54 protein-coding genes, 2 pseudogenes and 1 riboswitch (2 of these 57 running past the window's edge) are annotated in these 57,671 nt (G+C 44.8%); of the genes and pseudogenes, 36 read left to right on the top strand and 20 right to left on the bottom strand.

The genetic code is table 11. The features are described 5' to 3' along the window. Positions 1–248: the 3' portion of a zinc-binding alcohol dehydrogenase family protein gene (locus LMH68_RS22500; RefSeq protein WP_229647351.1), read on the top strand. Its footprint begins 778 nt before the window's first position; 248 of the gene's 1,026 nt are visible here — the last part of the coding sequence; the start codon falls outside the window, past its left edge; it ends in the stop codon at positions 246–248. A 141-nt stretch (positions 249–389) separates the two neighbouring features. Here LMH68_RS22500 and LMH68_RS22495 read toward each other — a convergent pair whose 3' ends face one another. From LMH68_RS22495 to LMH68_RS22465, 7 genes are all read right to left on the bottom strand, one after another. Next, complete coding sequence (locus tag LMH68_RS22495) at positions 390–1,013, bottom strand: CIA30 family protein (protein WP_229647350.1); 624 nt, start codon at positions 1,011–1,013, stop codon at positions 390–392. Positions 1,014–1,071: 58 nt separating this feature from the next. After that, a complete protein-coding gene (locus LMH68_RS22490; protein WP_229647349.1) occupies positions 1,072–1,338 on the bottom strand; it encodes a DUF3081 domain-containing protein in 267 nt (88 codons plus the stop codon). A 291-nt stretch (positions 1,339–1,629) separates the two neighbouring features. Continuing rightward, a complete protein-coding gene (locus tag LMH68_RS22485; protein WP_229647348.1) occupies positions 1,630–2,832 on the bottom strand; it encodes a type III PLP-dependent enzyme in 1,203 nt (400 codons plus the stop codon). Next, positions 2,825–4,690, bottom strand: coding sequence for an IucA/IucC family protein (locus tag LMH68_RS22480; RefSeq protein WP_229647347.1), 1,866 nt, complete (start codon positions 4,688–4,690; stop codon positions 2,825–2,827). Before LMH68_RS22480 ends, LMH68_RS22485 begins: the two co-directional genes overlap by 8 nt. Further along, positions 4,662–5,879 (bottom strand): MFS transporter, encoded by a 1,218-nt coding sequence (locus tag LMH68_RS22475; RefSeq protein ID WP_229647346.1) that lies wholly within the window; start codon positions 5,877–5,879, stop codon positions 4,662–4,664. The genes LMH68_RS22480 and LMH68_RS22475 overlap by 29 nt, the downstream gene beginning before the upstream one ends. A 6-nt stretch (positions 5,880–5,885) precedes the next feature. After that, positions 5,886–7,697, bottom strand: coding sequence for an IucA/IucC family protein (locus tag LMH68_RS22470; RefSeq protein ID WP_229647345.1), 1,812 nt, complete (start codon positions 7,695–7,697; stop codon positions 5,886–5,888). Further along, the gene (locus LMH68_RS22465) at positions 7,694–8,905 is read right to left on the bottom strand and encodes an ATP-grasp domain-containing protein (protein ID WP_229647344.1); all 1,212 of its coding nucleotides are present in this window, start codon (positions 8,903–8,905) and stop codon (positions 7,694–7,696) included. The genes LMH68_RS22470 and LMH68_RS22465 overlap by 4 nt, the downstream gene beginning before the upstream one ends. A gap of 241 nt (positions 8,906–9,146) precedes the next feature. On the opposite strand from LMH68_RS22465, the gene LMH68_RS22460 reads away from it, so the two are divergent. The 7 genes from LMH68_RS22460 (at position 9,147) to LMH68_RS22430 (ending at position 17,979) form a co-directional block, all read left to right on the top strand. After that, entirely contained in the window at positions 9,147–11,183 is a 2,037-nt protein-coding gene (locus tag LMH68_RS22460; RefSeq protein WP_017081965.1) for a TonB-dependent receptor, read from the top strand. A 184-nt stretch (positions 11,184–11,367) separates the two neighbouring features. Further along, on the top strand, positions 11,368–13,497 hold the full coding sequence (locus LMH68_RS22455; protein WP_102444282.1) for a TonB-dependent receptor family protein: 2,130 nt from the start codon (positions 11,368–11,370) through the stop codon (positions 13,495–13,497). Between the two features lie 87 nt (positions 13,498–13,584). Continuing rightward, on the top strand, positions 13,585–14,562 hold the full coding sequence (locus LMH68_RS22450; protein ID WP_017064387.1) for a Fe(3+) dicitrate ABC transporter substrate-binding protein: 978 nt from the start codon (positions 13,585–13,587) through the stop codon (positions 14,560–14,562). Further along, complete coding sequence (locus tag LMH68_RS22445) at positions 14,559–15,593, top strand: FecCD family ABC transporter permease (protein WP_029235209.1); 1,035 nt, start codon at positions 14,559–14,561, stop codon at positions 15,591–15,593. The genes LMH68_RS22450 and LMH68_RS22445 overlap by 4 nt, the downstream gene beginning before the upstream one ends. Further along, positions 15,593–16,564 carry a FecCD family ABC transporter permease gene (locus tag LMH68_RS22440; protein WP_017064389.1) on the top strand — a complete coding sequence of 324 codons (972 nt, stop codon included), beginning with the start codon at positions 15,593–15,595 and terminating at the stop codon, positions 16,562–16,564. Before LMH68_RS22445 ends, LMH68_RS22440 begins: the two co-directional genes overlap by 1 nt. A gap of 2 nt (positions 16,565–16,566) precedes the next feature. Next, positions 16,567–17,331 (top strand): Fe(3+) dicitrate ABC transporter ATP-binding protein FecE, encoded by a 765-nt coding sequence (gene fecE / locus LMH68_RS22435; protein WP_029235210.1) that lies wholly within the window; start codon positions 16,567–16,569, stop codon positions 17,329–17,331. A gap of 228 nt (positions 17,332–17,559) precedes the next feature. Beyond that, positions 17,560–17,979 carry a VOC family protein gene (locus LMH68_RS22430; protein WP_108194567.1) on the top strand — a complete coding sequence of 140 codons (420 nt, stop codon included), beginning with the start codon at positions 17,560–17,562 and terminating at the stop codon, positions 17,977–17,979. Positions 17,980–18,135: 156 nt separating this feature from the next. Here the strand turns inward: LMH68_RS22430 and LMH68_RS22425 are convergent, their stop codons facing one another. After that, positions 18,136–19,035 (bottom strand): DMT family transporter, encoded by a 900-nt coding sequence (locus LMH68_RS22425; protein ID WP_081089960.1) that lies wholly within the window; start codon positions 19,033–19,035, stop codon positions 18,136–18,138. Between the two features lie 268 nt (positions 19,036–19,303). Here LMH68_RS22425 and LMH68_RS22420 point away from each other — a divergent pair, with 268 nt between their 5' ends. Beyond that, entirely contained in the window at positions 19,304–20,704 is a 1,401-nt protein-coding gene (locus LMH68_RS22420; protein ID WP_229647343.1) for an alpha-amylase family protein, read from the top strand. A gap of 118 nt (positions 20,705–20,822) precedes the next feature. On the opposite strand, the gene LMH68_RS22415 is transcribed toward LMH68_RS22420, so the two are convergent. Continuing rightward, positions 20,823–21,944, bottom strand: coding sequence for an FAD-dependent oxidoreductase (locus tag LMH68_RS22415; RefSeq protein WP_229647342.1), 1,122 nt, complete (start codon positions 21,942–21,944; stop codon positions 20,823–20,825). Between the two features lie 133 nt (positions 21,945–22,077). After that, positions 22,078–23,067: a LysR family transcriptional regulator gene (locus LMH68_RS22410; RefSeq protein WP_229647341.1), complete on the bottom strand. Its 990-nt coding sequence runs from the start codon at positions 23,065–23,067 to the stop codon at positions 22,078–22,080. Between the two features lie 100 nt (positions 23,068–23,167). Between LMH68_RS22410 and LMH68_RS22405 the strand changes: the two genes are divergently transcribed. Continuing rightward, positions 23,168–24,520: an MATE family efflux transporter gene (locus LMH68_RS22405; protein ID WP_229647340.1), complete on the top strand. Its 1,353-nt coding sequence runs from the start codon at positions 23,168–23,170 to the stop codon at positions 24,518–24,520. Between the two features lie 171 nt (positions 24,521–24,691). Here the strand turns inward: LMH68_RS22405 and LMH68_RS22400 are convergent, their stop codons facing one another. Continuing rightward, positions 24,692–25,129, bottom strand: a complete 438-nt coding sequence (locus LMH68_RS22400; protein ID WP_017087288.1) for a Spy/CpxP family protein refolding chaperone — start codon at positions 25,127–25,129, stop codon at positions 24,692–24,694. A 226-nt stretch (positions 25,130–25,355) separates the two neighbouring features. Between LMH68_RS22400 and LMH68_RS22395 the strand changes: the two genes are divergently transcribed. After that, positions 25,356–25,601, top strand: coding sequence for a hypothetical protein (locus tag LMH68_RS22395; RefSeq protein ID WP_004731665.1), 246 nt, complete (start codon positions 25,356–25,358; stop codon positions 25,599–25,601). A 21-nt stretch (positions 25,602–25,622) separates the two neighbouring features. On the opposite strand, the gene LMH68_RS22390 is transcribed toward LMH68_RS22395, so the two are convergent. Further along, the gene (locus LMH68_RS22390) at positions 25,623–25,826 is read right to left on the bottom strand and encodes a hypothetical protein (protein WP_324295266.1); all 204 of its coding nucleotides are present in this window, start codon (positions 25,824–25,826) and stop codon (positions 25,623–25,625) included. A gap of 102 nt (positions 25,827–25,928) precedes the next feature. On the opposite strand from LMH68_RS22390, the gene LMH68_RS22385 reads away from it, so the two are divergent. From LMH68_RS22385 to LMH68_RS22375, 3 genes are all read left to right on the top strand, one after another. Continuing rightward, positions 25,929–26,933, top strand: coding sequence for a response regulator (locus LMH68_RS22385; protein WP_004731662.1), 1,005 nt, complete (start codon positions 25,929–25,931; stop codon positions 26,931–26,933). Position 26,934: 1 nt separating this feature from the next. Beyond that, positions 26,935–27,375: a PAS domain-containing protein gene (locus LMH68_RS22380; protein ID WP_017062430.1), complete on the top strand. Its 441-nt coding sequence runs from the start codon at positions 26,935–26,937 to the stop codon at positions 27,373–27,375. A 778-nt stretch (positions 27,376–28,153) separates the two neighbouring features. After that, entirely contained in the window at positions 28,154–29,197 is a 1,044-nt protein-coding gene (locus tag LMH68_RS22375; RefSeq protein ID WP_017062429.1) for a GMP reductase, read from the top strand. An 850-nt stretch (positions 29,198–30,047) separates the two neighbouring features. Here the strand turns inward: LMH68_RS22375 and LMH68_RS22370 are convergent. Further along, a complete protein-coding gene (locus LMH68_RS22370) occupies positions 30,048–30,728 on the bottom strand; it encodes a glutathione S-transferase family protein (protein WP_017061920.1) in 681 nt (226 codons plus the stop codon). Positions 30,729–31,224: 496 nt separating this feature from the next. Between LMH68_RS22370 and LMH68_RS22365 the strand changes: the two genes are divergently transcribed. The 10 genes and pseudogenes from LMH68_RS22365 to thiM all read left to right on the top strand — a co-directional run bounded on the left by LMH68_RS22365 (position 31,225) and on the right by thiM (position 40,021). Then, positions 31,225–32,322 (top strand): YdcF family protein, encoded by a 1,098-nt coding sequence (locus tag LMH68_RS22365; RefSeq protein WP_229647338.1) that lies wholly within the window; start codon positions 31,225–31,227, stop codon positions 32,320–32,322. A 130-nt stretch (positions 32,323–32,452) separates the two neighbouring features. Next, positions 32,453–32,704, top strand: a complete 252-nt coding sequence (locus LMH68_RS22360; RefSeq protein WP_004731647.1) for a DUF2999 family protein — start codon at positions 32,453–32,455, stop codon at positions 32,702–32,704. 245 nt (positions 32,705–32,949) lie between these two features. Beyond that, a complete protein-coding gene (locus LMH68_RS22355; RefSeq protein WP_017061918.1) occupies positions 32,950–33,690 on the top strand; it encodes a helix-turn-helix domain-containing protein in 741 nt (246 codons plus the stop codon). Positions 33,691–33,767: 77 nt separating this feature from the next. Beyond that, positions 33,768–34,685, top strand: coding sequence for a DMT family transporter (locus LMH68_RS22350; RefSeq protein ID WP_229647337.1), 918 nt, complete (start codon positions 33,768–33,770; stop codon positions 34,683–34,685). A 98-nt stretch (positions 34,686–34,783) separates the two neighbouring features. Next, positions 34,784–34,895: riboswitch (TPP riboswitch) on the top strand. A 95-nt stretch (positions 34,896–34,990) separates the two neighbouring features. Next, positions 34,991–35,884: a bifunctional hydroxymethylpyrimidine kinase/phosphomethylpyrimidine kinase gene (gene thiD / locus LMH68_RS22345; RefSeq protein ID WP_229647336.1), complete on the top strand. Its 894-nt coding sequence runs from the start codon at positions 34,991–34,993 to the stop codon at positions 35,882–35,884. Beyond that, positions 35,874–36,632: an ABC transporter ATP-binding protein gene (locus tag LMH68_RS22340; RefSeq protein ID WP_229647335.1), complete on the top strand. Its 759-nt coding sequence runs from the start codon at positions 35,874–35,876 to the stop codon at positions 36,630–36,632. Before thiD ends, LMH68_RS22340 begins: the two co-directional genes overlap by 11 nt. Positions 36,633–36,705: 73 nt before the next feature. Continuing rightward, a pseudogene (locus LMH68_RS22335) lies at positions 36,706–37,440 on the top strand (ABC transporter permease); the annotation flags it as partial. Positions 37,441–37,560: 120 nt separating this feature from the next. After that, positions 37,561–38,517: an ABC transporter substrate-binding protein gene (locus LMH68_RS22330; RefSeq protein ID WP_229647333.1), complete on the top strand. Its 957-nt coding sequence runs from the start codon at positions 37,561–37,563 to the stop codon at positions 38,515–38,517. Between the two features lie 8 nt (positions 38,518–38,525). Continuing rightward, complete coding sequence (gene tenA, locus LMH68_RS22325; protein ID WP_017061912.1) at positions 38,526–39,206, top strand: thiaminase II; 681 nt, start codon at positions 38,526–38,528, stop codon at positions 39,204–39,206. A gap of 29 nt (positions 39,207–39,235) precedes the next feature. Further along, positions 39,236–40,021 (top strand): hydroxyethylthiazole kinase, encoded by a 786-nt coding sequence (thiM, locus tag LMH68_RS22320; RefSeq protein ID WP_229647332.1) that lies wholly within the window; start codon positions 39,236–39,238, stop codon positions 40,019–40,021. Between the two features lie 123 nt (positions 40,022–40,144). On the opposite strand, the gene LMH68_RS22315 is transcribed toward thiM, so the two are convergent. Then, on the bottom strand, positions 40,145–42,088 hold the full coding sequence (locus tag LMH68_RS22315; protein ID WP_229647331.1) for a methyl-accepting chemotaxis protein: 1,944 nt from the start codon (positions 42,086–42,088) through the stop codon (positions 40,145–40,147). A gap of 261 nt (positions 42,089–42,349) precedes the next feature. Between LMH68_RS22315 and thiE the strand changes: the two genes are divergently transcribed. Continuing rightward, complete coding sequence (gene thiE, locus LMH68_RS22310) at positions 42,350–42,967, top strand: thiamine phosphate synthase (RefSeq protein ID WP_229647330.1); 618 nt, start codon at positions 42,350–42,352, stop codon at positions 42,965–42,967. A gap of 100 nt (positions 42,968–43,067) precedes the next feature. Here thiE and LMH68_RS22305 read toward each other — a convergent pair whose 3' ends face one another. After that, positions 43,068–43,412, bottom strand: coding sequence for a hypothetical protein (locus tag LMH68_RS22305; protein ID WP_017064409.1), 345 nt, complete (start codon positions 43,410–43,412; stop codon positions 43,068–43,070). A gap of 424 nt (positions 43,413–43,836) precedes the next feature. Then, the gene (locus tag LMH68_RS22300) at positions 43,837–44,739 is read right to left on the bottom strand and encodes a LysR family transcriptional regulator (protein ID WP_229647329.1); all 903 of its coding nucleotides are present in this window, start codon (positions 44,737–44,739) and stop codon (positions 43,837–43,839) included. A gap of 138 nt (positions 44,740–44,877) precedes the next feature. Between LMH68_RS22300 and LMH68_RS22295 the strand changes: the two genes are divergently transcribed. Beyond that, a complete protein-coding gene (locus LMH68_RS22295) occupies positions 44,878–45,306 on the top strand; it encodes a PACE efflux transporter (protein ID WP_017066716.1) in 429 nt (142 codons plus the stop codon). 274 nt (positions 45,307–45,580) lie between these two features. Further along, on the top strand, positions 45,581–46,642 hold the full coding sequence (locus tag LMH68_RS22290; RefSeq protein WP_229647328.1) for a sensor domain-containing diguanylate cyclase: 1,062 nt from the start codon (positions 45,581–45,583) through the stop codon (positions 46,640–46,642). Positions 46,643–46,678: 36 nt separating this feature from the next. Here LMH68_RS22290 and LMH68_RS22285 read toward each other — a convergent pair whose 3' ends face one another. Then, on the bottom strand, positions 46,679–47,674 hold the full coding sequence (locus LMH68_RS22285; protein ID WP_229647327.1) for a helix-turn-helix domain-containing protein: 996 nt from the start codon (positions 47,672–47,674) through the stop codon (positions 46,679–46,681). Between the two features lie 159 nt (positions 47,675–47,833). Between LMH68_RS22285 and LMH68_RS22280 the strand changes: the two are divergent. The 4 genes and pseudogenes from LMH68_RS22280 to LMH68_RS22265 all read left to right on the top strand — a co-directional run. Continuing rightward, positions 47,834–48,631, top strand: a pseudogene (locus LMH68_RS22280) (HlyD family secretion protein); the annotation flags it as partial. Then, entirely contained in the window at positions 48,630–49,580 is a 951-nt protein-coding gene (locus tag LMH68_RS22275) for a DUF2955 domain-containing protein (RefSeq protein WP_229647326.1), read from the top strand. The pseudogene LMH68_RS22280 and the gene LMH68_RS22275, both read left to right, overlap by 2 nt. 22 nt (positions 49,581–49,602) lie before the next feature. Next, the gene (locus LMH68_RS22270) at positions 49,603–50,703 is read left to right on the top strand and encodes an AI-2E family transporter (RefSeq protein WP_136974477.1); all 1,101 of its coding nucleotides are present in this window, start codon (positions 49,603–49,605) and stop codon (positions 50,701–50,703) included. Beyond that, a complete protein-coding gene (locus LMH68_RS22265) occupies positions 50,704–51,363 on the top strand; it encodes a potassium channel family protein (RefSeq protein WP_017061900.1) in 660 nt (219 codons plus the stop codon). A 112-nt stretch (positions 51,364–51,475) separates the two neighbouring features. On the opposite strand, the gene LMH68_RS22260 is transcribed toward LMH68_RS22265, so the two are convergent. Further along, positions 51,476–52,015, bottom strand: a complete 540-nt coding sequence (locus tag LMH68_RS22260) for a DUF3332 domain-containing protein (RefSeq protein ID WP_017061899.1) — start codon at positions 52,013–52,015, stop codon at positions 51,476–51,478. Positions 52,016–52,240: 225 nt separating this feature from the next. Further along, positions 52,241–52,402 (bottom strand): hypothetical protein, encoded by a 162-nt coding sequence (locus LMH68_RS22255; RefSeq protein ID WP_019820087.1) that lies wholly within the window; start codon positions 52,400–52,402, stop codon positions 52,241–52,243. A 265-nt stretch (positions 52,403–52,667) separates the two neighbouring features. Here LMH68_RS22255 and LMH68_RS22250 point away from each other — a divergent pair, with 265 nt between their 5' ends. Further along, positions 52,668–53,261, top strand: coding sequence for a hypothetical protein (locus tag LMH68_RS22250; RefSeq protein WP_050648160.1), 594 nt, complete (start codon positions 52,668–52,670; stop codon positions 53,259–53,261). A gap of 229 nt (positions 53,262–53,490) precedes the next feature. Here LMH68_RS22250 and LMH68_RS22245 read toward each other — a convergent pair whose 3' ends face one another. Continuing rightward, positions 53,491–53,700, bottom strand: a complete 210-nt coding sequence (locus LMH68_RS22245) for a hypothetical protein (RefSeq protein ID WP_004731601.1) — start codon at positions 53,698–53,700, stop codon at positions 53,491–53,493. 927 nt (positions 53,701–54,627) lie between these two features. On the opposite strand from LMH68_RS22245, the gene LMH68_RS22240 reads away from it, so the two are divergent. The 4 genes from LMH68_RS22240 to LMH68_RS22225 form a co-directional block, all read left to right on the top strand. Then, positions 54,628–55,560: a siderophore ABC transporter substrate-binding protein gene (locus LMH68_RS22240; RefSeq protein ID WP_229647325.1), complete on the top strand. Its 933-nt coding sequence runs from the start codon at positions 54,628–54,630 to the stop codon at positions 55,558–55,560. Between the two features lie 100 nt (positions 55,561–55,660). Next, entirely contained in the window at positions 55,661–56,614 is a 954-nt protein-coding gene (locus tag LMH68_RS22235; protein ID WP_017061896.1) for an ABC transporter permease, read from the top strand. Continuing rightward, positions 56,607–57,557, top strand: a complete 951-nt coding sequence (locus LMH68_RS22230; protein ID WP_229647324.1) for an iron chelate uptake ABC transporter family permease subunit — start codon at positions 56,607–56,609, stop codon at positions 57,555–57,557. The genes LMH68_RS22235 and LMH68_RS22230 overlap by 8 nt, the downstream gene beginning before the upstream one ends. Positions 57,558–57,569: 12 nt before the next feature. Further along, positions 57,570–57,671, top strand: partial view of an ABC transporter ATP-binding protein gene (locus tag LMH68_RS22225; protein ID WP_065585089.1) — the start only. Its footprint extends 663 nt past the window's final position; the window shows 102 of its 765 coding nt (coding positions 1–102); the start codon lies at positions 57,570–57,572; its stop codon lies beyond the right edge, outside the window.

Genomic DNA, 57,671 nt, shown 5'->3' with positions numbered 1-57,671 from the left:
TATCGGCGCTGCAAGGTAAATCAGCAGGCTTTGTTTGGGAACTGATGTTTACACGTTCACTGTTTAACACTGAAGATATCCAGAAGCAGCAAGACATCCTATTCCAAGCCGCGAATCTGATTGATGCGGGCCGTATTAAAACGACGCTAACCACGACCCTAAATGGCTTTAGTGTGGATACAATTAAAGATGCACACCAACGTATTGAAAGCAGTGCCTCGATTGGTAAAACAGCCATCAAATACTAATTGCTGATGTATTAATCCGCTGTTGTTTTGAATCGTTGACGGTTTAAATAGAAGAAGCCCCTGATATCTTATTGCTAGTCAAAAGGTATCGGGGGCTTTTGTTTGTTTGTTTGTTTGTTTGTTTGTCTGTTTGTTTTCAGTTTAGTCAGCCTCTGGTGACCTGATAGGTTGCGATGTTTTGAAGTGAAGCTGTATTAGGTCTAGCTCAAAAGGCGATGGCTGTTTGTCTGCAATCAAAAAGCCGATTTGTTTGATGTCTCGTGCCTTAAGTTCCGGTGCATCGCTTAGTAGTCTACCTCTGAACACCGCTTGAAAATCATTGAAGTGGAACACTTTGCTAAGCTGCTGTCCCTTAATGGTATCAAAATAGTGCTTGTATTGAACTCGATGGCCGTCCTTCGATTTTGTGAACCTCAGTTGGTAGGTGCGACCATCACCAACGAATACTAGTTCTACGCTATCTATTTCATGGGCCAGTGATTCAATGGAGCGCTTTACAGAACTGAAACCCCCATTATTTTCTAACGATAGCTCACCCCTAAATCGACTCATATTATCAAGATAAATGAGCTCACCTGTTGAGATGCCACCCATTACATCGTCGTTGGTCACTGTCCAGTTTTGATGCTCACTCGCTTGTGTAAAGTCGATCATGTTTGTCCCTGTTGCATCTGCCTTAAGATTTAACGAATGTAGGCTGAGTAGAAGGAGTAAAGGTGTGGTTAACCTAAGGGGTAACCGCATTTTACAATGGGTTCCGTTCATGAATTTCTCCGCTCTTCCCCGTAGGCTCAGCGTTGTTTACTCGATAGCGATGAATAACTTATGAAGAAGGTTCAGTTTCAAGCATAGCTAAACAACGGTTGATGAAATCTTCATAGTTCGATGCTTTGTCATATTCGATCTTCAATGAACCGTGGAACATCAGGATTACCGTAACGTCTCGGTAGCTCAGCCAACAGGTGTAACCATCGTAATCGTGCCACGCTACCATCTCGCCCAATTGATACTTGCTGTCCAATTGCTTGCCCGAAGAGCGAATGCAATCGAACACTCTGAGAAACTCTAAAATGGTGATTCTGTTATCCATGTACCACTCCTGCTGCGCAGTCGATGAAAAATGCTAAGTGCTTGTATTTGAATTAACTACGGTTTGGTTCTGCATTACGATCACAGTGGGAAGTCGGTTACTCAATCACTGCAGCTGTTTTGCAAAAGGGCTAAGATAAACAGAAGAAAGGCGTTAGTAGACTTGAGTTTACTAACGCCTTTTTATTTGGTGCCTTTTTATTGAGTGCCTTTTATATTTAGTGTCTTTAGCTGGCTCTATGGAGTTTCAACTCAAACTATCAGTTAGAAATCATAGAGCACAACGGGACGCTTAGAAATAATGAAACACTGGAGGTTCATGCATTAAGAAGTTTTGATGCGAAATATTCCATGCATAAGCGCCTGCTAGAGTGAACACCACATAGTCGCCGATGTCGATGTGATCGATATTTTGATTCCGTGCAAGAACATCTTTTGGGGTGCACAACTGACCAACTAGTGTCGCTGTAGTCTGGTCTATTGGGTTTGAAATAGTGGGTTGCTGATTACTTTTCACGATTGCAAAAGGGTGGTCATGGCTTTGCGCTGCCGGAGTTCGGAAATGATGCGTGCCACCACGGGCAATCAAAAAATGCTCGCCAAGATTTTGTTTAATATCCAATACCTCCATTACGTAATAGCCACAAGGTGCAGAGATGTAGCGGCCACATTCAAAACGCAGCTTCCAATCTTGTAAATGTTCCTTGGAAATCAGGAACTCCAATTTGTCGCAAAACTCCATCCAAGGAAAATGTTGTTTAGGGTTTTGGTAATTGATCCCCATGCCACCACCGAGGTTGATGATCAACTCATCGAGTGAGAACGTTTTTTTCCACTCTTTGACCACTTGGAAATAGCGTTGCATCAAGGCGAGGTGGCGATCAACGTCGAGTTGATGTGACATCAAATGGAAGTGAAAGCCTTTCAGTTTTATTAAGGGGAAATCGCGTAGGTACATCAAGGCATTACTTAACTCACTCTCATCTAGGCCAAACGGGGTTGGCTTTCCTCCCATGGCTAATTTGCTAAGTGTGATGTCACCAATGTCTATGTTCATACGCAGGAAGATCGAAGCAGGTCGGTTCAACTTTTGTGTTAAAGAACCAATGCGTTGCAATTCAGTGAGGCTCTCTACATGAATCGCATCAACATCGAGTTCAATTGCTTGCTCCAGTTCACTTAGCATTTTCCCCGGGCCACCAAAGATCAGTGGTTTATTGAGTTGTTGCTGGTGGAGGTGTGTAAGCTCTCCGCCTGATGCTGCTTCAAAACCATCAACATAAGGGGCTAAAGTGCGTAATATCGGCTCTGAAGGATTCGCTTTCGCGGCGTAAAATAGCTCTACGTTTTTTGGCAATACATGGCGCATCTGCTTAATGTGCTGCTCCAATGCATCGAGATCATAAAGATAAGCACATAATGGTTGCGTTTGTTGCTTGGCCAATTGCTGGATTTCTTGATGGATAGAGGCTGAAAGTTGAGGAGAATTAAGCATGGTGAACTCCTTTTGAATGAGTTGGCCACGGTGCTGCAACTTGGGTGTAACCGGACTCTTTATCGGCATTTTGCATCAAACGTGTTGTGAAGTTATTTTTGCTTGGGAAATGACCATCGTTAAGCAATGACATCAATTCGGGTTGCTGACCATTGATAGACTGCCAGCGGACGATAGCGTCTTTTAAAGTTCCCCATAACGTATTCTCAAGTGCCGAGTTACCCTCAGCGATAAAGAAAATGGCCTCGCTGATATTGTTAATGAAGGTGCAATAGCCAATACGGTTCCAACCTTGCTCACGGCTGTAGTACACCGATTGACGAGCACGCTCTGAAAGTTGCTGAAGTGTTTCTGATGGCCAAAACTCGCGTAGTAGCTTGGTACCTTCTAAGTCTCGAATCCATACACAGCAAGGCATGCCTTTTTCAAATCCAATCAACGTATTTTGTAAGTGCGGTTCAAACGCAACCCCATGTTTGAAGTAGTAGTTAAAGACGCCCGGAATCAAACAATACAGATAGCGCTCAAACCACAGCGTGGCGACATTTTCATATTGGGATTGTGTTGTTTGCGCTTTTTGTTTGAGTTGAGTGGCGATGCAACTGTTCCCGTCTGTATCGTAAGCAAAGAGGGCACCCGCTAAGGTTGGTTGCAAAATATCGGTTTCGCTTAAGGTGAAATTCTCTCGATACAAAATACCAAACGACTCGCGAGCTTTAATAACATCAGTTTGTTCCTGCTCGGCAACCGACTCTAGATCCAATGTGGTCGCGTAAGGTTCAGTCATTACCTTGAATACAGGATTACGTAACTGTTCACTCTCTTTGATGGGATGCAGAATCGAGGTTAATTGAACGGCACTATCGAGCTCATACCATGCGTTTTTACGTACGCAGTTAGTTAAACGTACATTGATAGAGAACTTAGCAAACCAATCCATATCTGGGTGGTACAGAGTGCGCACGGATGAAGTGGGTAAGAGTTTTTCACCACCTAATCCAAGCGGGATGATTTTGCCTTGTTCAATGGCCGTTTTGACCACTGGGTTTTGCAAAAGTGTGTAACTTTCCCAAGGGTGACAAGGGTAAAGCATGGTACCTGCTGAATTGTTTTCATCACGTGCAAGTTGTTCAAGCATGGTCGTTGGTGAGGTTCGGTCATCTGAACTCAAGACATCAAGCAACGTGGTGTCGACCTTAAACCAATAGAGAGGAACTTTAGCGCCAACCTCAGGGGAACACGCTAGCAGATCATCGATACTGACACCTGAACGACTCTTTGGCGTTGGATGAAAAGTATGTCCCCAAAGTAACGATTGCTCTGATGCGATAAACGCGTTGTGATGCTGAGGTGAGCTGTCTGAGTTTAGGAACTGTTCGGTGATCAACAAACTGTTTTCCATTTGCTCGACCAGTTCGTAATTGAATGGAATCGTCAGCACTTGTTTTAGGTAACTGAGTAGAAGCGTCAGGGTTTGCGTTGCGTCCAATTTGCACCAAGCTGCGCCGGGCATTTTAGCCCAAGGTGTATCACTGAGCTTCACTTTCCCCAGTTTACTGATGTACTCAACGGGTAAAACCATCAGACCATTTTTCTGAGGTTGATCTTGGTGAGGTAGGTGAATGGCCACGCGCCGGTTAGCGTTGTAGTTTCTTTTCAAAGTTTGAGGCAGAGAGGCAGAACTGTAGCGCCAATTAACCTGTTCATTGGGTATCGCGTATTCACGTAAGTAACAGTTCACCACGCCCATGATGGTATTGAGTTGGGCTTTTTCTCGGTTTAGCAGTACTTTTTTACGATTTTGAAGAGCTTGGTCTTCAGCGTAATACTCACTTGGAGATAATTGATTCTGTAACATGTTGATGTCCAAATTTTGAATGGATGATCAGCGCGATAGCAGCAATGCCACTGACCAACATAGAAAGTATGAAAGGAACCTCAAGCCAGCCCAAGCTTGATATAAAAGACGCGCTCAACCCAGCCGCAACGCCACCCCATTTAGACATAGCGTCAAAGCGCGAAAATACTTTGCCGCTTTGTCGTCGATCAATTTGGTTTGCTAACGCTTGATGCAAGCCGTGATAACAGCAAACCATGCCAAGTCCGAAAACAATACGAGCAATAATCAACACTTCTTGATAAGGAGTGAGATGCATTGCTGCACTGAGTGAAAGCAAACCAAAGCCTAGCCATAAAGTACGCTGCGCTTGATTGCGTTCAAACTGGTGGCGATCAACCCATTCTGAAAACAGATGAACTTTCCCTGCAAAGAGCAGATAAACACCATGTGGGAGGGCATATAAAAACCCAATCCACGCTTGGCTTGTTACACCATATTGCTGCACATAAGGCGAGAAATAGGGGAACGTGACGACCATGGCGAAAGCAAAGCTAAACTGCGCGCCAAAGACCCAATAAAGCGTATTTAACGAGTTGGTTTGGCTGTATTGATCTTTATTCGATGCCTGACCTTTTACAATCTCCTTAGATTTCGCTAAGTCATCGATGGGTAATGTTAAGGTGATCAATAGCGCGAATAGCGGCAAAGCGGACAACCACAGATACGCGTTCAGCGGGTTTGTTTCTGATAAGCTCCATCCAAGCCCTATCGGAGCAATAATTAGCGCCAGACGGGCAGAAAGCTGAGTTTTATTGAGTGACTTACCGAGTGATTTCGCATCGTTGATTTGGCTGGATAAGTAGCTGTTTGAGGCGGCCATAGTGCCACCAAAGGTTCCTTGAATGATAAGACCAAACACAAACATTGAGAGATTATCGGCTAAGCCACACAGCGCGAAGCCTGCTGCAAGCCCGAGTTGAGCACGTAATAGAGAGCGACGTCTGCCATATTTATCAGCAAACTGCCCCCAAAAGCGTGCCGCAACGGCAGTGCAAAAGGTCGGCAAAATGAACAGTACCCCCGCCCAATCCGAAGTAATGTTTGCATCCAGTGTTGGCAATACCATTGGCAAAAACAGCGGCATTCCTAAGGCTGCAAACGCGGCGATAAAGTGGCTTAAAAGTACACAATAGATGAGTTTGGTCATGATGGGTTAACTCACACTCTGCTTGATGTCTTCAAGGTAAGCGTGTTGTGCTTCTTCGCTGGTTAGCAATAAAAAGTTCGGTGCTGACAAGCCATAAAATTTATTGATATCGCTTGCACCAGACGCCTCTTTAGACAACAAGCTACCCGAGCTCAATAGATACTTAGCGTATAGGTTGGGTGACTCAAACAACATCTCGTTTGCGAGCTTGGTGTTGTGTCCTTGTTTGTCCAACTGGCTAAGCTGTTGGGAGAGGCTATTGGCGACCACTTCATACAGATAAGCTGACGTGGCGATTCCTTTCGTCGCCATTGCTTCGACAATCGCGGCAATGTCTAACTGCAAAGTAATCGTGGTAAACATCTGACCAAGAGCAAGCTCGTTGTCTACAGTGATGCGTTGATCTAAAAGGTGGTCGCATTTTACGGGCGATTGTTGCTCAAACGTTTGGAAACGCTCTGGCCAAATACGCGCAGCATCGTTGTCTTTCATGGCTAAGGTCATCTTGCCTTGCTCATTGAATGCAATGATGGCGTTTTGTTGGTTAGACTCCAAAGCAATACCGTAACGAATCCACAATGTAAGGTGCACTTTGCAAAGCAGATCAACGTAATCTTTAAACCAAGTCAGCGTATCTTGCTGATAATACTGTTCAGCGAGGTGTTCCAAGAATAAACGTTCATCGGGCATTGGAGTGGCAAGCGCAGCCACAGGCACCAGTGCTTTGTCTTGGAAGTAGCTCTGCGGGTATTCACGCACAATGTAAGCAAAGGTTTTATCGTCTCCAACATGGCCGCCATGTTTCTCATTACAATGGAAAAGCGTGCCACGTAAGTCTTGATCTGTTTGCTCTAAGTGCGTCAATAAACGTTCAAACCAATGCCCATCATAGAGCGTCGATGGTTTGATTAGGCGAATGTTTTTAGTACCTAAAGATCGCATGATCAGCGGTACTTTGATGTGGGTCTGTGGTGCTTGATTCACGACCACAGTGCGCACTGACAGGGTAGGAGTCACCTCAAGACACGCAACCGGCGCTTCAATGACACCATCAGGAAGTCCATCAAGACTTCTTAGTGTTAATGGGTGTGCGGGGAATAACTCATGGCTAAGAGCAAAATCGGCGGGCAGACCCACTTGCTCCATCGTTGGCCAACATTCTGGTTGTGGACTGGTCAATGTAACGAGTGACTTTTCGATTGCGAGCCAACGAAGTTTAAAGCTTTGTGCAAATTCTGGAGCGAATTGCTCTAGGTCGTGATCGCTTAAACCGAACTTAGCACGTGCTGTCGGGTAGTAAGGGTGGTCAAGATAGGATGCGATTTGATCGGCAAGTAATAGCTTTTGCTCCCAACGTTCTAGTTGAGAAATCGGCAGCATCAGTACTTCCGAGTGCTGGCTGAAGGCGCTATCACACAATCCTTTGTGTTTTTCTGCGCATTCGAGTTCTTGCAAATAACCATCTAATAACGAATGCGAGCTTTCGTGAGCACTTGCTTTCAATAATTCTATCCAATCTTGATAGTGCTGCTGGGTTTCAACGACACCATTTCTCTCGATGAACCAACCATCACCTTTCGAGCCATCTGCTTGGCCGTATACCCAACGCTGCATGTAATAGCTCGGAGTAACGGGCAAGTAGAGTGTAAAGTCTGAACCCGAAAAAATAGCCCAAATTTGATTACGAGGATAAGAAGATAACTTGAGTGTACTCGGGAGCTGAGATTTAAATTGGCTTTGAGAAACTAATCCAAACAAATCTTCACGCAAGCAAGTATCGACTAAGCGTTGAGTGAGGTATAACGCGTTTTCATTCATGCTGTTACCTCGTTTGTTGATGTTAGGTTGAAGCGAGAGATTGCCTGTTGCAGCGCGGGTTCTAGAGTTTGACCAGAAGGGGAAACGACCGAAATTCTCGCTAGGTAATCCTTGTTGGAGAAACTTTGTTGGAACGTCTCACCAACCTTTTTAAGCACTTGCTGCTGAGTGACAATATCGCCCTCTTGGTGAATGAAAGAGGTTGATGACCCTTCAATCAAACCGCTTTGTTGCGCCACTACATAGTGCACATGGGCGTTGCCATCAATGCGAAATGTGGGATCAAGTTTGTGACCCAAGTGAAGATTTAAGATGGTATTGAACCAATTCCTGCCACTGAGGTTATCAAGCAAAAATTCCCGGCCATCACCAATACTTCGATAGTTGATCTCGACCAGCACCGGCCCCGAATCTGTGATGATGAACTCGCTATGGCAGACACCAAACCCCACCCCGAATTCTTGAAGCTGACGTATACATTCATCACGGTAGTGCACGCTGTTAATACCATTCCAACTCGCAGCGGTTTCGATGAAGTAAGGTGGCGCAGAGAGTTCTACATCGAACCCACCAAGTGCGACTAAATTTTCCCCGTCGCCAATGGTTTCGACAGTGATAAGCGGACCTTGTAAAAACGCCTCAACCAAAATGGGAGTCGTAGGGTGCTTTTGCCAAAACGTATCGCAATAGTTATCCAGCTCAGCTGCAGACTCGCAGCGCTGCACGTCTAAACTAGCCACGCCTTCCTTGGGCTTCGCAACGACAGGAAAATCGAAATCGAATACAGGAGCGCACTCTCGACTTAACAAAACACTTTGAGTATTAGGTAACGATTTTTCGTTGAGAACCTGACGAGTTAAGTATTTGTTTTTCGCCTTAAGAGTCACATTCCAATCTTTAGCAGGCACACCAAAGAACTGTGCACAGATTGCGGTGGAAGTTTGTAGGTGGTCGCTGTTACTGAAAACAGCATGAGGTTCTAGCTCTTGTTCTGTGATGATTTCGATGAGTTCAAGAGGGTTGAAGACATCGCATTCCAAAAGTTCATCGGGATTAAAGCGGTCATCTTCATTTGCCAGTTTTAAGTGGTTGAGTTTGTGGTCTGTGATCAAAATGACGTGGAGACCCATCGCTTTTGCTGTCGGCACGAAGCCGTGAGTGATCGCATCATTCACGACGTGACTCACGATGATTATCGTAGATTTCATGGGGCTTTCCTAATTTCCAAAACGTTGTTGTCACCTGCTCACAACTCGCTTTCAAGTGCTCTCTTTCGGGGTTAAAAGAAAGAGAATTTTTCTATCTTATTGTTTTTATTGATTCTTATATCATTAGTTGTGTTGCATATTGCAAAGCAAATATAGATCAAAAAATATATATTGCAAATATAAATGATATTTGTTCTTATTCGCAATATTGTTATTTTATAAACTAAAACGGAATTAGAAAATGAACATTAGATTGGCCTTGTCCCCTCTCGCTTTGGCTATTGGAGGTGCATTAACCGCAGTGGCTACCGTGTCGAATGTAATGGCTGCAGAAGAAGTAACGGTGGATGAAACCCTACAAGTTATTGGTCATCAGTACGAAGGTTACGCGGAGCATATGCCTCAGTCAGGAACCAAAACGGATGTCGAATGGTTGGATGTACCGCAGGCAGTATCGGTGGTCACAAAGACGGAAATGGAAGACCGCGGTGCTGTACGTTTGGTGGATGCACTTGATGGTGTCGCAGGGGTTAACAATACCTTGGGTGAGGGAAGCCGAGACCAATTTGTGATTCGTGGTTTTGATGCGCTCAACGACATGTACCGTGATGGTATGCGTGATGACGGGACTCTGCAATCGTACCGAAGTCTAGCGAATATCGAACGTGTCGAAGTGGTAAAGGGCCCTGCAGGCGCACTTTACGGCCGAGGTTCTGCGGGCGGTATCATCAACTTGGTCACCAAGCGTGCTAACGGTGATAATTTCACACACGTCAACGGCAGTGTTGGCAGCAATAATCTTTTTGTTGGTCAGGTTGACAGCTCGATGGCGCTTAGTGACAAGGTTAGTGGTCGTATCAACGTGGAAAGTCGACAGTCTGATTCCTATGTAGATCACGTCGACTCTAATGATTTCTTTATCGCACCGACCATTCGTGTATTGCCTGCTGAGGGGCATACCATTGATCTCGATGTAGAATATGCGCACCAAGAGTTGGTGCCATATCGTGGTGTTCCATCTAAAAACGGTAAGCCTGTCGATGTCTCGGAAAGCACATTTTACGGTGGTACGAATGACTATCAAGAGTCGGACAGCATTCGTGTTGGCGTTAATTATGAATGGCTTTTGAACAGTGAATGGGCATGGACAAACCGCGCAGCATACAACCATATCGAGCTTGAGCAAAAGGGTACACGCCAAGGGACGGTAACTGGGAATGAAGTATCTCAGACTGTAAATAACTTCGGTTACGATCCTCGTACCACGACGACTCTTCAATCTGAGCTAGTTTGGGAAACCGATTCGAACCAAATGATGATCGGTGCGGATTATAATCAGATCAATATCGACTTAACGCTCGCAAGTGATAAAACCTTACCTCCAAAAGATATCTACAACCCTGTAGCAGGCCCAACACCTGATCCGGGTTTCAAACCTTTCCGTGATAACACGACAACGACGACAGGTGTATACATTCAAGACGTTTACACCTTTGGTGATCTTTCAGTGATCGGCAATGTGCGTTACGACTCGATGGAGCTGGAACAGCAAAAAGCGGGCTCAGCAAAAGAGAATCTAGACGATGACAAAGTGAGCTACCGCGGTGGTTTGGTCTACCGAATCAACAACGATATGTCAGTGTACGCAAGCTTAGCTCGTTCATGGCAATTGCCTTACTCAGGTATCTACATCAACCCTAAATTAGCAGAATTCTTCCACACCGATCTAAAAGAAATTGGCGCAAAAGCTTACCTATTAGATAACGCTTTGATGCTGAATGCCGCGGTCTTCCAAATCGATCAAGAACAACCTGAAACCAATATAGACGGAGACGTTGTTAACAAGATCGAAGCTCGTCACCAAGGTATTGAATTAGAAGCTCGCGGTCAGTTTACCGAGCAGTGGGACATTTCTGTAGGCTACAGCTATTTAGACGCGGAGAACAAAGAGACAGGCAAAAAGCCAAACGATGTGTCTGATCATTTGTTCTCTCTTTGGAGCACTTATCAGTTAGATGACAACTGGCGTTTAGGTGGTGGCGTGAAATACGTAGGCGACCGTTACGCGGGTAATGATGAAGCGGTAGCTCTGGGTGACTACACCACGGTTGACTTGATGGCAGCGTACACCACGGGTCGTCACAAAGTTCAAGCGAATGCTTACAACGTGCTTAATGAGAAATACATTCTGGGCGCAACCAACGGCACGTCTGGTACTAACCAGATTGGTTACGGAGCACCAGCCGAATTTATGCTCAGCTACGGCTATCAGTTTTAAAAGCTAATTCAGTTCTAAGAGTTCGTTCATTTCTAAGAGCTAGTTCGACTCTAAAAACGATTGATTTGTTCACTACGAGTGAGTGAACAGTTGGCTTCATTTTGAGGCCGTTTAGCCCATAGGATCAAAGCGCTGAATCGTAAACATGGCCTTTGATCCTAACTTGCCTATTTAGGAGATTTTCATGCCTTACCAGAATTTGGATGGTAAACCCTGTACTCAATCACATCAAAAGTTGCGTCTAAGTGCCCTTGCAATGGCCATCGCTTCAGTGACTTCCATGGGCGCATTTGCCGCGTCAGATCCACAAACGACGACCATGGAAACGGTTGTCGTGACGGGCAGCTTGATCGGTAATTCAGAACTTGAGGATGTGAAAGAGTATCCGGGAGCTCGTACTGTTCTGACTAATGAACAAATTAAAAAGACTGGCGCACTCTCGATTGACTCTGCCTTCCAAAGTGTACCGGGCATTAAGGTTCAAGACGAAACGGGCACCGGTGTTTTGCCTAACATCTCAGTGCGTGGTTTGAAAGCGAGTCGCAGTGGGCACGCTCAATTCCTCATGGATGGTGTTCCTCTGACACTGGCGCCGTATGGTCACACAGGACAATCAATTTTCCCTGCAACGCTGTCGATGCTTGATCGTATTGATATTGTGCGAGGCGGTGCGGCGGTTCAGTACGGACCAAACAACGTCGGTGGTGTGATCAACTTGGTGACCAAGCCTATTCCACATGAGTGGCAAACGGAAATCAGTAATCGCTTTACTGTATTCGAGGGTGGCGATACGCCGCTCAACGACTTTTACCTGCGAACGGGTGGTTGGTTAACCGATACGCTGGCACTTCAAGTCGAGGGGAACTTCTTAAAAGGTGAGAGCTTCCGTGAACACTCCGACACGGATGTAAAAAACTTCCAAGCGAAATTGCAATGGTTACTGAGCGATACTCAAGAGTTACAAGCTTTCGTTCAACGTTATGATGCCGACACCCAAATGCCGGGCGCTTTATCGCCAGATGATTACGAAAAAGATCGTACTCAGTCGAAGCGCCCATACGATGAATATCAAGGCACTTCAACGCGTTGGAGCCTGAAGTATTTACATGACTTGAATATTGCAGATAGCGCCGAATTAGAAATACTGACGTTTGGCCACCGTTCTGAGCGTTTCTTCCAATGGGGCTTTAACAGCGCTGGCGGTCACTGGGCGGACCCGGCATTACCATCAACCGATATTCGTACGTCACCACGTGAATTTGCTGTTTATGGTGTTGAACCTAAACTCGCGATGTACTTTGACGGAAATACCGTAACGCAAAATGTGATTGTTGGGGCACGCTACGTCAACGAAGATATCGATTACAAGCTGACTCAAACGCCAATTGCTGGTGGTGCTACAACAACCCCACGTGATTGGCACTTAGATACTGACGCTTTTGCTGGTTACATCAGCAATGAAATCGGCCTGTTCAATGACGTACTGAAAGTCACGCCGGGTATTCGTTACGAATCGATTGATATGACGTTTGATGATCTGGGTACAGCACAAAGCACAGACAACAAAGTGACGGAGTGGTTGCCGGGCTTAACTTTGGCATACCACCTGACAGAGCAATGGGTTGGTTACACTAATGCACAGAAATCTTTGCGTGCACCACAAATTGCTTACATTCGAGGCAAGGGTGAAGAGGGCAGTGAGCTAGCGTGGAACTACGAGTTGGGTGCTCGCTACAACCAAGATTCAACCAGCTTTAACATTGCACTTTACCGCATTGATTTTGAAGATCAGCTGCAATGGCAAAGTGCTACCCAAACTTTCGATAACATTGGTAAAACCCTTCACCAAGGTGTTGAGCTCTCTGGTCGTTATATTCCTCAAGCGATGCAAGCTTTGAGTTTGGGCGCTGGCTATAACTACTTAGATGCAACGTTAGAGGAAGAGGGTGCAAACAAAGGTAATCAACTCCCTTATACGTCTAAACACCAATTTAGCTGGGATGCGACTTACGCCTTTAGCAAGGTAGATACGACTTTGTCTGGTTACTACTTCAGCGAGTCTTACTCTGACAATGCGAATACAAGTGCCGAAGATGCAACGGGCGCGACAGGTAAAGTGCCTGCCTACATGGTCTGGAACTTTAACCTAGGTTCGGATTTGTACAAGGATGAAAACAGTAAGCTGCGAATGAACCTTGCGGTGAACAACTTGTTTGATGAGGACTATTACTTCCGCGGTATTGATACCAGCCCGGTTGGTCGTTATCCAGCACCAGGACGTTCTTACACTTTGGATCTGAATTATCAGTTCTAATACGTAATTTATTGAAAGTAATAACGAATAAAAGTCGCCAATACTCTTGGCGACTTTCACGGTTCTAGCGTTTAAGGAAAATTAAATATGGAAAACAACTCTCGCCTTTTGTTTTCGAATCAATTGATGCTGTCGAACGGACTGCTGTCACTCAATAAGCAGTTTTTATTCAGCAGGATAGCGATAACCTTAGCTTTGTTGGTTTTAAGCTTGTTTTCATTCTCCAGTTCAGCACAAACCAGGGTCATACAAGATGAGCAGGGTCAGTTTGAGATAGCGACTACTCCGCAACGTATTGTGGTGTTGGAGTTCTCATTTGTAGATGCGCTAGCTGCGGTGGGGGTTTCTCCTGTTGGTGTTGCTGATGACAATGATGCTTCGCGAGTGATTCCGGCGGTACGCGAATTGGTTCAACCATGGGAATCAGTTGGCATGCGTTCTCAGCCTAGCCTAGAAGCCATTGCGGTATTAAAGCCTGACCTGATCATTGCAGATGCAGAGCGTCATCGTACTGTCTATCAAGATCTACAACGCATCGCACCAACTCTGCTGCTCAAAAGCCGCGGCGAGACGTATCAAGAGAATTTGGAGTCTGCGCTCAAGATTGGCATCGCTCTCGACAAGCAATCGTCAATGGAACAACGAATTCAACAACATCAACACGCCATGGCTGAATTCAAAAGTCATTTCTCGCTCAAACAAACCGTCCAATTCGCTGTCGTGTCGGATAAAGGTATGTGGTTACATAGCCCTGCATCTTACGCAGGGGGCGTGCTGACCGCATTAGGTATTGCGAGCCCTATTGTGAAACCAACAGAGAAGGCATATTTACCAACCAGTTTTGAGTTGTTGTTGAAAACCAATCCGGATTGGTTGCTCCTTGGCGCTTACTCTCATCCTAATATTGTTGATGATTGGCAGAAAAATCCGTTATTCAATGTACTAACCTCTGCTAAAAATCAGCAAGTTGTAGAAGTGTCACCAGCACTTTGGTCATTGAATCGAGGCATGTTAGCGGCAGAACAAATGGCGAAAAATCTTGAGCAGATCTTGGACCCATCATGAGTACGATGTCGTTCTCTAAAAGTAAGCGATTCTGGCCAATACTGTCGTGGCGAGTCATATTATTTACGGCATTAGTGTCGTGTTTGGCACTGTCTGGTTACGCGGCCTCTATGACTGGGTGGTCTAATTTCTCTTTAACATTGAGTGACTTGATTCACTACTGGTTTGCGTTTGATGAAAGCAACATGACTCATCAAATATTGGCGACGCTAAGAGCGCCAAGAACTTGTGCTGGGCTATTGATTGGTGCGAGTTTGGCCGTCGCTGGGTTATTGATGCAAGGTTTGACGCGCAATCCACTCGCGTCTCCGTCGATTCTTGGCATTAACGCTGGCGCAGCCTGTTTTATGGCGTTAGCTGCAATAGGCATACCTGTGGTTAGTGATTTAAACCCAATCCTTAATGCGGTTCTTGGTGCATTGCTAAGCGGCGGTGCCGTTATGCTCCTCGGTGGTTTTTTCTCCGAACGTTCTCATCCGTTACGTTTGGTTCTCGCGGGTATCGCCATTACTGCGTTATTGCTCGGACTGACACGAGCGGCGCTGATTCTTGCTGACGACATGGCTTATAGCGTCTTGCATTGGCTTACTGGCTCACTGTCTAGTGTGGATGATGAGCAATGGCAACAGCTTTGGCCGCCTGTAGTGATTGGTTTGGTGTTGGCAATGAGTCTTGCCCGCAACCTCAACTTACTGGCACTTGGCGAAGAAGTTGCAGTGGGGTTGGGCAGCAACATCAGGTTTACTCGCCTCGTGAGTGGACTGACGATCGTGTTGCTTGCCGGAGCAAGCGTCGCTATCGCAGGGCCAATTGGCTTTGTTGGATTGTTAGTGCCTCATTTGGTTCGACCTATTGTTGGGCACAATTATCATTTACTGATTCCTATTTCAGCATTGGCAGGCGCAGCATTAGTGTCTTGGTCAGATGCACTGTCGCGAGCGATTGCTTTCCCGACTGAAACACCCGTTGGTGTTATTACTGCTTTGCTCGGAACACCTTGTTTTATTTTGATTGCGACGAGGAGATCTTAATGCACCATCACACTAAGATAATTTTGTTATCAGGGATTCTCATATTAGTGGCATCCGCAGGTTTGTTTGTCGGAGCAGCTTCGCTTTCTGTTTCTCAAGTCATCGAACATTTGGTCGCGTTTTCCAGCGACGACTTTGTTATCCATCAGTATCGGCTACCACGTATGTTGCTCGCGATAAGCGTGGGCGCAGGGTTAGGGCTTTCAGGGGTATTAGTGCAAGGCGTGATACGTAATCCGTTAGCATCGCCTGATCTTATGGGTATTAGCGCCGGGGCAGGCCTTGCTGCGACAGCGAGTTTAGTTTGGTTCCCCAATGCGCCAGTCAGTGTGCTTCCTGTTGTAGCTATGTTCGGTGGGGTATTGGCTGCAGGGCTGATTGCGGTATTGGCATGGTGGTCAAGGCCAACACCCGCCAAATTGGCGCTGATTGGTATTGCGGTGAGTGCGTTTCTGGCCAGTTGTATTGACTTCTTGCTGGTTACCAACCCGATCGAGATCAACACGGCTATGGTGTGGCTTACTGGCAGCCTTTGGGGACGAAACTGGCAGCAAGTCCCGTTTATTTGGAGCGTGCTGCTCTTGTTGTTACCCATGGCATTATGGTTGGCGTGGCGATTAGATGTGATGGGGCTTGGCGAGGAAAGTGCGACCACATTGGGCACTAATCCAAAACAGATTCAAGCTCTCGCGTTATTGGCCGCTGTATTGCTTGCCAGTGTTAGCGTTTCTGTTGCTGGAACGATCAGTTTTGTGGGTTTATTGGCACCTCACTTAGCACGCTTGTTGTTTGGGCATAATCATAAATTGTTAATCCCAGCATCTGCACTGGTGGGGGCAATTCTGGTTACCAGCGCTGATGGGTTGGCCAGAGGTCTACAACCACCTATTGAATTGCCAGCAGGCGTTCTCACGTCTGTGATTGGCGCGCCTTATTTCATCTTTCTTCTCTATCGTTATCGAGGTTGGTAACCATGCTTAAAACGCAGAATCTTTCCGTCGCGTACGGCAAACAAACGATCATACCGAACCTGTCGGTTTCTATCCCTAAGGGAAAAATCACCGCATTGATAGGACCTAACGGGTGCGGTAAATCTACCTTGTTAAAGACGTTAGTCAGAATTAACAAACCAGTGGCTGGAGAGGTGTTGTTTGAAGACAAGCCGCTATCAAGCTATGGCGATAAAGCGCTTGCTCGTTCGTTGTCACTTCTTCCGCAAATCTTGGTAAGCCCTGAGGGGATCACGGTAAGAAAGTTGGTCGAATATGGCCGTTCGCCTTATGTGTCTCATTGGGGGAGGCTAGGGCAGGACGATCAAAGGATTGTCGAACAAGCTATGCGTGATACAGGTGTGCTTGAGTTTGCTGATAAGCCTGTTGAGTCACTGTCTGGTGGCCAGCGTCAAAGAGCATGGATTGCGATGGTAATTGCACAAGATACGGACGTAGTGATGTTGGATGAACCGACCACATACCTTGATATGTCTCACCAGGTGGAATTAATGAACCTGATGCAACAGATGAATGCCAAAGGAAAAACGGTGGTTGTTGTGTTGCATGATCTTAACCAAGCCAGTCGTTACTGCGACCATCTAGTGGTTTTGGAAAAAGGGTGTTTAATAGCAGAAGGCTCGCCTGATGAGGTGATGACCGAAACTATGCTCAGTAACGTGTTTGATCTCAAAGCGAGCGTGTTTCGTGACCCTGTTTCAAATACACCAATGTGTGTCGCGATTTAGTTATCTGTTCTGAACAACGAGATCACCAAGGCACAAAGAACAGAACACAGGCAAGGAAGCCACATTAGATTAAGTCGTCTAAACTTAAGGTTTGTATGTAGTCAAAGTAGAACAGTTTGGGCTCTAAAGACGTTCTCGAAATAAATGCAAATTAGTGCTTTACCTCAACTTAACTTGAGGTATTAGGATATGCAACGTTGCTTACGAGAATACTTTAAGGAGAGAAGAATGATCCAACTTGAACATGTGAATTTAGTGGTAAAAGACATCCCAGAAATGCTGGTTTTCTATAAAGCGGCGTTCCCTCATTGGTATGTCCGTGACGAGGGAAAAGGGGAGTGGTCAGGTAAGCCACGTAACTGGCTGCATTTGGGTGACGAGTACCAATACATCGCAATAAGTGATCACGGTGAAGGTGAAAATAGAGATTTGGCAGGGCATTCTGTTGGTCTCGCACACTTCGCTTATGTGACCAATAATATCGAAAGCGTAACCAAGCGGCTTGTTGATGCAGGCTTCCCAATTGCCAAACCCGGTGCCGAAGAACCTTATCGTAAAAACGTCTACTTTGTGGATCCGGCCGGTTTTGAAATCGAGTTTGTTGAGTATTTGAGTGATGATCCTAAGTTACGAAATGCCACGAGTTAGTTACGTAATACGCCGCTTTGTTAAAGTTGGTTAGCTGAATGAAAACGCGCTAGAGCATTTATAGAAAAGGGCATTGTGGAATAATCCGCAATGCCCTTTTTAGATCTATTTAATCGCTGATTAGCTAAATGGTATTCAGCTCTGTTATTTGGCTATCTACTTAGCTCTAAACGGCACCAACAGTTGTTTGCCAAACACATTGATAAGAGCACCCGTCACAATAAGGCCACCACCTAGGTAGGTCCAAACTGATGGAATCTCATTGAACACCCAAACACCTAATAGTGCTGAGAATACGATCTGAACGTATGAGTAAGCTGAAGCTTTACCTGCTGCTTGGGTTTGCATTGCTTTGGTCAAACCATATTGGCCGATCTGAGTGAAAATACCGACCAGAACCAGCATCATGGTTAAGAAAAGGCTAGGCCATACAAAGTCGTTCCAGATCAGGGCGGTCGATATTGGCAGAGCGACCAGTGGGAAGTAGAAGATGATCACCGAGCTGTCTTCAGTTTGGCTAAGCTTTCTTACAATCACATAAGCAATTGAGCTACCAAACGCGCCACACAACGCCAGCATAATACTGAATAGCGGCAACTCGCTGCTCGCGCTGCTGTTCATGCTTGGCTGTACCATTACCGATAATCCCGCTAGGCAGAATACAATGCATATCATGGTCGACTTTTGGACGCGTTCTTTCAGGAACAGTACGCCAAGTAACGCGGTAAAGACAGGATGCACGTATTGCAGAATGGTTGCTTCTGCTAATGGCAAAGTGGTCACAGCGTAGTAAACACACATCAAGGCTGCGGTACCAACAGCGCCACGAACAAACAACAGAGGTTTGTTGTTGCCCCAAATAGAAATACGTTTGCGCTTCACATCGATATAACTGATGATCAACGACACCAAAGCCCTTGCTGCAACAATTTCAAATACAGGTATGCCGTAATTGCTAACGTATTTCACACAAGCTGACATCAGTGCGAATCCAAAAGCAGAAAGGATCATGAACCTAACCCCAACAGGGATCAGTGAAAAAGAGAAAGAAGGCATAAAAATATCAATTGGTTGAGGGGAAAAGGAATCATAACGTAGTTTAGAAGAGCCGACCAAAGTCTTTGTCCTGTTCTGGTCAACTTGATTCAATTAATTCTCATTTCAGTTCTGTTCGTTTTTATCTCACATAAGATCGGCGACAGCTCAGTTTTATAAAATCATCATCAACAGAAGGTGACGCTAATTCAACTCTGATTTATCCGTCGTTTTAATTGTCGTTCTTATTCATATCATTCTTGTGAATTTATAATGAGAGATATGTTCTATGAAACCAATCAATACCCTACTCATATCCGCACTTGCCGTTTGTTCTTTTAGCTCAGCTACTTATGCTGACACTATTTTGCATGCTTTCAATTGGAAGTATTCGGACGTAACGGCCAACGCCGATCAAATTGCACAAGCTGGCTATAAGAAGGTGCTTGTGGCACCTGCAATGAAGTCTAGCGGCAGCCAATGGTGGGCGCGTTACCAACCTCAAGACCTTCGTACCATTGATTCACCTCTCGGCAACAAACAAGATTTAGCTGCAATGATTGCCGCACTCAAAGGTGTGGGTGTTGATGTGTATGCCGATGTGGTGTTGAACCATATGGCGAATGAAAGCTGGAAGCGAAGTGACTTGGATTACCCAGGCACTGAAGTGCTAAACGATTATGCGAGCCGTTCAAGTTACTATGCTGATCAGACTCTGTTTGGCAGCTTAGCGCAAGGTTTTGTCTCGGCTAACGATTTCCATGCCGCAGGTTGTATTTCAGATTGGAACGATCCTGGTCACGTTCAGTACTGGCGTTTGTGTGGTGCCGATGGCGATGTAGGTTTACCTGACCTTGATCCAAACAACTGGGTGGTTTCACAGCAACGTTTATATCTGAAAGCGCTAAAAGATATGGGGATCAAAGGTTTCCGTATTGATGCGGTAAAACACATGAGCCAGTACCAAATCGATCAGGTATTCACGTCTGAAATTACTGCGAACATGCATGTGTTTGGCGAGGTGATTACCAGCGGTGGAGCAGGGAACAGCGGCTATGAGTCGTTCTTAGCGCCGTACCTGAATAATACTAATCACTCCGCGTACGATTTCCCGCTGTTTGCGTCGATTCGAACTGCATTCTCTATGGACGGTGGCTTGAACCAATTGCATGATCCAAAAGCGTACGGCCAAGCATTGGATGACAATCGCTCAATTACTTTTGCGATCACACATGATATTCCAACCAATGACGGTTTCCGTTACCAAATTATGGATCCACAAGACGAGCAGCTTGCTTACGCTTACATCCTTGGCAAAGATGGCGGTACGCCGTTGATCTACAGCGATGACCTACCGGATTCTGAAGACAAGGATAACGGTCGTTGGGGCAATGTTTGGAATAGTTCGAATATGAAGAATATGCTGAGCTTCCACAATGCGATGCAAGGTAAATCGATGACGATGATTTCGAGCGACCAATGTACTTTGTTGTTTAAGCGTGGCAAAGAAGGCGTTGTTGGTATTAACAAGTGTGGCGAAACCCGTGGCGTGACGGTTGATACCTACCAGCATGAATTTAATTGGAATGTTCAATACAAAGACGTATTAAGCAGCGCGACAGAAACCATTTCTTCTCGCTACCATACCTTCAATTTACCACCACGCAGTGCGCGTATGTTTAAGCTTTAATGTTTGCTCAACAAAGTGAAACATAATGGGTAGATAGCATAAGCCGCAGTATTTGCTGCGGCTTATTGTTGTGTAAACGAGTCGTTTAGCGATCGGCGCGTTTTTACGAGCCAAATGTTTAGAAAGGCGAACGACTATTGGCAATGGCGAGCTGTTGGTAAAGCTCCGCCACTTCGACTGGGTTGAACTCGTCTTTGTAAGTTAGCTCACTGAGTCGGTGTGTGATGTTTTGCAGTTCATGCGAACGTTGTTGAGCACGCTGCTGATAGCGTTTGAATGCTTGCTCTGTACCTTCAAAGTTAGAGGCAATGCTTTGTGCCAATACGTAAGCGTTCTCAATGCCCAAGCTGAAACCGATACCCATGGTCGGCAGCACTGCGCAACAAGAATCTCCCAGCAGAACAGCATTGCCGCGATACCAAGTATCAAATGGGGCAACATCGGTGAGTGGGGAAGGCAAGATCTTCGATTCAGGTGTATCTCGAATCATATCCAGTAAATAGCTCGGATAGTGAGAGAATTGCTCTAACACAGTTTGCTTAGAAAGCGTTTCACCTTCTTGAACGGCACACGCGGCAAACCAGTATTTACCTTGAGTTTCTCGATCGTAGGTGTAGGTTACGATTCGAGATTTATCACCCGCAAAAACATAACACTCATCATCGCTGATTTCTGATGCTTTGAAATCAATCTCACCACGGCAGCAATAAACGTTTGGTTGTCTTAGTGACACATCAGGCGCGACAAACTTTCTAACTTGAGAGAACACACCGTCGGCACCCACAATAATATCCGCATCAATGGGTTCGCCGTTGATCAGAATTTGCGGCTCATCGTCGTTTTGAACAACAGTGCAGGTTTGGTTAGTGATGATGCAGTCATCTCCTAGCTCATTTAATAGCAGTTGGTATAAACGGCCGCGGTGAAATAAACCAATTGGCGCGTTAGCTTTACTCGGAGAGTCACTCATATTAAGTGTGTTGATGGGCAACCCTGTCGCCGTTAATGTCGAGATGGTATCGACTTGATTACACGCAGCTTTGACTTTATCGACACCAACCAGTGCCGCAAGCACTTGCATGCCTTCTGGCCACATAATGATGCCAGTACCGTCAGCACGTGGTTGTGCTGCTTTTTCGTATATTCGAGCTTTAATACCAAATTTACGCAATGATAATGCAAGTGCCAAACCATTCAGCCCCGCACCAATAATTGCGACTTTTAGACGTTGTTGTTCCATGACTTTCTCCTAAAAATAAGATGCCAATATCTGTGTACTGGTTCATAGGGCGTAAGATAGGTCATTCGAATCGATAAATAAACGTTATAAATTATAAGGTTAATGCAGTTTTAAAAAATGAGGCATCAATCCCCTAATAATCTTGAATAACACCAAACCAATGGTTCTGATGGGATAGTGATTTAAGCAACTCGATCTCTTTTGCTGTCTCTTCCCTAAGCCATTCAATAAGGTCATTGATGATAGGCGTGTGAGTACGCTGGTGCATGAAGTAAGTCCACGCACTGTGTTGGATCTTTGCATTCTTAGGGCAGTACAAGAAGCCTCGTTGGAGATCTTGTTGTACTAACAATAAATCCGTGACCGTAACCCCTTCACCGGATAAACAGGCACTGAGTGCCATATCTAAAGACAAGAAACTGGTATTTCTGACGGGCTTCTTTGGTGGGAATTCAACATCGGCCAACCACACCTTCCAGTCGTGGTGATCTAAGGTTGGGTGGAGTCTTGGTAAGGTTAAGATCGAATCGAGGTCGGTGTCTTTATTCGTTAAGTTGGTCGAATTAGTTAAATTGGCAGAATTCGTTAAGCTAGTCGAGCAAACCGGCGCCATGAACTCTTCACGCAAGAAGGTGATGTCAGGTGCCTTGTCATAGCGCTTTTTGAAGCGCGTGTGGAAGATCAGTAGATCATACTCACTACTATTAATCGATTCGTCTTCCTCAATCACAGGAACTATGACGATCTCATGATCTTGATAACGCTCGTTTAATTCCCGCACTTTAGAGATCAATACTCGCGTCGCGAAACTCAAGGTCGCTTTGATCACAATACGCTTCTGCTTCGGCTCACTCCAAGAGGCGATAACAGTTTCGATATTGCCGTAGCTTTCACGCAAAGCCACATACAAATCATGACCTTGTACCGTTAATTCAATGGCTCGATGCTTACGAATAACCAGTGATGCGTTTAACTCATCTTCAAGCTGTTTGATTTGCCGACTGATCGCACTTTGTGTCACGTGCAGCTCTTCGGCAGCCAGAGTAAAGCTCATCAGCCTTGCGGCAGCTTCAAAGGCTTTTAAGCTATTATGTGAGGATGGCAAGCTAGGATATGGGGTCATAATTCGTTCGCATGAGTTTATGGAATGTTAGAGTCGCAAATTTATCAATTGAACGCCAGCCCCATCGATCGTATTTTGGGCGAAATTAACTGAGGCGCTCATGAAAAAAATACTCACTCTTGCATTCCCTTTGATCATTTCACAGCTGATCTCTATGGCGTTAGTCCTTACTGATGTTTGGATGATGTCGCGGATCAGTGTGTCAGCCCTTGCGGCTGGTGGCTTAGGCGCCTCTATCTACTTTTTTATCTTTATTATTGCGAGCAGCACCGTGGGTTGTGTCGCGAACCTGATCGCGATCGCTTATGGTCAGCGTGTAGCTCGTCCAGAGTTTGGTAACACGCAAATTAGATTGGCTGTGAAAGGCGCAACTATGTTGGCATTCGTGCTCAGTGTGACCTTAATGGCCAGCTTCTGGTTTGCTCCGTTGGTATTAGAAGCAGCCAAACAGCCGCCAGAAGTGATCACTTTAGCCATGGAATATGTACACGCCTTGAAATGGGTGATGTTGCCTTCGCTTATCTTATTGGTGCTTCGTGGCTTAACCAGCGCGTTTGGCAATGTGCGTTCTATTCTTGTGATGTCGATTATCACCGTAATTCTGAATGTGCCAGTCAGCTACTTCTTAACCTTCCAATTAGACATGGGCTTAACGGGTTTAGGGCTAGGTACGGCTATCGCGGCATTTATCGTGATGGTTGGATACACGGTTTGGGTATTCAAACGTGACGAATTCAAGCAGTTCGCCCCTTGGTTAAACACAGAAGAGTATTCAATCAAGTTGATGAGCCCGCTTTTAATGATGGGTTTACCTATCGGCTTGGCAGCATTACTTGAGCATGGCCTTATTTACGGCGGCACTTTGATGGCAGGGACGATCAGTATTGCTTCGTTAGCCTTACACCAAATTCTGCTGCAATGCTTGAGCTTTACTTGGAACTTCAATTTCGGTTTCTCACAAGCCGCGGCGATTTTGGTGGGGCGTGATTTCGGTGCGGGAAACTACGAAGGGATCAAAAGAACCTCGATTCTCAGCTTTATCTTGGTGTCGGTGTTGAGCGTTGCTTTGTCTGCCGTGTTCATCATATGGCCCGAAATGATCGCGTCTATCTTTAAGCTGGACGATGGCACGGGTGCGATGACTTCACTATTGGCTTCTGTTATCTGGGTAGTGGCGTTGTGCTTTATTGTTGATGCTTGGCAACTACTGGCGATTAACTTGTTGAGAGGGATGAAGATTGTCTCCATGCCAACCGTGATGACTGCTATCGGTTACTGGGTATTTGGCCTACCTGCCGCTTGGTATTTGATGCCAAAATTTGAATTGGCAGGGATCTGGGGTGGAATCGGCGTTGGTTTGGGCGTGACAGGTATTCTGCTGCTTATCCAATTGATGCGTGTCATTCAAAAGAACAACCAATCTCCAGGTTTGTCGAATCATGCTTATACGTGATTTGCTAATGGTGTACTGAACACAAAAAAGCCGCAGTCATCATAATGACTGCGGCTTTTTGTTGTCTATTCAGATTCTCCCTTTTCTGGGGGAGATGGGAAGAATCAATATCAAGATTAGGGGCAGCTATTTTCTACCAGACGATTTATTGCCAGACTATTTTCTACCAGACTATTTTCCACCAGAGAGCGCAGACTTCATCATGGTTTTGAACTGCTCCTTCTGCTCTTCAGTTAACACATTATAAATGTTGTTTTTAAGACGCATCTCTTGCATCACCATCGACTTCTCGGTTGCTTGAACGGTGTCGATGATCTTTTCCATCTCGGCTTCATTGAAATCAGGTTGAGTCACAAGGCTGATCTGTTTCTTCTTGAGTTCTATCGCGCTATCCATGTCAATCTGTGTTCTATCAGATTGGTAGCCTTCAACAAGGGAGATGACTTCCGCGTGTTGCTCTTCGCTTAGGTTTAAAGAAGCAATAACCATTTGCAGTGGGCTCACTGCTGGCTGTGGCGGTTGTTGTGGTGATGAAGCACTCACAAACGGAGCGGTAACGAGTAGAGCTGAAGCAGTTAATACACAAAGCGACTTTTTCAGTGATTTCATTGAATTTCTCCTGTTAGTGGAAACATGAGTATAGATGGCGAAGCTGAACTCGATATGAACACGCTGTTCAGTTAAGTGTGCTCAGCGATTTACGTTCACTTAAATTCGTTCAGATAAGTACCTTCAAGTAAGTAGAGAGTGGGTTAGACCTTGGTCTTACAGAAACTGAGCGTAAAGGTGACTAGAATGATTTGAGTTGCTCACCGTTTTATCAAGGAATACACAAATGGAAGTTGGATTGTTCTGGGCTGAAAAAGGAATGTTAGTGCTTGGCGCGCTGTTTGTTTTGACGAGCATGATGCAGTACGGAAGACGCAGTAGTGATTGGAAAGGCGTGATTACGATGTTTTATAAGCGTATCCCAATGAGTATCGCGGAATACAAATGGTATCGTTTAGGTATCGCTTTATTGGTGTTTGCTGTGGTCATTCGTTTCGCATTACTGATCCTATGGCCTTCATACCAGTTCTAGTTCTTCACACTACGTCTCTTATCATGGCTGAATAAAGCCGATAAATGAATGAGCAAACCGAGCCTTAATAAACTCACTTATTAAGGCTGCCATTTCATAAATTAGCTCTATTGCTCTCTCAAAAAGTGCTATTACTCTATAATGATGAACGGTTATTACCTTTGTAGCATATTGTTTTTCATGAAGAATAATGCCAGATAATAGCTCACCTGCTTGTTCCATCATTCTTACTAATAATCTACACATAAATTCATTCACCCCGTACCTGATACCATAATGTTCTGTTACACTCGACCGAATTAGCTTTAATTTGTCGGTGGTGCATTTATGTCGTTCCCAGTTCTTATATGTGATGATTCTGCGTTAGCAAGGAAGCAGATGGCTCGATCACTGCCTAGTTCTCTAAATGCAGATATAACTTTTGCTGTTCATGGGCTTAATGCACTTGAAGAGCTCGCTCAAAACCAATTTAAATTGATGTTCCTCGACCTCACCATGCCGGAATTAGACGGCTATGGCACATTGGAAGAGATGCAACGTTTGGGTGATACCACGCCTGTTGTCGTTGTTTCGGGTGACATACAACCAAAAGCACAACAGAAGGTGCTGGATCTCGGCGCCAAAGCGTTTTTACAAAAGCCGATCGATAAAGAAGCGCTAAAAGCTATTTTACGTGAGCATGTTGAGCCGCCAAAGCAGCCTCAGATCATTACTCCAACCGCTTTAGAACTGCCAATACTTCGTAGGCGCGATATCTATATGGAAGTCGCGAACGTAGCGATAGGTCGTGCAGCTGATGCACTGGCTCGTCACTTTAATGTATTTGTCCACCTACCACTGCCGAACGTCAACATCTTCGAAGTGAGTGAATTGCACATGGCACTTCGTGACCTAGCCGACAACGACCAAGTGTCGGGTGTTTGCCAAGGTTTTAGCGGAGAAGGCATTGCAGGCGAAGCATTAGTCTTGTTGAGTGATTCCAGTGTGAGCGATCTTAAGAAGCTCATGAAGGTGCCAACAGAGAGCGAGCAGCTAGAAGAACTAGAGTTGCTGATGGATGTGTCTAACATCTTAGTCGGCTCATTCTTGAATGGGTTAGGGGAGCAGTCAGAAGTTCGTTTCTTCCAGAGCTCTCCTGTGCTGCTAGGTCAACACATCTCGATTGATTCGGTCATCGAAAATACCAGCGGCTCGTTTAAGAAGACCATGACCTTTGAAGTTAGCTACAACATTGATGGCACTTCTATCCGTTGTGACCTTCTGTTTATGTTCGTTGATGAGTCTCTGCCTCTTCTAGACAACAAATTGGCCTACCTAATGGAGGAGTTTTAATATGTTGAATCTTCCTGCTGAATTTGAACAGTTCCACTGGATGGTAGACATGGTTCAAAACGTCGATATGGGGCTGGTGGTCATTAACCGTGACTTTCAGGTACAAGTTTGGAATGGCTTCATGACGCACCATAGCGGTAAGCAATCGCATGATGCGATCGGTAAGTCGATCTTTGAGTTATTCCCTGAAATTCCTGAAGAGTGGTTTAGGCTTAAAACAAAACCGGTTTATGACCTAGGCTGCCGTAGCTTCATAACGTGGCAACAAAGGCCTTATCTGTTTAAGTGCCGCAACGTGAGGCCAGTAACTCAGCAAGCCGACTTTATGTATCAGAACGTCACGCTTAACCCGATGCGTTCTCCAACTGGGCAAGTGACATCCTTGTTCTTGTCGATTCAAGATGCGACTGCTGAAGCTCTGATGTCTCAGAAAAAGGCTTGACGTACCTTAAGGTGAAAATTGAATCGCCTTATAAGAGCACTCTGAAAACCAAATAAAAATGGCCAAGGTTAATCCCCTTGGCCATTTTTGTATCTGATCCTGTAGTAATGAGTTCGAACTAAAGAAAGGCGTTCCGTGTTCGTTAACTTTAGTCGAGTTGTTGTTAGGCTCTATCAACAGCGGCTTGTATCCGCTGGGTTCTCATAAATAAGCACATCTAACCTGCCATATTTTGTGGACTTTACCCCGCTCATCCAAGTTTCGAACGTGCTAATCGATCTTGCCTTTGTACTTTATAAATTTCAGGGCTAATGAAAGAGGGCTGAGATCGGCACTCGAAGCGAAAAAAGTCAGAAAAAAATGAAATTATTTAAGAAAAAACGCATTTTTTGATTCAAGAAAAGTGTGATTTTTATGTGATTAAAGGGCACTTTTTTCACAAATTTGCCTTATCGAAGATTTTTTCGCCGAATTTGCAAGGGAAACGTTTGCGCAATAAACCGACAGCGTTTGCGTGAATATGTTGTTAAGTTATTAATTACTATGAATTTAGTAGGAAATGACGGGCGGGAAGCTTTTACCAGATATGGAATCTTTGAGAGGATAGCACAAAAAAAAATGAAATATCAGACTTGCTGTTAGTAAATCACAGCCTATAATGCTGAAAACCGGAGCGTCTGCCAACGCTCCGGTTTTTTTGTGTCCGAAACTCAGTAAAGCGTCTGCCAACGCTTACCGAAAACGCACGACACGTAATATGATTACAGGACAAATTATCATGCGTATCGAACAAGAACTTAAGTTAGGTTTCAAAGATGTACTCTTCCGTCCGAAGCGTTCTACCCTTAAAAGCCGTTCTCAAGTTGAATTAACCCGCGATTTTACATTCAAGCATAGCGGTCGTCAATGGTCTGGTACTCCAGTAATTGCAGCGAACATGGATTCGGTAGCAAGCTTTGAAATGGCAGCTGCTCTAGCAGAGCACGGTGTTATGACTGCAGTACACAAGCACTACACAGTAGAGCAGTGGGCTGAGTTCGCAAAAACAGCAGACAAGAAAACGCTGAACAACGTATTTGTTTCAACAGGTACTTCTGAAGCTGAGTTTGAGAAAACTAAGCAAATCATGGCGCTTAGCGACGAATTCGTATTTATCTGTATTGATATCGCTAACGGCTACTCAGAGCACCTAGTTGAGTATGTACAAAAAGTACGTGCTGAATTCCCGACTAAAGTTATCTCTGCTGGTAACGTTGTAACGGGTGACATGGTTGAAGAGCTAATCCTAGCTGGCGCAGACATCGTTAAGGTTGGTATCGGCCCTGGTTCTGTTTGTACTACACGTGTTAAAACAGGCGTAGGTTACCCTCAACTTTCTGCAATCATCGAGTGTGGCGACGCAGCACACGGCCTTGGCGGCATGATCATCGGTGACGGTGGCTGTTCATGTGCGGGTGACGTATCTAAAGCGTTCGGCGGCGGTGCTGACTTCGTAATGCTAGGCGGCATGCTAGCAGGTCACTCTGAGTCAGGCGGCGAAGTTGTAGAGCAAGACGGTAAGCAATTCATGAAGTTCTATGGAATGTCGTCACAGTCGGCTATGGACAAGCACTCAGGTGGTGTTGCTAAGTACCGTGCTGCTGAAGGTAAAACTGTTTTACTTCCGTTCCGTGGCTCTGTTCACAACACAATTTCTGACATCCTTGGTGGTGTACGTTCAACTTGTACATACGTAGGTGCAGCAAAGCTTAAAGAGCTAACTAAGCGTACGACTTTCATCCGTGTACAAGAGCAAGAGAACAACGTATTCGGTAAAGAGTAATCTGAACTGATTCGAATAGTTTGAAAATCAAGAGCCGCTAAAGCGGCTCTTTTTTTACGTGAAATTGATAAAATCAATGTCATTAAACCTGCGCGCTAATAATCTGTCTAATTTTCAGAAGACGCTGGATTTAGAATGTGACTAACAGATTTAATGATCGCAGGAACTATGATGGTTATTAGTACTAACGTGAATAATGATGACTCAAACCAGTGCCAACCTAATATACTTGTAGTATAAAAGTAAGCGCCTAAAGAGAGTGGCAGCGTCAAATTAAACACGATTAAGACGATTAACGCAGCTCCTGCCCATACCATACCAAACTGATTCTCAAGTCCTGAAAAACCTATAGACAGATAGCACGTACCAGATATTGTAACAAGTAAAGCACTAAGGCAGCCTGATCTCATTTTGTTGCCTAGAATATTAACGAAAAAAGCAAAACTATCAGAACGCCTAATTATTTGAATTAGCATTCAAAAATTAATATTACTTTCAAATGCTATTAGTCTTTGTAAAACTCATTTATCGTCTCTTTAGTTGATTGTCACATGATTGTTTTTTCATTTGGTATCTTGAAAATAAGTTTATGCTTTGTAGTCGAAGTTTAATTCATGCCTAACATATGCTTTACAAATTCGCTGCGATCTAGAGTAACTGATTCAGGACTTTTCCCCGGCACGACCGACAGAGACACCATCGGATGTCGGTAAGGGTTCTTACAATAGCTATATCAATAGTATTGATATTTTAACTAGTGTGGTATCAGTTAATAGAAACAATACTATTGATTTTTAAATAGCTCGCCCAGTAATGAGCTTTCGCTCCACATCGTTTACTTCATGCTGAATTATTCGTTGATTGGGAAATTCGAAGGAAACAGTGCTCGTTTTGCTTCTTCATCACGTTCGGTTTTAAACTCAATGCCTTTGCCGATTTCGCGAGCACGCAGTGCAGCAGGGCGAGTGTTGATTGCGTTAAACCAACGCTTCAAGTTCGGGTAAGGTTCTAGGCCTTCTTCACCAAGCACGACCGGTGCTTTGTCAATCCAACCCCATGCAGCGACATCGACAATGGTGTACTCATTTCCTACGATAAATTCACGACCTTCCATATGCTTCTCTAACACTTCGTAGTGACGTTGTGCTTCACGTAGGTATCGGTTCACAGCGTAGTCTAAGCCTGCTGGTGCAGCATGGCGGAAGTGTACCGATTGGCCTGAATATGGACCAAGGCCACTCGCGATAAACATCATCCAAGAGAGTAGTTCAGCTCTGTCTTCTGGCTGACCGCCAAGCTTGCCTGTTTTCTCTGAGAGATACAGAAGGATAGCGTTAGAGTCGAATACACGTTGTCCTTCATCTTCAATCGCAGGCGTTTTGCCATTTGGATTGATTAAACGATATTCCGGTGAATGCTGCTCACCCTTTAAGGTATCGACAGGAACAAGTTCAAAATCTAGGCCTGTCTCTTCCAAAAACAGAGCGATCTTCATTGGGTTTGGTGTTTGGTGAAAATAGAACTTAAGCATGGGGTAACTCCTTGTATTGGTCATTTATTAAAGCACCACTTGAACGATCGTTCAATGGTTGATTTTGAATTATTTGAAGATCTTCTGACTCGCATTCCAACTCTATGTGTTGAAGACCTCGTTATTTGAGCGAGGGGTAAAATCGCGCGATTCAGTGTGTTGGATTTTAAGTTGTTGAAAAAATGAGCTTAAAGTGGTTTTTTGATTCGTTGCTTTATGCGGAGTTCGGATTTGTGATGGGTGGTTTTTGGCGGGATAGGGCGTATGAAATCCGCAGTCAGATATTCCAACAAAAACGTTGAGCACTGGTTCAAACCAGAATTATCTGGATGCACAGGCTTATTGGTAAGTTCAAAATCGTGATCTGCTGCCACATCTTATGCAACAAATGAATATAAACCTTGGAGAGTAAGGTTTGGTTCACGGTTTTTTAATCTTAGGGACTTACATTGGTGAACAAATCTGATGTGAACACTTAACGACACAGGATCTTTCCATGAAAAAGAACATTATCGCCCTCGCTCTTGGTGGCATGCTCGCTTTTGGCGCAACACCTTACTCTTTTGCTGCTAACGATGGTGCTGTACAGGCTTCTGCGGATTACGCGCAGTTGGTGACTAAGCGACAAGTTGTCGATCAACTACTTCTTGATGCGTTGCAGGCGTTTAAGTCTCCGGCAAGAATTTCTCACGCGGGCTTCACGGCTAAAATGCCAAGCAACATGGAAATTGTGACTAACCGATTGTTAGAAGCGTACCAGCTAGAACCTTACCGTACTGACTTGTTGATTTCGGCGGCGAACGCTCAGATCTACAACAAGAACGCAGAACGCGCTATTGAGTTGTTTGAACAAGCACTGACGGTTGCGCCAGACGATGTCGACTTGCATGCGTATCTTGCGGTTTGGCAAAGATTTGAAGGCAATGAAAGTGAATCCAACAAGCACATGGATAAACTGGAAAGCCTGAATAAAGGCAAGGCTGAAGACATCAAACGTATTTTTGCAACGGTTGACCGCGTGTTAGAAACACCTCTTAAAGAGTCTGCAGATAAGGGACTGTTGAGCGATCACGGTGCCATCGTCACTTTGGGCTACGCGCTTAACCCTGATGGCTCTATGCATGAAATCTTGATTGAACGTCTTGAAACCACATTAGCAATGTCGAAAGCTAACCCTGATGCGATGATCGTGTTGACGGGCGGAGTGCCAAAGAATCATAAGACTGAAGGTAAGTTAATGGCGGATTGGCTTATCGAGAAAGGGGTAAGCAAAGATCGCATCATCGAAGAGAATTACGCGACCAGCACGGTAGGCAATGCCTTATTCAGTAGCTACGCACTTGCTCGCCATGATATTAAGCACGCGACCATTATTAGCTCGGCAAGCCATGTTCGTCGTGGTCAAACTCTGTTTGAAATCGCTAGCTGGCAAACGGGCCCTCAGGGCATTACCTTCGATACGGTTTCTTACCCAGACAAGCCGCTAGAAGATCTTAAGAAAGCGAGCAGTGGTGAGCTTCTAGGCATCTACCGTGACGCACTGAGAACCTATGGTATGTGGAGCTACCGCTCTTACCCATTGGAATCTCGTTAAGCCCAAGCATTCTTTGCGTTTGGGAAAAGTACAGTTCGTGTTAAACCAAAGCTTCACTTGCTAGTACAATCGAGCACAACTAGATGGTATGCTGTGCTCCTACTTAATTTAGTGTTTCAAAGGCAAAAAAATGAACCCGATTTTAGCAATGTTGAAAGAGAACAATATTAGCGACGAGCAGATCAGCGAGCTATTCAAGACGTTGACCGAGAACCCTCTTGCAGCAATGGCGACGATCAGCCAACTTGGCTTACCACAAGATAAACTTCAAATGCTGATGGGCCAGGTAATGCAAAACCCTGCGCTAATCAAAGAAGCAGTTGAAGAGCTTGGCCTAGATTTTTCTAAGGTTGAAGCCGCTAAAGAGCAACTTCAAAAATAATAGAGTCTGAATGAGCGATTTTGTTAGGAAGTGATAGCCGATTCGGTTAACTGTTCTTGAGATTGCGAATTAGACTTGAGTAAAAAGCCGTTTGAGTATCAATACTTAAACGGCTTTTTTGATCCGACTTAGAAAGGCTAGAAAGAGATACGACAAAAATACTAGTCCGATGTGACTCCCTCGCTTAAATCATGTAATTTCTTTTTAACACTCATGTTTCAATAAACTGAATTCCGGCGTTGCTCATGAAATCTAGCCTAAGCATTCGATCTTACACCAAGCAATTTAATACTCATGCCCATGATGGCTACCATCAACTCGTGCTGCCTATTCAAGGGAGTATTAGTATTGAAATGGTGGGATATGTCGGCAAGGTGGCCGTGGGCGAATGCGTGGTGATTCCGGTAACCACAGCGCATGCGTTTAAGGCGGATGAAGCAGCGCGGTTTATTGTCGCAGATATGGCAGAGTTACCGCAGCACTTGTTAGAGCATGAGCTCTCGGTGTTTACTATCACGCCACCCTTAATGAGCTTCTTGCTGTTTGTTGAAAAGCAGTTGGAATACCAAGTGGACAGTGGCATTGAATCATCCATCTTGGATGTGTTTTCACTGTTATTAGAGCAACAAAAAGTGAGCAAGAGCATCGACCCTCGTATTCGAGCGGTCCAAAGGCTCATTGCGGATAATTACGCCCAGCCTCTCTCTATTTCTCAGCTTGCAGAAACGGCTTGCTTGAGCCCCACTCAATTTAAGAAGCGCTTTAAAGAGTGCATTGGAATCAGTGCGCTTAAGTACATCACTCGCTATCGTATGGAGAAAGCTCAAGCCTTGCTTAGCCATACCGATTTACCCGTTCAATTGGTCGCAGAAAATGTGGGTTATAGTGACTTGTCTGCATTCAGTCGACGCTTCTCTCAGCACTTTGGCATGTCTCCAAGGGCGTTTTTGGGCTCGATGAAAGAGAGTCTTCCAAAACAAGAATAGCGTCCTTTTGGCAAACTCAACTTAGTATATGTTCACTATTATCTATTTCAGAAATGAAAATAGACTAGGTAATAGAAATGAATCTTGCCATCAATCGCGTTAACGAATTCCAAACGGGCACTTTAGCCATCGTGTTTGCTTCTGTTTTATGGGGCACGACAGGCACCGCCGCAAGCTTTGCGCCTGATCTCAGCCCATTAGCGATTGGTGCTTTTTCAATGGGCGTCGGCGGCTTAATGCAAGCAGTCTTGGCGTATCGAAAGATCTTATCTTCACTTGATAAGCTTTTGCTCAACAAAAAGTTGTTAGCGGCGAGTGCGCTGGCTTTGGCGATCTATCCTCTGGCTTTTTACTCTTCGATGAAGTTATCGGGTGTCGCAATGGGCACAGTGGTGTCGATAGCTACTGCTCCTTTCTTTTCTGCATTGTTAGAGTGTCTGATTAGCAAAAAGAATAATATCAACAAACGTTGGCTCACTAGCTTTGCGATTGGTGTGGTGGGTATTGGGTTGTTGGTGTTTTCAGAATCTTCATCTACGAATGAGTCAGGTGATGATCTCAAGCTGTTGGGTATTGCTTTAGGTTTGCTCGCTGGGTTGTGTTACGCCATTTATTCTTGGGCGACAAAAGCACTGATAGACAAGGACATTGAGTCTCAAGCGGCGATGGGCAGTATTTTTGGCCTCGGCGCGATGCTGTTGCTGCCAACACTCTGGTTTACGGGGGAGAACCTGTTTTCCTCGCAGATTAACGTATTAGTCATCAGTTATCTGACGTTAATCCCACAATGCTTGGGCTATATCGCCTTCAGTTTTGGTTTACGCCATGTGACCGCGAGTAGTGCCAATCTACTGACTTTGTTTGAACCAGTAGTTGCAGCGGTGCTTGCCGTCTGCGTTGTCGGTGAGCTGATTCCTTTTATAGGTTGGCTAGGTATGTTTCTGATTGTGCTGTGCTTGTTGATACAGTCGAAGCCATCTAAAGGAACGTTATAAGTATTTGTTTTGTCACGCCTAATTGAGATTTATTCATGCGTAATTCTTATAATTGAATAAAATCAGTATCTCAGTTGTGAGAGTGCTGTTACTATCGCTATCAATAGTCGGGGGGCATATACCTTATTTGGTGTTTGCTGAGATCGTTAGTCGAGACCCGTTGAACCTGATTCAGTTAACACTGGCGTAGGGAACTATAAGCACTCGATCTACGTCTGCACCCATGAAACTTTCATGAGCCTAATGCGACTTCTCCTTCGATCAGTGTTCGTTCTCCTACGTCTTGTAAGATAGTAGGAGCGACAATGACACACAGTTCTATTTCAAAAGATTTAACACCAAAAACCTCAGTTTCACAGCACTCTGCTGATGGTTCGATTCGAACGAACACTCCGATTGTATTGACGATCGCAGGCTCAGACAGTGGCGGCGGTGCGGGTATCCAAGCTGATATTAAAGCTATGTCTGCTACAGGTAGTTTCGCTTGTTCGGTAATTACCGCTATCACTTCCCAGAACACGCAAGGCGTTTCCGCCATTTTCCCTATTCCACTCGACCATGTTGCCAGTCAGTTAGATGCGGTTTTTACTGATCTGAATATCGTGGCTGTGAAAGTCGGCATGTTGGCCGATTCGCAAATCATCAAAGTCGTCGCAGACAAAATTAAGCAGTACCAACCTAAGCATCTTGTGATTGACCCTGTCATGGTCGCGACAAGTGGCGATCTTCTTCTAGAAAACTCAGCTATCACGACGCTAAAGCAAGAACTGATTCCGCTGGCAGACATCATTACTCCTAACTTGCCAGAAGGCGCGGCGTTAACAGGCAAAGCTGTGCCTGAAAGCGAAGCCGAAATGCAGGATATGATTGAAGACCTGCGTGCACTAGGTGCTAAAGCCGTTCTTCTCAAAGGCGGTCATTTAGAGAAGGATGAGAACAGTAACGACTTACTGATTCTGCCAACCACGTCTGCTTTGATTAGTGCGAAGCGTTTTCCTACCAAAAACACCCACGGTACGGGTTGTACGCTTTCATCTGCTATTGCTTCTTTCTTAGCGCAAGGCAACACGCTGTCAGAGGCTGTTGAGCTAGGCAAACAATACATTTCGCGCGCGATTGCTCATGCTGATGAGTTGCAAGTCGGCCAAGGTCATGGGCCCGTAAATCACTTCTTCGCTGGGCACGGGAATGTCCGTTAATACGGTGGGTGTTCAGCTCAGCAATGCCTCTTTACGTTATAACGACAGTGAGCACGCAACCTTATCGGGATTGTCGCTTAGCTTAAACGCAGGTAAGTGGACGGTATTGCTAGGTCGAAGTGGCTGCGGGAAAACCACGGTATTGCGTTATCTGGCAGGCTTGTTGGACGACAAGGTGGAGTGGCAGGGAACATTGACAACCTCTGATGAATTGCCTTTAACGGATCGCATCGCTTACATGGCGCAGCAGGATTTGTTACTGCCGTGGCTGTCGGTTATCGACAATGTATGTCTGAGTCATTGTTTTCAAAATTCAGCTTCTGACAAAGCAGTGCAAACCAATCAAGCACTCGAGTTGCTCGCTGCGGTTGGTTTGGCTGATTATGCGAATGCGATGCCGGATCAGTTGTCTGGTGGTATGCGTCAACGTGTCGCTTTGGCTCGAACTTTAATGCAAGACAAGCCAGTGGTGCTGATGGATGAGCCATTCTCTGCGCTGGATGCGGTAACGAGACACAAACTACAGAGCTTAGCGTGTGAGCTGTTGAGAGATAAAACCGTTGTGTTGATCACCCATGACCCACAAGAAGCGGTGCGTTTGGCGGACAATTTGTATGTGTTGCAAGGCACACCGGCGAACGCTCAGTCTTTATCTGTGCCTCTCACTGCCACACCAAGAGTGTTAGATGGTGAATGTGCTGAGTTACAACAAGCGATCTTAGATCAGTTGGAGCGTGATTATGAATGATCTAACGCGAAGCGAAACTGTGGCTCATTCAACTAACGCACAGACTACCACTGCACGCCCTCGTCAGATGAATCCTGTTGTTCGTTTGCTTATCAGCAGTGCTGTGATTCTCGGTTTATGGCAGTTAGTTGTGGTTGTCTTCGAGATGCCGAGCTTCATTTTGCCAGCGCCTGCAGAAGTCTTTTTAAAGCTGATTGAACGTTACGATGTGTTACTCAAACACACATGGGTGACTGCGCAAGAGGTCCTACTTGGCTTGTTACTCGGATTGTCTATGGGGCTATTTTTCGCTCTGCAGATGTTGATGTTTGATCCGTTAAAACGTTGGTTATTGCCTATCTTAATTGCCAGCCAAGCTATCCCTGTATTTGCGATCGCGCCAGTATTGATGCTGTGGCTTGGTTATGGCATCGCCTCAAAAGTGGTGATGGCGGCGATCATTATCTTCTTCCCAGTAACCACTTGTTGTTACGACGGTCTGCGCAATACACCGACAGGCTATCTCGATCTTGCCAAAACGATGGGTGCATCGAAATGGCAACTGCTCCGCCATATCCAACTTCCTGCTGCACTGCCAACCTTAGCGTCTGGCATTCGTGTAGCGGTGGTGATTGCGCCAATTGGTGCCGTAGTCGGGGAATGGGTTGGTTCGAGTGAAGGGTTAGGTTACCTAATGCTGCAGGCCAACGCGCGCATGATCATTGATGAGATGTTTGCTGCCTTGTTCATCTTGGCGGTGCTGTCTATCTCGCTCTACTTCATCATAGATAAGTTACTCAAAAAAGCTATCCCTTGGGAGAACCAGTAATGGCTTGCTCAATAACACTTTGTTTAATAAGGCTTCGCTCAACGCTATTTATCTCAACAATAGCTCGTTAAAAATGAGCTCTATAAACACAATAATAATATTCAAAAGGAAAGGTTAACTATGAAAAATACCAAATTGGTAGGTGCAGTGGCACTGCTTGCTTCGTTAGTTTCAGGTCATGCTCTAGCGGGCTCTGAACAAAAGAAACTGACATTGATGTTGGATTGGTTTGTAAACCCGAACCACGGCCCGATTGTGATTGCTCAAGAGCGTGGTTACTTTGCTGACCAAGGCTTAGAGGTTGAAATCCAAGAACCAGCAGACCCAAGCACGCCAGCAAAATTGGTCGCGGCAGGTAAGGTCGATTTAGCGGTAACTTACCAACCAAGTTTAACCATGGATGTGGCAGCGGGTCTTCCTTTAGTTCGTGCATCAACCCTTATCGCGACGCCACTGAACACACTAATGGTACTGGATAACGGCAAGAACGATTCGCTAGCAGATCTGAAAGGCAAGAAGATCGGTATTGCGATTGCGGGTAACGAAGAAGCGACTATCGGCACTATGTTAGCGCAAGAAAATGTTGCATTTACAGATGTGCAAACCATCAATGTCGGTTGGGCACTTTCATCTTCATTGGCATCGGGCAAGGTAGACGCAATCTGGGGTGGCTTACGGAACTTCGAAACCAACCAGTTAGCACTTGAAGGTTTTAAAGCGAAAGCATTCTTCCCAGAAGAGCACGGCGTACCCGCTTACGACGAGCTTATCTTTGTTGCGAACGCAAAGAAACACGATGATGAAGCGATCAAAGCGTTCAACAAAGCATTGGAACAAGCAACGACTTACATTGTGAACCACCCCCAAGAGTCATGGAATGAGTTTGTGGCGTATTCACCAGATACGTTGAATAACGAGCTTAACCAACGCGCATGGAACGACACGCTGACTCGTTTTGCACTTCGTCCTTCTGCTGTAGATATGAAGCGTTACGACGATTACGCACAGTTCATGTTTGACAAAGGCATTATCAAATCACTACCGAAAGCCGCTGACTACGTACCGACTTTTGACTAAGGAATCTCATGAAATACCAAGACTTAATCCAAGCCTGTCAACAAGATTGGCAAGACTACACCGAGCATGATTTTGTTAAAACGCTGGCAAACGGCACACTCGCTCAGCCGTGTTTTCTGCATTACTTGAAGCAAGATTTTCTGTTTTTAAAGCAGTATGCCCGCGCTTATGCATTGGCAATTTACAAGGCTAAAACCTTGGCTGATATGCGTCGTGCACTGCCAAGTGTTCATGCGTTGCTAGATTCTGAAATCTCTCACCATGTGACTTACTGTGGTCAGTGGGGTTTAACCGAATCGGATTTAGAAAACGAACCTGAAGATTTCGGCACTGTTGCCTACACGCGCTACGTTCTAGATGCGGGTATGACGGGTGATCTTGTCGACTTATATGCGGCACTGGCTCCGTGTTCAATCGGTTATGCCGTGATTGGTAAAGCGCTGTTAGAAAGCAGTGATACTGTTTTGGAAGGCAACCCATACGCAAGCTGGCTGCAACTGTATGGCAGTGAAGAGTTCCAGTCTGGCGTAGCAACGGGCGCGGAATACTTCAATCAGTTGCTTGCTGAAATTGATATCAACAGCGAACGCGGTCAGAACATCGTTCATATCTTCAAAACCGCAACGCGTATGGAAGTGGCTTTTTGGCAGCAAGGGCTGAACGCTCTTGATGATTCAACAGCGGCTTAAAAGCGACTTTCACGAATAAGGATTTACCCATGCTTACTGAACAAATTATTCAATCGCTACGCGCAGTACGAGAGCAAAAACCACTGGTTGTGAACATCACTAACTATGTAGTGATGAACAACACGGCCAACGCGTTATTGGCGATTGGCGCTTCGCCTATTATGGCGCACTCGCAACAAGAACTGGCAGAGATGATGTCATTCTCTGGCGCGCTTGTGATCAACATTGGCACGCTCGACAGTGTTTGGACGCCAAGAATGTGTTTTGCTGTTGAGCAAGCGAACGCGAACAACAAGGTGGTGGTTCTTGACCCTGTGGGTTGTGGTGCAAGTACGCTGCGAACTGAGACTTCTCGTGAAATCGCACGTTTAGCGGATAAGTTGATCATTCGTGGTAACGCGTCTGAGGTTATCGCGTTAGCGGGCGAACAAGCGCAGAGCAAAGGCGTTGATGCGCTTGATAGCAGTGATGCTGCGTTAGGTGCTGCACAGTGCTTAGTGGCTGAATACGGTGCAAATGTGGTGATATCTGGTGAGACAGATTACGTTGTCACCAAAGACAGCGTGGTGACGTTAAACAATGGACACCAAATGATGCCGTATGTGACGGGTATGGGGTGTACTTTAACTGCATTGACGGGTGCTTTCGCGGCTGTTGGTGATGATAGTGGTTTAGCTGCAGCAGCGGTATTAGGCGTGGTTGGTGAAATCGCGGCTGAAAACTCTCGCGGCCCAGGTAGCTTGCAAATTAACTTGCTTGATGAGTTGTATCAGTTAGATGAAGAGACTCTGATTCAACGCTTGAAGATTCAGTAGGGCTAATCTAACTCTAAGCCACAAGTTAGAGTTAGATTAACTTAAAAAAGCCCCCGACACTTATGTGTAGGGGGCTTTTTATTACTGGTTTGGAACTGTGTCAGCTGTGTATAGACTGGCTGGCTAGGTTCTAAATCGGTTAACTTGGCTCTCTAGGTGATGAGCAACCTCGGTTAAGTCGCTCGCTGCACCTGAAATGCTGCTTACCGACTCTTGGTTGCTTTGAGCAATAGTGTTTGCACCTTGCGCGTTTTCACCCAGTGATTTGGTAAGACGATCCTGCTCATCAACTGACACTGCGATTTGGCTGTTGGCTTGGTTCAGGTCTTGGATGTGTTGATTAATCACATGTAAATTCTGAGAAGCTTGCTGCGCCTGCGTTGAAGCGTCTGAAACCGTGCTGTGGCTCTCTTTGATAGACTCTAACGCATCTTTAGCGCCACGTTGTAGTGAGGTGATGAGCTCATCAATCTGGCTAGCAGAGTCTTGGGTACGTTTAGCGAGCGTTCTTACTTCATCGGCTACTACTGCAAATCCGCGACCTTGTTCACCTGCGCGCGCAGCTTCAATAGCCGCATTCAATGCCAACAGGTTGGTCTGCTCAGAAACGCCTTTGATTACTTCAAGAATGGCACCAATGTTCATCGACTCTTTATGTAGGTCGGTCACTTTTTGGCTGCTTACCTGCATGCTTTCATCGGCGCTACCAATTTCATGCAGTGTCTTATCTACTTCTTTCAGTCCCATCGCCACATTCTCGGTGGCTTGGTTGGCAACTTGAGACGCGTGGTTAGCACTTGCCGCAATTTCTGATGTGCTGGAAGCTAATTGATCAACGGCAGAAGAGATATTGATCATTTCACTGTTCAATTGTGTTGCGTTGGTCGAGCTGTTGTTTGTCACCTGATTAAGTGACTCCGACATCTCACCAATACGCACGCTAGAGCGGTTCACTTGACCAACAATATCGCGCAGAGATTCAATCGTAATCTCCATGTTGGTCAGCAGTTCGCCAATCTCATTTTTGCTCTCAATGTTCACTTCAACATTCAGGTTGCCCTGAGAAAGCTCATTGGTGATCTGTTTAACCTGTGCGATGCCTTTGGTAATAGAGCGAGTCACCAACACAGCGCTCGTCATGCCAATAACTAGGGCTACACCCGTCAGCAATATGATGATTTGAATCGAACGTTTTTCACTGGCTTGCAGTACCGGCGTGAGCGCTTGTTTCTGCTGTTCGAGAATGCTTTGAGCATCCGCTACCGAAATCGCTAAGCTGTCACCAATAGAGGCGAGGGTAGCGGTTCTTTGCGTGTTCTCAATCATCTGTTGATGAACTTGCTCAAAGCCTTTTGCATACGCTTCGCGTTGGTTCGAGAAGTCTTCAATCAGCTCACTTTGATAAGGCGATGATTTGAGAGATTCAATGTCACCTTCAATACCTGGTAGCGCGTATTCAAAGATATCTTTACCCGCTTCATAGGTTTTAAGGTCATTGTTGTTTGAATAACTGAGTACGGTGATCTTGGCTGCGAGGAAGTTCTCCATCAACATGCCTGCGTATAAGCTCGCGTTTGGATCATTGTTATTGTAAGACTCATACAATAAGCTCTGAGCCGCTTTCAGTGCGTTGGTTTCTCGTGTGACCATCTCCACGTTCACTAACTGGTCAATGAGCAGTTGGCTCTGTTTCATTGATCCATAAGCCGCATCAAAAGCTGCAACGCTGTCTTGCACTAATTGCAGGCTCGACAAGCTATCAGTATTGGTGGTGGTTTGGATTAAGTTGTTCAGCAGTTCATCAATCGCAAGTTTGCTCGATTGATAATTCGCTTCGTATTGATCATCCAATGACTCTAAGTAACGTTCAGAAGCTAAACGCATCTGAAGAAAGTGCACTTGAATGTTGCCTGACAATGTCGCCTTGTGGCTGAGGTCACTGTACTGGCTAAAGCCGTTCGACAAGGTTTGAATACCTTTGTAACTCACAAGGCCTGAAATGACGAAAAAGAGCAAGCAGATGGCATAACCCAGCTTGATCTTGAGCGCTATAGAAAGGTGGCGCATAACTATCCCTATATTTACCTGATTCCTTCATAGGGGAGTATTTCATAAAACAGCATTCTGGGCATGCTAAAGCGAATAGTTTGTGTAATAAGTAACGCTTTTGTTAGAAAAATCGGGTTTTTCGACATGCTTTCAACGAGTTGCGTATTTGAATTCAACCGCCTAACTTAAGGAATTAAGTGCTAACTTCCATGCATAGGATGTGATTTGTCGGTAAAATGGCAGAAAACCAATTTTAGAAATCGACTTCAAAGGTACGCGATGAACCCTTATAAACTTTATCTGGTGACTGACGACCAACAAGATCTAGAAACGCTTAAATTCGTGGTTGAACAAGCGGTTGCTGGTGGCGTCACTATGGTTCAAGTAAGAGAAAAACATGGGGACGTAAAAGCCTTCATTGAACGAGCACAAGCGGTTAAGTCGATTCTGGCTGGCTCAGGTGTTCCGCTGATCATCAATGACCGAGTGGACGTAGCATTGGCTGTCGACGCCGATGGTTTGCATCTGGGTCAATCGGATATGCCTGCAGAGTTAGCACGTAAGCTGATTGGTTCAGACAAGATTCTTGGGTTATCAATTGAAACTGAACAGCAGCTACAACAAGCAGATAGTTTGCCGATCGATTACATTGGTCTCAGTGCGATTTTTGCCACACCGACTAAGACGAATCTAAAGAAACATTGGGGTTATGAAGGCATTCAAATGGCTTTGAAAACAACGAAATTGCCGATTGTTGGTATCGGTGGAATCAACGAATCGAACATTCCGCAGTTGGTTCAGACAGGTATTCACGGCCTGGCGTTGGTATCAGCGATATGTCACGCAGAAGACCCGAAACAAGCGACCCAAGATTTGTTGTTTTTGATGGGAGAGTGAGTTTGTGGTGGCTAGAAAACAAATGAGACTCGTCATTTGTTTTCTAGTTAGAGCGCATTAAAGCGCTCGATGCAGTAGCCAGTAAAATTTGTGGTCTAACTTACTGAATACACAGAGCAACCGTACCGATGACCATAAGAACGATCGCAGCGTACCAACCGTATTGTGCTGTTTTATCAGCCACAAACACCTTAATGTAGTTGATCTCTTCATGCGCCATTGCGATGAAGTCCGTGTAGTTAATCGATAACTCACGGCTAGCTTCTTTTAGGTCTTGTTGAAGCTTGTTGAAAGACTCATCGATGAAGCCCTTTGTTTCCGAAGCAGACGGAGTAGCAGTTAACGCTAGGCTATTCCAAACCGCCATACGCGATTCATATTCGCTTTCACTGACACAATTAAGTACGCGTAAATCATACTCTCGTTTGTTACGCTCTTTACCCATTTTCTCAGGGCAAATATTTCTTAAAACGTTCACGACAAATCTTCCAAAAGGTTCATTTAGATATAAAAAAGCACTCAAAGAGCGCTCATAAACTGGGTGCGAATTAATATTCAAAAAGTGATCTATTTGAAACCGATATAAGCAACGGCAAGGCTGAGCGCTTATCTGGGAGATTTGAAGTTGGGTCAGTGGTGTTAAAGAACGATTTGGGTCTGTCTATATTCGTTTGAAAAGACAAACCCGTTGGGATCGCATAGTAGTTATGTCACTTTGGGACATCAACTAGGGTGTTTTATCCACACGACAAAGATATTTATCGGCAAGATAAGCAGAAATGAGGTAGCGGTGGTGTGTTCCATGCCGATATTGAATCTCTGAATTGACGATGTTTTGAAAATAGAGATGATATTGTAAATAGGGGAGGCTAGTTGGCTTGCCATTGATTGTACTGCAGTGAGTGCCCCTTAAGCTGCTCAATAAGGCTGGTGAGAACTGGGCCGTTGATGTGGCTGCGAGACACCAAACATCCCACTGGAGTAATCCAACCACCATGCTCGTGCGAAACAGGCAACGCCACAAGGTCGCCTTTTTGAATGCCTTCCATCACCATCATCTCGGGCACATTAGCCCAACCCACGTTCTGTTCAACGAGATCAACAATGGTCTTGTGGTTGTTGGCGTACCAAAGCATCGAGCTAATACCGTAGGTGAACCACAGTTCGCGTTGTTTTGAGCTGCGATGCACACATTGGCGATAGCGCTTTAGGTCTGAGTCTTGTACAACGGACATGCGACTCAGTTCGTGAGTGGCAGAGCTAACAGTTAGGAAACGCGCTTGGCCCAGCAAAAAGAAATCCATATCGACCTTCAGTTCGCCATCCGCGTAGATGATGCCAATCTGTGCTTTTCCTCGTCTTACTAGGTCTTCAACATCAAAGGTTGAGGTGGTAATGATATCGAAGTGTGTGATTGGAAATTGATCGGCGAGTGAGCTGATTATCTTAATAAAGTTCTTATCTATGATGCTTTCATCAACCGCAATGATCAGTTCGTGCTCATCTTCTTGGGTCAGCGATTCTACTTTTTGATCGAAGTACTTTTGCTGGTCAAGAATGGACTTAGCCACAGGCAATAACGCTTTACCTTTGCTGGTTAAAACGGGGATGTTTTTCTCTCGGTTAAACAGCTCTTGGTCAATGGCAATTTCGAGGTTGGCTATCGATTGGCTTACCCCAGACTGAGCTCGTTTCAGTTTGCGAGCGGCGGCAGAGAAAGAGCCACTTTCACACACCGTGACGAAGACTTTTAGTTGCTCAAAACTGTACATGTTATCTCTCGCTCAATACAAAATGGGGTACTTATACTTAAGCTATCACTAAACGTGATGGCTGTTAACTTTCTCTTATTATTTCAGGTGACATAATCTCGACCAATCCAACACGTAATAGATTATTTAGAGGAATGTATGAGTACGTTAGAAAGAGTGTTCCACTCGGTGTTGTTTGAAGTATTGGCCGTCACACTGTCAATTATAGGTTTAGCGATATTTACTGATCACGATGTGAATGCCTTATCAGGAACCATGATAGTTGTTGCGACTATCGCAATGATTTGGAACTACTGTTTTAACCGTATTTTTGATCGTTATTTCACGGGGGAAAAATCAAAGCGTTCGCTTAAGTTACGTGTTTTTCATGTCGTGCTATTTGAGGCTGGCTTGTTGATAGCGACAATCCCTGTGATGGCATACTTACTTAACGTGGGGTTATGGCAGGCATTTTTGATGGACATCGGCGTGACCATTTTTATTACCATTTACGCGTTTGTGTTTAATCTGATTTATGACCATGTTCGAGCATTCTGGGTACGCAGAGGGGAGCTAGCCGTTCAGTAATCTACCAAGTCAGTAAACACGAGCTTGGCCACTAACCGTTTGTTTATTCGTTATTTTGACGGAGATATTCGGTTAGTAGGCCTAGGTAACCCGGCACTGGTTGGCATTCAAAGTGGCGGTCTCGAGTCTTTTCAATCTCTTCCGCTTAATAGTTAGTGTAACCCTATGCACTTATTGTTCGATATGTAATTTGAATTTGTATGTGTCGTAAAATGGTAAATATCTTAATTAAAACTTAGCCATCATAGTCATTCGCCCATCACCAGAGCAAACTATGAACAAGTTAAGTTATGACCGAAAAATGCCGCTATACGTGGTGTCTGCACTTGTCCTCAATATGGCATTTAGCTTGTGGTTGCTGAGTATTGCTTCTACGCCAGCCATGTTTTTTTCGGTGTGTGCGTTGTTTTTACTTAGCACTCTTATTACCGCACGCCTTTATCGACATGAAATGGCTCAAAGCAAGAATAACTTGTCGGAAGCGATCATTGATGGTGTCGCAGGTTTTATTGTCCTCGATAGTCAATTGAGGGTCATACAAGTGAATCAACAATTCTCTCGGGTTTCAGGTTATGCCTTTGACCAAGTCGAATCTCGTCCGATTTCTGATCTCTGTTTTATGAATAACAGCAGCCTAATCACGACCATTACTCGCTCACTGAAGGAAAACCAGAGATGGAAAGGTGAGTTGAGTGGCGTCAGTCGACTTGGTGAGCAGTTTACCGTAAACGTTGTGGTGGAAAAGCTAACTGAAATTCTGCCGCACAATAACAAGTACGTGGTGACCTTTACGGATATTAGCCGACGCAAGATATTGGAGCGTCGATTAAGAATGCTGGTGGAAACGGATTCACTGACAGGGTGCTGGAATCGACGCCGCTTTGATAACGACTTAAAACATTATTCTAACCTGGCAGAGCGTTATGGTTACACACACTCCTGTTTGGCGTTGATCGATTTAGATCACTTCAAGGCTATCAATGATAATCACGGTCATGACCAAGGTGATTCAGCGTTGAAAGAGGTCGCAGAACTGTTGAGAAATAACAGTCGAGACACCGACATCGTCGCGCGAGTAGGCGGAGAAGAGTTCGCGATCTTGATGCCTGAAACCAATTTAGCAGAAGCGTTTGAGGCGATGTATCGATTGAAAGAAGTGATTGCCAAAGGAACAACATTGAACCTGACTGTGAGCAGTGGTGTATCTGAAATACAAGCACAAGCCGAAGCGACCTATCGCAGTGCGGATAAGGCGCTTTATCGTGCCAAAGGTAATGGGCGAAATAGAGTGTGTAGCTCTAGCCCAAGCTGTGCTACTCCAATTGCCCTTGGTTAGATGCAGGCCGTGCTTGGTTAATCAATCGAGCGGAGACTAAGCCGAGATTGAGCGTTGGTAAATCTTCGGCGTAAGGCCAGACACACGCTTAAACGCACGAGAAAAATGCGAGATGTTGGTGTAACCGAGCTGGCTAGAAATGTAGGTCAGCGTATGGCCTTCTTCCATCAGCTCGCAAGCTACAGAAAACATCAGGTTCTCTTTGATCTTTCGATAAGTGGTGTTTTCATTCTTGAGTTTGCGTTGGAACGTTCGCACTGAAAAGTTGAGCAGCTCTGCCGCCTCTTCAAGAGAGAGGTCTTGTTCTTTCATGTACGGTTTTAGAAGCTCATAAATACTATCGGTAAAGCTGGTATGCCACTCAATAAGTGTCGGTTTTGTACTGAGGTCTTTAGACGTAAGACGGATTGGGAGTTGTAAGATCTCATCAGGAATCTGCACAGCAGTCGACGAGTGATCAACAAACAGTTGGCAGTTACTTGATACCAGTGTTTTGACGACATCGATGTCATGCCCTTGCAAGCAAACTTTAGTCGGTAACCATGGTGATTGCGATAAAATGGTTATTAACTCGATGATATAAATAACAGCGAAAGCTTCGCCCCATTGAAACATAGGGGAGTTGTCTTCCGGGGCTGTCCGGCAAAACCAGTTCTGACCGTGTTCTTGGATAAACTCGACTTTGCTGCCTGGTGAATCATAGGCAAAGATTGAATTGATCTGTTTTAGTGCATCGCCAATGGTTTCGAATTCGGTAAATTGATGCAAGACATTTGGGATGATTCGACGTCGAAATGCGAGTCCAAGAATATCGGTGAACCGAGATACGCCGAGTTGTGCCGATGTAAGATAAATTAAACGCTTAATGGATTCCGATGGCACAAAGTCGCTTTCTGATTCAATGAGATCGGGCGGTAAACCAGAATCTTTGAGCAAAAGGTGGAGGTCGAGACCATAGTCAGAAAAAACCTGAACCAGAATTTTGGCGTAGTTCGTTTGAATTACCGGGACTTGGTAGTGACTAGATCTCATTGGAATACAATCCTGTATATATTGTCGCACTATTAGACGTGCATATCATTTGCAACGTTTTGTTTACTAAATCTAACCCTATTTACTTGAGTTTTCCATCGCTGGGTTTATTTTTAAAGTATTAATTTTGTTGATGTTAGTTATCTAGAAGGGAGTCCCATGTCAGAAACCAAAGGGAATAAGCAAGAAGCCAATGAAGATGTTGGCCAGCAAGAAAATGGAAAAGACAAAGTAAGAAAGGTCACAAACTACCTATTGTTGTTTGTTGCATTCATGTTGATCTTCAGTGTCATTTCAGACCGAATCATCCCTATTACTGATAATGCTCGTGTAAAAGGTTATATCGTTCCAATCAAGCCAGAGGTGTCGGGTAAAGTACTCGATATACTGGTTCAACCTAACCAACTGGTTAATCAAGGCGACAAGTTAGCCATTTTAGATGAGTCTGATTACCAAATAGCAGTACAACAAGCCGAGCAAAATTTAGAGATCGCTGGCCAAAATGTTGGTGCGCAAACCGCGAGCATTGCTTCAGCTCAAGCGAAACTCACTTCAGCGATTGTTGAAAGACAAAACACCAAACTGCAAGCCAAGCGTGTCTTAGAGATGGCAGACAAAGGTGTGGTTTCTAAATCAGATGCAGATAAAGCGCGAGCAGCATTAGCGACCTCTCGAGCAGCTGTTGTGAATGCAGAGGCTGATCTTGAAGGTGCGAAGCAACAAATGGGTAAAGAAGGCCAAGAAAACAGTCAAGTGAAAGCGGCGTTGCTGGCACTTGAACAAGCTCAATTGAACCTAGAGCGCACCGTGATTACCGCGCCGACACAAGGTGGTGTTTCTAACTTTAGCCTCTCTGAAGGGTTTTATGCATCGGCAGGGCAAGCAATCATGACCTTTGTTTCAACCGAAGATATTTGGATTGAAGCTTATTATCGAGAGAACAGCCTAGGTCACGTTGGCTGTTTTCTTGGCGGCGTGGATAAACTGGCCACTTGCGTTTGTGGCGCCAGTGTTCACAGCTAAGTTCTTAATTGATAAACCAAATCTCCATAAAGAAACGGTCTACGAATTGCTCTTGGCCGTTGTGGTGACAATGGGGTTAGGTTTATTACTGTCGCGAGGAATTACCCATTATCCAATCCCATTGCTGATTTTAGTGGGGTTAATGATGCTGTGGGGTTACTACTTGTTTGTCGACCCAAAATGGAACCTGTTCGCCACCATACTGTTGATTGCGGTCTTGATGTTGCCATTCATGGCGATTGATAACCCCGGCGTGTCAGTCATGCTGGCCTCTGGCTTAGCGACCTCTGGTGTGGTTTCAGTCATGCTTTTTGCGTTAGTGCATGTGTTTTTCCCTGAGCCAAAATCGGCGTTCTCAGGCTTCGCTGCTGCGCCACTCGAAAAGAAACAGCGTTGGTATGCGGCCTTTAAGGCGATGATTATCTCCTATCCTGTGGTGTGTTTTTTCTTTATTTTTCAAATATCTGAAGCTTTACTGACAATGATGTTCATTGCGTTGTTATCGTTGATGATTACGTCAGAGAAGTCGATAAAGTTGAGCGCTTTTCTGGTGATAAGTAACGGTATCGGGGGATTGCTGGCGATTGCTGCTTTTTCAATTCTTTCTATAGTACCCAACATTGTCTTCTATTCTTTGTTTATAGGACTTATTGCCATTCTTATGTCTACCAAGATCTACACGGTTCCCGAAAAAGCACCTATTTTCGCCACTGCATTTAGTACGTTGCTCGTACTGGTTGGTAGCACGTTGATGAGCTCCGGTGACATCGATAGCAACACTCTTATACGCATATTCCAATTAGTGTTAATTGGCATATATATGATTTTGGCTTCTCTATTCCTAGAAACACGGAATTGGAAGTTTCTACAAAATCAGCCTTAATTTTGTCTAACAAGGACGTCTCATGAAGTTAACCGATGATTTTTCAAAACAGGCGATAGACGCTGCCATCAAGATCGCAGCGATTGCCATGCTCGTGTATTGGTGTTTTTCGATTTTGCGCCCATTCATTCTTCTGGTGATATGGGGTGCGATCATTGCGACTGCGTTGTATCCAGTGGCGGTCGCAATTTCAAATAAAACCGGGATGTCGAAAGGTAAAGCCAGTGCATTGCTGAGCTTTATTGGTGTGATTCTTCTATTTATTCCTTTGGCGGCGCTTTCTTCTGGTATCTACACCAGCGCGACTGACCTGATGACAGGGCTTCAAGATGGCACATTGTCATTGCCTAAACCGAAAGAGTCCTTACAAGATATTCCATTAATAGGGGAAAAGGTTTATTCAACCTTGGTTGCCGCCTCCAACAATATTGAAGGCACTTTCATAAAGTATGCGGATGAACTTAAACAGTTTGCGACGAAAGCGGCTTCTGTTCTTGGCTCGTTAGGTGGCGGCTTTATTCAGTTCATCATCTCTACCATCATTGCGGGTGCATTCATGAGTAATGCCGATAAATGCAAAACCGGCGTGACTCACTTAGTGGCGCGTTTAACGGGCGGTAAAGGTGAAGAGTTGGTAGAGCTCTCTAAATCGACCGTGCGAAGCGTTGTGCAAGGTGTGATTGGTGTGGCTGTGATTCAATCCATGATGTCGGCAATCGGTTTGGTGATTGCAGGCGTTCCAGCAGCTGCGTTTTGGGCGCTAGCTGTGCTGCTCATTGCGATAATCCAACTTCCACCGATTCTCGCTCTATTGCCGGCGATCATCTACATGTTCAGCGTTGAATCGACACTGGCGGCGAGCTTGTTCTTAGTGTGGTGTATTTTGGTGAGCGGCAGTGACGCTATCTTAAAGCCAGTATTGCTGAGCCGTGGCTCTCACATTCCAATGTTGGTAATTCTATTGGGTGCACTGGGCGGAATGGCGATGTCAGGCATCGTCGGTCTGTTTGTCGGTGCTGTGATACTGAGTTTAAGCTATGAGCTGATGATGGCGTGGCTTGGACTTGAAGAGAAAAACCAACAAGAAACTGAGAAAAAACCTGCAGAGGTCGAGGGAAAATAGATGAAGCCAGTCTCTAAAGACGACAACTTCTACTTCTTATTCTATGCACTGTTGGTGTTGTTTCTTGGTTGCGCGGTGATGCAGCAGTTTTATCCGCAAGGCCAGAAAACAATCCTATTTCTTATCATTATTACGTTGGCGAGTTCAATTGCCGGTATTCATAAAGAGCGAGCCTTGTATCGCTCTTGGTATGGGCTTTTATTGATTACGGCGCTCGTGTCTGGCGTGTTTTCATTTTTGGAAGGCTATAACCTGTCGATAGTGACGCTATCGGCGTTGGCTGTGTTCTTGTTTTCACACATTTACTCGGCGTTGAAGCAGGTGATGAAAGCCAAAACGGTGACACCCAATCACATCATCGGCTCCATCTGTATTTACTTGTTGCTAGGGTTTGCTTGGTCGACCATCTACTTGTTAATTTTAGAGATCTTTCCTAATGCCTTTAACGGGTTAGAAGAGCAAGTCTGGCTGACGAACTTGTTTAATGCGATGTACTTTAGCTTTATCACCTTGACTACGGTTGGTTACGGCGACATATCACCAGCTCTGCCTATTGCTCAATTCTTTGTGTTTATGGAATCCATTATCGGCAGCTTTTACTTAGCTATCATGGTGGCGAGTTTGGTGAGCATTCGACTTGCACAGTCTCAGTCCCAATAGAGCATTTACAAATAATAGAGCACATACAAACAAGCCCGGCAATCGCCGGGCTTGTTCTATTTTATGAGCTCAAAAGTCTCTTTAAGTTTGAACTCTGTGTGGGCGATGAACCTTAAGCTTCAGTGCCTTGAATCTTCTCTAATTCAGCGATAGTTGTTTGCGATACAAGCTGACCATCCATGTAATAGGTAACGTTTTGACCGTCTTTGATGCCCGTTAGAGTCGCTGTTTCACCAGATGTATAGACGATGTCCATTTGAATCGTGTTTTCGTCAATCTTAATCATCTCACCCGTTTCAATGGTGCGATTGTTAGAAATTGGGCCGACAGGGGCTTCTTTCAGGCTTGGGTCCAGCTCATCGTTCACTTTGAAGTGCGTGTCTGTTTTTGTATCAAATACGTGTGGTGAACCGCTGATAGGGTTTTTACCTGTCCAGAATTCAAGTGAGTTGAATACCACATAGTCTGCTGCGGTAGTAATACCGTATACAGGCGCTAATAAGAAGTTTACACCTGCACGAGCATAGCGGTTATCGACAACTTCAACGTTAAATTTCATCACTTTCCCTGTTACGGCGTTACTACCGATACAACCAGTTAGCGCAGAAGCCAAAACCGTTAGTCCTACAATTTTAAGTGCAATCTTTTTCATTTTAGTACCTGTATAAGTTAGAAGTCTGTTTCGTTGGAACAGGTGTAGTATGGTTTTTATTCGATGGTCAGTTTTACCATTTAGCGCCACTGACGATATAAAATGCACTCGGATTTTTGGCATAAAGCTAGGTATAAAACTGGGCACAAAAAAAGCTCGACCTAATAGGGCGCGCTTTGGGGTATTTAGATAAGTCGTAATGAAAACAACCACTCCAATATAGAATTACTTCATCACGTAGGTATAAGCCGATACGACAAGCCAGCGGAAAAATCGAAATAAAAGGGTGGTGGCTTTAAAGGCAAACTTGGCAATGGATACCATTGCTTCTGCACCAATGCTTACACACTTATGCAAATCGGATTCTTTGTATTCTGAATAGGTCATCTGTTTTCTCATTTCTCGCGGTTGTCTTTCATATGTAAGTAACGACTCCTGTCTGGCGATATACCCTGAGCGCGTAATGTACGAACTTTCACCGGTAGGGATTTACCATTTCATGCCATATGGATTAATAACTAGGCAAAAGGTAAAGAGTTGGGTGTATTTAACGGCATAGCGAGGTGTAACTGTTCAAGTTACCGAAAAAACGAGGGTAATAGTGGTATGATCGCGGGCTCAGCACCATAAGTGATAAAGAATAGGAAACAGAATGACTCACCTTACCGAACAGCAAGAAGCTGCAATGGCGACGTTTAAGGAAAACTTACACCTTCCAAACGGTGGTTTTCATAAACTGATTATCGAGCTAAGTAAGGAGTATCAGTTGCCTTTCCAAAAGGTGCGTGCGGTTTTAAAGAAAGCTCAAAAAGACGTTGAACGACAAATACGAGAAGACTTTACCAGCGTTGATGACACAGTACTGAGCCAAGCGAATTGGGTAAATATCATTAAGTCGAAGCTTGTTGAGTTAGCGGAAGAAAACCAAACGGTTATGGATAAGCTGCAACAAAATCTGAAGTATCAAAAAGTGTTGTCGGCAACCGAAGGTTCAATCGCAAGCGAAGACGAACGTGACGAGTTGATTGAAGAGTTGATTCAAGCTTATGAGAAAGAGGTGTTCAAACCGTTACTGGCGATGCTGCATACAACGAAGCTGTATTGGAAGTTAATGCTGGTGGATGAGACATGTAAGATGAATGAGGAGAATCGTGAGAAGTTCAGTGATTACCCTCAACACATGCAAGCTGCAGAACACTTATATACTCTTGATCAGAAGTTAAGGTCGATGCCGTTAACTTATTAGTCCATGAATGCACTGATAATGACTCAATGGTGATTCAGAGTTTGATATAAGTTGGTTTCAATAGAAGTACGATAACCTAGCTAGCGTTAGCCGCGTGTGAAATGCAAAAAGGCTAGGTTTCAGATCTGTTTTACTTCTACTCTATTTTGTTCTGCTAGAGCGAATTGAGGGTGACATCTTTTACATCTTTGGGACTAGATGGTGTTTCTTTTGTAGCCTTTGGGAAATGCTATAGGAGTGTGAAATGTCCTAGGGTGTTTCCGTTGCCTGAAACGATAGTTCCGATGCTTTCTCGTTCATTAAATTCAAAGTCGATGAGATAGCTGTGATGTTGTAGCTTGGGCAATATGTGGCGGTGGAGTATATCGCTATTGAGCTGTCGAATCTCGGTGACCCATGAAATCTCTTCTTTGTGTAAATCTATTTTAATCTTGAGCATTTATTACCTTTTAGTTTATTGACTGTTTTTTCGCGTGATAGTTGGTACCAATGGGTTTGTCGTGTTGTTCTGCGTGACATAACTGTGCCTTGTGTTTATTACATTTGTATTTAAGTGCTCGATCTATTCTGACTTCGCTGACAAAAGAGCAAATGACGATAGATCGGTAGTAGGATCGAATTTAAAAGCTATTGAATGACTATCTGGGTGAAAGCTGACGCAGAGATGGTGTAACGAGGGAATCGAGAACTGTCTATGTGGAACTTGGACTTACTTTAGCATTAACAGCTCTATAGATTAGAGCCAGGTGGCGAACTATACGCCTAGTTTTCAAAATTACAACCCTATTTCAATTAAATTCAAAAATATTTTTGGGTGATTTACCATCGGTTACTGAAGGTTAAATGAGCGAAGGTCAGGGATTTGACCATGATATCTGACTGAGTCTTGGCTTTTCAGCTGTTCGTATTCGTTGTCATTAGTGGGTTTAATTGATCAGCTAATTTGGTGATGATTAAGTCTCTGTTGTATATGATCTTTACATTGTAAATTACAATCCATGATTTTGGGGTTCAGCGTTGTAATTACAGGGTTTTTGGGTGCTTTCCCCATCTGTTTTTTTCTTCAGGTTGATGAGTATTTTCCTCTTCGCGTCTTTTTGATATTTCTGATTCCTAATACCTCTCCTGACTACGCAAAATATGAATACTCACTTTTACGTTTCTGAATAATAAAGTTGTTGTATCGCCAATTTAGTGCAAATATAATTGATAATAGTTCTCACTTGCGTTACAAGTTTGTTGTCAATCCAATGACAGACTTTAAATTATCGTTATTTAGCAGTTGTGTACGCCCCATGCTCGTCTATGAGTAATGTGACTTTCATTGTCATGAGTGGTGGTTTGTATCAATGGCAAAGGAAGAAACATGAAGAAAACAATCAATTCAGTTCGCCAGTTATTGAGCGGGCTTGCCATCGTTCTAGCATCATCATTCATGATGACCGCGCATGCGGAAACCGTCACCATTGAGCATGTGAAAGGCACAGCGCAGTTTACTGAAGTACCACAGCGAGTGGTGGTTCTAGGCCACGGTAGCTTAGACGTGCTCGATAAAATTGGTGTACAGCCAGTTGGCGCGCCTCATAGCTTGCTGCCTGATTACCTAGCTTCGTACAAAGATACGACGGCAAATACAGGCTCTTTAAGCGAACCTGATTTTGAAGCTATCTACATGTTGAAGCCTGACATCATCATCGCGGAAAACCGCATGCTTAAGGTTTACGACAAACTGGCACAAATTGCTCCTACTGTCATGTTTTCTATTGAAGGCGACAAGTACTGGGCTGATGCTCAGCAAAACTGGCGTGTGCTAGGCGACATCTTTGGTAAGCAAGCTGAAGTCGAAGCGATCATTAAAGAGACTCAAGCTTCTATCACAGCGGTAAACGACAAAGTAGCGTCTGACGAAACTTCAGCAATGATGCTAATGAACAACGGCAACAACATTGCGATGTTCAACAAAGGCAGCCGTTTCTCTATCATCTTTGATGACTTTGGTTTCGTGGAATCAAAGAGTGCAACCGTGGCTCCGATTAAAGGAACACACGGCAACCTAATCTCTTTTGAATACATAGCTGATGCAAAACCTGAAGTGCTTTACGTGCTTGACCGCGAAAAAGCGATTGGTAAATCAGAAGGACGCGCACAACAACTGTTTGATAACCCACTGGTTGCGGCAACACCTGCAGCGCAGCACGGCAGTATCGTTTACCTTGATTCAAGTGCTTGGTATTTGGCGGGTGGCGGTGTGACAGCGATTCATAGAATGCTTAGTGACATTGAACGTACGATTCAATAGTTACTAACCATCAGATTTTCGGGCTTATAAGAGTGTTCTTATAAGCCCTTTTTCACTTTTTTATACGGGCTACCCGAGACCTATCTTTAGTATTATTCCTATGTTGAAACCCATTGCAGCTGCTGTATTTCTTGTTGTGTTATGCGTTGCGTCATTGATGATTGGAGTCGCTGAAATCAGTTTTAGTGACTTCTTCAATGGCAACCAACACGCCAATTCTATTTATATTGTTAGTCGGATTCCTCGACTACTCGCGATCGTGCTTGCCGGAGCGGGATTGAGTGTTTCTGGCTTGATCATGCAGCAAATCGTACAGAACAAGTTTGCCGCGCCTTCGACGATGGGCACCATTGACTGTGCGATGTTGGGTTACATTGTCGGCATTCTAGTGCTAGGCAATGCTGCGCAATGGAGCTACTTAGGCTTTATCTTCGCGTTTGCAGTGTTTGGCACCATGCTATTGGTTCGCTTCCTACAACACCTCAAGTTTAAGAACGCGGTATTGGTGCCTTTGATTGGCATTATGTATGGCAACGTTGTTTCGTCTCTAACAACCTTTATTGCTTATAAGTACGACTTAGTACAAACCATGTCGGCATGGACTATGGCGAACTTTGCGAGCGTGTTGCAGGGCAGCTATGAAATCCTTTATCTCGCGGTGCCTGCTTGTGTATTGGCTTACTATTTCGCGAGCCAGTTCAGTGCGGCGAGCATCGGTGAGAGCTTCGCGAAAAACATCGGTTTGAATTATCAGAAGATCGTCTTCATTGGTGTTGCGTTAGTGGCTATCAGTGCCTCCTCTGTGGTGATGATCGTTGGTGTTATCCCATTCCTTGGCCTTATCGTGCCGAATATCGTGTCGCTGATGATGGGCGATAACATGAAGAAGATTCTGCCTTGGACTGCCTACTGGGGGGTGATCTTGGTGTTGGCTTGTGACCTGCTAGCTCGAATCGTCATCTTCCCTTATGAGATTCCAATCTCGATGGTAATCAGCATCTTTGGTGGCATGATTTTTATTTACCTAATCATGAGAGACAAGTCGAATGCGTGATTCAGTAAAAATTGCGATTCTGGCTATCGCGTCTTTGGGTATGACAGCGCTATTCATCGGGCAGGGGCTGACGTGGGATAACTACGAGTTCTTCTTGTCTCTGCGATTACCAAAACTGTTGTCGATTGTGTTGGCGGCGGTAGCGATTTCTGCATCGTCATTGGTTTTTCAAACCATTACTAACAATCGAATTTTAACCCCATCCATCTTGGGTTTTGACAGTTTGTACATGCTGGTTCAAACGGTGCTTCTGTTTGTATTTGGCAGTACCAGTTTCTGGGTGATTGATTCCATCGCTAACTTTTCGTTGTCTGTGACTGTGATGATCTTGTTCTCATTTGCCCTGTTCCACTTCTACTTTAAGAGCAAGCGAAACAACGTATTTACACTGCTGTTGATTGGTATTGTGTGTGGCAGCGTATTCTCGAGTCTGTCTAGCTTCTTAGCGATGTTGATTGACCCGAACGAGTTCGCGGTGCTGCAGAATGTGATGTTCGCAAGTTTCAATAATGTGAAAGGTGAGCTGGTTTATCTCAGTCTTATTCCACTGGGTTTGAGCTTGCTTGGCCTTTGGTTGTTAGCGCCTAAGCTTGATGTACTTTGGCTTGGTGTTGATAACGCAACAAGCTTGGGTGTGAACACCAAACGACTGACTCAGATTACCTTGGTGATTGTGTCAGTGATGGTCGCGGTATCGACTGCTTTGGTTGGCCCAGTGCTGTTCTTTGGTTTGATCACCGTGAGCTTAGCTCGTCAGATATTCAAATCTTATCAACATCGTGTGCTTATCATCGCAAGCAGTTTGTTAGCGGTCGTTCTATTGGTTTCAGGCCAATGGTTTATCGAAAAAGTAATGGCGTTCGAAACCACAGTGAGTGTGATCATTAACTTGGTCGGTGGTTTGTATTTTATGTTCTTGTTGTTACGCACCAGAATTCAGTAAAGGTAGTAAGTAGTGATTAAATTAACAGGTTTAACTAAGAAGTATGGCAAGTCACTCGTGGTTGATGATGCCAGTGCTATGTTCCCGAAAGGCGAAGTGACTTCTATCATTGGC

Source organism: Vibrio sp. F13, from assembly GCF_020806305.2.
Lineage (GTDB): Bacteria > Pseudomonadota > Gammaproteobacteria > Enterobacterales > Vibrionaceae > Vibrio > Vibrio crassostreae_C.
This window is presented reverse-complemented; position numbering and strand designations above follow the sequence as displayed.

What these genes read in the sequence shown, in the direction of transcription:
- LMH68_RS22470 (WP_229647345.1), bottom strand. Translation starts at nt 7,697, where the DNA reads ATGAATGAAAACGCGTTATACCTCACTCAACGCTTAGTCGATACTTGC.
- LMH68_RS22295 (WP_017066716.1), top strand. Translation starts at nt 44,878, where the DNA reads ATGAGTACGTTAGAAAGAGTGTTCCACTCGGTGTTGTTTGAAGTATTG.
- LMH68_RS22330 (WP_229647333.1), top strand. Translation starts at nt 37,561, where the DNA reads ATGAAAAATACCAAATTGGTAGGTGCAGTGGCACTGCTTGCTTCGTTA.
- LMH68_RS22270 (WP_136974477.1), top strand. Translation starts at nt 49,603, where the DNA reads ATGAAGTTAACCGATGATTTTTCAAAACAGGCGATAGACGCTGCCATC.
- LMH68_RS22305 (WP_017064409.1), bottom strand. Translation starts at nt 43,412, where the DNA reads ATGGGTAAAGAGCGTAACAAACGAGAGTATGATTTACGCGTACTTAAT.
- thiD (WP_229647336.1), top strand. Translation starts at nt 34,991, where the DNA reads ATGACACACAGTTCTATTTCAAAAGATTTAACACCAAAAACCTCAGTT.
- LMH68_RS22440 (WP_017064389.1), top strand. Translation starts at nt 15,593, where the DNA reads ATGCACCATCACACTAAGATAATTTTGTTATCAGGGATTCTCATATTA.
- LMH68_RS22380 (WP_017062430.1), top strand. Translation starts at nt 26,935, where the DNA reads ATGTTGAATCTTCCTGCTGAATTTGAACAGTTCCACTGGATGGTAGAC.
- LMH68_RS22390 (WP_324295266.1), bottom strand. Translation starts at nt 25,826, where the DNA reads ATGATGGAACAAGCAGGTGAGCTATTATCTGGCATTATTCTTCATGAA.
- LMH68_RS22485 (WP_229647348.1), bottom strand. Translation starts at nt 2,832, where the DNA reads ATGCTTAATTCTCCTCAACTTTCAGCCTCTATCCATCAAGAAATCCAG.
- LMH68_RS22385 (WP_004731662.1), top strand. Translation starts at nt 25,929, where the DNA reads ATGTCGTTCCCAGTTCTTATATGTGATGATTCTGCGTTAGCAAGGAAG.
- LMH68_RS22465 (WP_229647344.1), bottom strand. Translation starts at nt 8,905, where the DNA reads ATGAAATCTACGATAATCATCGTGAGTCACGTCGTGAATGATGCGATC.
- LMH68_RS22290 (WP_229647328.1), top strand. Translation starts at nt 45,581, where the DNA reads ATGAACAAGTTAAGTTATGACCGAAAAATGCCGCTATACGTGGTGTCT.
- LMH68_RS22340 (WP_229647335.1), top strand. Translation starts at nt 35,874, where the DNA reads ATGTCCGTTAATACGGTGGGTGTTCAGCTCAGCAATGCCTCTTTACGT.
- LMH68_RS22475 (WP_229647346.1), bottom strand. Translation starts at nt 5,879, where the DNA reads ATGACCAAACTCATCTATTGTGTACTTTTAAGCCACTTTATCGCCGCG.
- LMH68_RS22415 (WP_229647342.1), bottom strand. Translation starts at nt 21,944, where the DNA reads ATGGAACAACAACGTCTAAAAGTCGCAATTATTGGTGCGGGGCTGAAT.
- LMH68_RS22490 (WP_229647349.1), bottom strand. Translation starts at nt 1,338, where the DNA reads ATGGATAACAGAATCACCATTTTAGAGTTTCTCAGAGTGTTCGATTGC.
- LMH68_RS22350 (WP_229647337.1), top strand. Translation starts at nt 33,768, where the DNA reads ATGAATCTTGCCATCAATCGCGTTAACGAATTCCAAACGGGCACTTTA.
- LMH68_RS22480 (WP_229647347.1), bottom strand. Translation starts at nt 4,690, where the DNA reads ATGTTACAGAATCAATTATCTCCAAGTGAGTATTACGCTGAAGACCAA.
- LMH68_RS22445 (WP_029235209.1), top strand. Translation starts at nt 14,559, where the DNA reads ATGAGTACGATGTCGTTCTCTAAAAGTAAGCGATTCTGGCCAATACTG.
- thiE (WP_229647330.1), top strand. Translation starts at nt 42,350, where the DNA reads ATGAACCCTTATAAACTTTATCTGGTGACTGACGACCAACAAGATCTA.
- LMH68_RS22245 (WP_004731601.1), bottom strand. Translation starts at nt 53,700, where the DNA reads ATGCTCAAGATTAAAATAGATTTACACAAAGAAGAGATTTCATGGGTC.
- LMH68_RS22240 (WP_229647325.1), top strand. Translation starts at nt 54,628, where the DNA reads ATGAAGAAAACAATCAATTCAGTTCGCCAGTTATTGAGCGGGCTTGCC.
- LMH68_RS22285 (WP_229647327.1), bottom strand. Translation starts at nt 47,674, where the DNA reads ATGAGATCTAGTCACTACCAAGTCCCGGTAATTCAAACGAACTACGCC.
- LMH68_RS22370 (WP_017061920.1), bottom strand. Translation starts at nt 30,728, where the DNA reads ATGCTTAAGTTCTATTTTCACCAAACACCAAACCCAATGAAGATCGCT.
- LMH68_RS22265 (WP_017061900.1), top strand. Translation starts at nt 50,704, where the DNA reads ATGAAGCCAGTCTCTAAAGACGACAACTTCTACTTCTTATTCTATGCA.
- LMH68_RS22230 (WP_229647324.1), top strand. Translation starts at nt 56,607, where the DNA reads ATGCGTGATTCAGTAAAAATTGCGATTCTGGCTATCGCGTCTTTGGGT.
- LMH68_RS22450 (WP_017064387.1), top strand. Translation starts at nt 13,585, where the DNA reads ATGGAAAACAACTCTCGCCTTTTGTTTTCGAATCAATTGATGCTGTCG.
- LMH68_RS22250 (WP_050648160.1), top strand. Translation starts at nt 52,668, where the DNA reads ATGACTCACCTTACCGAACAGCAAGAAGCTGCAATGGCGACGTTTAAG.
- LMH68_RS22260 (WP_017061899.1), bottom strand. Translation starts at nt 52,015, where the DNA reads ATGAAAAAGATTGCACTTAAAATTGTAGGACTAACGGTTTTGGCTTCT.
- LMH68_RS22360 (WP_004731647.1), top strand. Translation starts at nt 32,453, where the DNA reads ATGAACCCGATTTTAGCAATGTTGAAAGAGAACAATATTAGCGACGAG.
- LMH68_RS22300 (WP_229647329.1), bottom strand. Translation starts at nt 44,739, where the DNA reads ATGTACAGTTTTGAGCAACTAAAAGTCTTCGTCACGGTGTGTGAAAGT.
- LMH68_RS22425 (WP_081089960.1), bottom strand. Translation starts at nt 19,035, where the DNA reads ATGCCTTCTTTCTCTTTTTCACTGATCCCTGTTGGGGTTAGGTTCATG.
- LMH68_RS22365 (WP_229647338.1), top strand. Translation starts at nt 31,225, where the DNA reads ATGAAAAAGAACATTATCGCCCTCGCTCTTGGTGGCATGCTCGCTTTT.
- LMH68_RS22410 (WP_229647341.1), bottom strand. Translation starts at nt 23,067, where the DNA reads ATGACCCCATATCCTAGCTTGCCATCCTCACATAATAGCTTAAAAGCC.
- LMH68_RS22235 (WP_017061896.1), top strand. Translation starts at nt 55,661, where the DNA reads ATGTTGAAACCCATTGCAGCTGCTGTATTTCTTGTTGTGTTATGCGTT.
- LMH68_RS22315 (WP_229647331.1), bottom strand. Translation starts at nt 42,088, where the DNA reads ATGCGCCACCTTTCTATAGCGCTCAAGATCAAGCTGGGTTATGCCATC.
- LMH68_RS22495 (WP_229647350.1), bottom strand. Translation starts at nt 1,013, where the DNA reads ATGAACGGAACCCATTGTAAAATGCGGTTACCCCTTAGGTTAACCACA.
- LMH68_RS22420 (WP_229647343.1), top strand. Translation starts at nt 19,304, where the DNA reads ATGAAACCAATCAATACCCTACTCATATCCGCACTTGCCGTTTGTTCT.
- LMH68_RS22405 (WP_229647340.1), top strand. Translation starts at nt 23,168, where the DNA reads ATGAAAAAAATACTCACTCTTGCATTCCCTTTGATCATTTCACAGCTG.
- fecE (WP_029235210.1), top strand. Translation starts at nt 16,567, where the DNA reads ATGCTTAAAACGCAGAATCTTTCCGTCGCGTACGGCAAACAAACGATC.
- thiM (WP_229647332.1), top strand. Translation starts at nt 39,236, where the DNA reads ATGCTTACTGAACAAATTATTCAATCGCTACGCGCAGTACGAGAGCAA.
- LMH68_RS22255 (WP_019820087.1), bottom strand. Translation starts at nt 52,402, where the DNA reads ATGACCTATTCAGAATACAAAGAATCCGATTTGCATAAGTGTGTAAGC.
- LMH68_RS22355 (WP_017061918.1), top strand. Translation starts at nt 32,950, where the DNA reads ATGAAATCTAGCCTAAGCATTCGATCTTACACCAAGCAATTTAATACT.
- LMH68_RS22430 (WP_108194567.1), top strand. Translation starts at nt 17,560, where the DNA reads ATGATCCAACTTGAACATGTGAATTTAGTGGTAAAAGACATCCCAGAA.
- LMH68_RS22395 (WP_004731665.1), top strand. Translation starts at nt 25,356, where the DNA reads ATGGAAGTTGGATTGTTCTGGGCTGAAAAAGGAATGTTAGTGCTTGGC.
- LMH68_RS22375 (WP_017062429.1), top strand. Translation starts at nt 28,154, where the DNA reads ATGCGTATCGAACAAGAACTTAAGTTAGGTTTCAAAGATGTACTCTTC.
- LMH68_RS22455 (WP_102444282.1), top strand. Translation starts at nt 11,368, where the DNA reads ATGCCTTACCAGAATTTGGATGGTAAACCCTGTACTCAATCACATCAA.
- LMH68_RS22460 (WP_017081965.1), top strand. Translation starts at nt 9,147, where the DNA reads ATGAACATTAGATTGGCCTTGTCCCCTCTCGCTTTGGCTATTGGAGGT.
- LMH68_RS22400 (WP_017087288.1), bottom strand. Translation starts at nt 25,129, where the DNA reads ATGAAATCACTGAAAAAGTCGCTTTGTGTATTAACTGCTTCAGCTCTA.
- tenA (WP_017061912.1), top strand. Translation starts at nt 38,526, where the DNA reads ATGAAATACCAAGACTTAATCCAAGCCTGTCAACAAGATTGGCAAGAC.